Genomic DNA, 45,169 nt, shown 5'->3' with positions numbered 1-45,169 from the left:
GTTTTATCTTTCTGCTTCATTGCTCGTACACCTCGACGAGCATTATAAACCAAAAGCAGACTAAGCGACAGACAGGCGGTCTTACTTGGTCTGAGCTAGATATTCGCGCAGCTTGAAGACTGGAAAGACCCAGCGCTGCCCTTGTTTGAGTCCGCCCACTGTCGCTTGATTGTGTTTCAACCAGTGCTCTGCGCAGTTTAAGAATTTGAGTGCTCCTGCAAAGTCGAGCGGGTCCTGTGGCTTGGGCGCGGCGCGAGCAGCTGCACGCTCTGGCTTGGTTTTCAAGCCCAGCAGCGCGTTGACTACTTTGGCTCTGCTGCGTAAGTCGTCTTGCGCGAGATCATTCAATTCTTTGATGGCGCGCGGTCGCTCAAATAGTGTGTCAAGCGACACGCTTGGCGGGTCAGTCACAGCCCCGTTCAAGTCGCGCCACTCGCTTAATAACGAGTCAATTTGTATCGGGACTTCCCACGCCAGATTCCAGCGGCCCGCTTGAACGAAGCCCTGGTGCAACTGAATTATTCTGGTCAGTCTATCGAGAATGTCGATTGCGCGTGCGACGCGCTCGCTTGAATAGGCCATAGCGGATTGCTGCCTTGTAGCCTCCCAGACTGCCGTAGCTGAGCAAACAGTCTCTAAGATTTGCGGTGACGCCTGCAGCGTTTGCTAGTACCAAACGACCTGACGAGTTGTCAAGGGACAAAGCACAAACTGTCAAAAAAATTAAATCGAGCCGAGTTTCGCGCGCAGTTTGCGCTGGCTTTGCGCTGCTGGCTTCAACCACGCTTAGGGCCGGGGGGACCGTTTTCTCCTCAGCGAATTAACCAGCAGTCATGACGCAGCGCGCTGGCGCTGACTCGGCTCGAATACTCACTGACTATTTGACTTGCGCATAAAAATAATCATTGTTGCCATCAATCGTCAGCGTGCCGCAGCTCGTGCCAGTCGAGACTGCCAGCGCGACGCCAAACATGGTTGGCAACGGGTGCACTGTCCAGTCATAGCTTTGCATGGCTGGCGCGAGCGTCGAATTCGGCATAAAGCCGCACCAGCGCAGACAGCCATTCATATAACCGGCCGAGCACGAAGTCGTTGAGCCATTGGTCGGCAGGGTCGTCGAGTCAAAGACCATCAAATAGCGTGGCGTCGACGCAGTTGCCCAGTTAACTGAGACTGTGAACAACGTCAATCCATTGTACCGATGCGCGCCTTCTGCTGTAGCAGAGCCGATCACTGGCACACTATTCTGCGCGAGCGCGCGACTGGCAGTGACTACGACGACGAGCACCAGCGCCAGCAGAGCCAGTCTTTTCATTTTTTGCCCTTCTCATTCGACTTACTATTGGACTGCTGCGCAGCAGTTAGCTGGTCGCGCAGTTGCGCCAGTTGCTTTTGCAGCTCGACGATGGTCGCCGCAGCAGCCTGGCGTTCAGCTTTGCAGCCAACTTCTTGCAGCTGGCTCTCGATAGATGGCGTCGCCACTGGCGTCGATTGTTGTTGCGCATAGACGCCAGTCGCGACAGCCAAGATTAGTATGATTATTAGTTTTCTCATGGCGCCCCTGTCGAAAAACAGTGATAAGTCACGTTTATGGTCCCTGTGCAGGCAGCACCAGTGGAAGGTTGGACGCAAACAAACTGGATCGAACTAGTGCTCTGATTTGCAACGTACCACAGCGCCGCCTGGCCGGCGCCATTGACGTTGCACATAACGTTGTTGGAAAAGGCATGTGAAAACGTCAGAGTAACCGGCGTCGTGACGCCGCCGATATACCCCCAACCGTCGCAACCATTCAGCGCTCCTGAAGAAGCGGTCGGGACGCCACCCGTACACCCGATATGACCGCTATTCTGGAAATTAAATCCGGTTGGATTAACCGAGCCTTGTACGGTCGGAGAATAAGAACTTCCGGCAGTCAGGCCGCTATTACCGTAGAAAGCTACTGTATTACCAGACGTTACAATAATACTGGCAGTAGCCGCCGTCGCTGTCCAAGCACCATTCCAATATGCCCCGTCTACCATATCGATATTACCGCCATTCGCGGTTAGCGCGCCGACTGGAGAAGTCTTTGAGCCGAAATATACGGCACTGTTCGTCGTATCAGTTAGTGTGATACTGCCACCCCACGAAGTATTACCCGATCCGTCAGTTACTAGAGGACTACCGTTTGCTCCGGCCGTAGCCGGCAGAACCAAATCGCCTCCGGGAGTGACATCCGGGACGCGAATGGCCTCGTAGCCGCTGGTCTTGCCATACAGTACGAGCCGGCCGGAAGTCGTCGCCCCGTTAACGCTGATCTGCAACCCACCGCTGTTAATACTAACTTCGTTATCATAAGCATTAGTCTGGATATTAAACGGCGTAAGAGTGTTGAACATATTTTTGATAACAATTTGGGCGAGTGCGCCACTGGCCCCGATGGTTTCTTGTAGAGCCCAATGACGGATGCCCGAGGCATTGGAAAGAAACACCGAGTCTTGTGTATTAGTCGAGTCCCGAAGGTCGAGTATGCCAGAGCTGTCGCTTATCGTTCCGGTGACGTTAAGAATAGCCCCGGTGAAAGCCGGATTGTTTATCGCAGCGTAGTTGTTCTGCCCGCCAACTACGTTGGTTTGCACTGCAAATGGCCCTGCTTGACCAGAGACTTTGGCGACTGTGATCACCCCAGTACTATTTATAGTCGCGTCGCCAGACATCGTCGCAGGTGCATAAGCGCTGGCAGATGTTGCGATTAATAGTTGCCCAGCAGTGGGCGCAGTAGTATTGCCAGTGCCGCCATTACTGATCGCGAGTGGCGTCGCCGCAGTCGCCAGCGTACCAAACGCAGCGCCATTCGTCTTAGTGCAAGTAATTGCTCCAGTCGACGACAATAGACAGTCGCCAGACATAGTGACCGGCGGGACACTGGTAGCTGACGCTGCGACGCGAAATTGCCCAGCGCTCGGCGCAGTGCTCGTGCCCTCGCCGCCGTTCGCCACAGAGAGTGGAATGCTGGCAGTCGCCAGCGCGCTGAAACTGGTCCCGCCCGTCTTGGTTACTGCGATGCTGTAAGAGTTAGCTCCAGCTCGCGTCAAAGTCGCATCGCCGGAAAGCGTCTCAGCTTCAGCTGTATTGACTGCTGAGAAACCACCAAACTGCGGCGGCGAGCCGCTTGGATAGCTGTTCCCTCCTGCGGGCGGCGACGCGCAAGTCGCTGCGCCAGCCGCGGAAATCGTCTGCACGAATTGACCGCCCGTGCAGCCGCCACCCGACAACGCGAGATTTAAGTTGCCAGTCGCAGACGCCAGTCCGCTGCCCACGTTGAGCGCATAGAGCGCGCCCGGACTGACATTGTTGAGTTTGGTCACAGTGATCACGCCAGCACTGGTCAGCGTCGCGTCGCCGCTCATCGTCACTGGCGTAAACGCCGTGGCAGAACTGGCGACCTCAAGTTGGCCGATGCTCGGCGCAGTCGTCGAACCACTTCCGCCGTTGGCAATCGAGACTGGCGTCGCCAGCGCGATAGTCCCGCCACTCGTCGTGATAGTCCCGCCCGTCAAGCCAGTGCCAGCAACGATGCTGGTCAGCCCGCCGCTCAGCGCCACGCCATTGATTTTGTAAGTCGCGCCAGTTGGCAGATTGATGCCAGTCGAGTCGAGCGTACCAACCAGCGTCGGGCCGAAGCTGACGCCAGCAGTCAAACTGGCATTCTGAAAGAAGTTGAAACCATTAGTGGTCAGCCGCAAAATCTCAGCTGACGTGGCGTCAGCGATAAACGCTGAGCCATTGTAATGCGCGCCGCCAGATAGATCCGCTGCGCCAGCAACAGTCGACTCGACTGCACCCCACGGTTGCGTCGACGAGCCAAGATACATGACCGGCAAAAACGAGCCGCCATTGAGCGTCAGCGTGGGGCCACTGCTCGCAGTCGTCAGCACTGGCATATTGATCGGGGCGTAGTTGTTCTGCCCACCGGCTGGATTGGTTGCCGGTGCGCCAGCGCTCGGCGTCGCGCAAGTCGCTATGCCAGCGCCAGTGATGCTCGACACGAAATTGCCAGGCGTACAGCCGCCACCAGTGATATTAAGATTCAGATTGCCGGTGCTCGAAACCAAGCCAGTACCCACGTTGAGCGTCGCCAGCGCGCCGAACGCTGTCCCGCTAGTCTTGCTCACTGTCACGACGCCAGCGTTAGTGACGCTCGCGTCACCCGACAGAGTTTGTGGCGCGTAGCTGGTCGCTGACTGCGCGATTGGCAGCTGTCCAGCGCTCGGCGCTGTGCTCGTCCCATTGCCGCCATTGGCGACACTCACTGGCACTGTCGCTGTCGCCAGCGCAGTAAACGCAGTGCCATTGGTTTTGCTGCACGTAATCGCACCAGCGCTGGTTATCGTGCAATCGCCAGAGAGCGTGACTGGTGCAAACGCGCTGGCTGATTGCGCGACGTCGAGCTGCCCCGCTGTCGGCGCTGTGCTCGCGCCGCGCCCACCATTCGCGATGCTCAACGGCAAACTGGCTGTTGCCAGCGCAGTAAACGCACTGCCATTCGTCTTGAGGACAGTCACGACGCCAGTGCTCGTGACGCTCGCGTCACCCGACAGAGTTTGTGGCGCGTAGCTGGTCGCTGACTGCGCGATTGGCAGCTGTCCAGCGCTCGGCGCTGTGCTCGTGCCATTGCCTCCATTGGCGACACTCACTGGCACTGTCGCTGTCGCCAGCGTCGTAAACGCAGTGCCATTGGTCTTGCTGCACGTAATCACACCAGCGCTGGTTATGCTGCAATCGCCAGAGAGCGTGACTGGCGCAAACGCGCTGGCTGACTGCGCGACCTCGAGCTGCCCCGCTGTCGGCGCTGTGCTCGCGCCGCGCCCGCCATTCGCAATGCTCAACGGAATGCTGGCTGTTGCGAGTGCAGTAAACGCAGAGCCATTGGTCTTGCTGACTGCAATCGCGTATGAATTCGAGCCAGCACGGCTCAGCGTCGCGTCGCCCGAGAGCGTTTCAGCTTCAGACGTATTCAGCGCCGAGAAGCCAGCCAGCTGTGGCGGCGAACCGCCGGGAAAGCCAGTCCCACCACCCGGCGTCGCGCAAGTCGCAGCGCCACTGGCGTTGATCGCTTGCACGAACTGACCAGCAGTGCAGCCGCCACCCGACAGCGCGAGATTCAGATTGCCGAGACTGGCAGCCAGTCCGCTACCGACATTTAATGGAAACAATGCACCAGGCGTGACGCCATTCACGCTGCCGACTATCAGCGCGCCAGCGCTGCTCAGCGTGGCGTCGCCAGAGAGCGTGACTGGCTGAATCAGAGTCGACGACTGCGCGACAGCGATTTGTCCAGCGCTCGGCGCCAGCGTATTGCCAAGCCCGCCATTAGCTATCGCGACTGGCGTCGCCAGCCCGATGACGCCACTCGTGGTAATAGTCCCGCCAGTCAAGCCAGTGCTCGTCGTGATGCTGGTCACGCTGCCGCCACCAGCGCCACTACCGCCGCTACCACCTGGTGGGCCAACTGTCTGCGCTCGCACTGGCAGTGCTCGCACGAGCAGCAGCGCGATCACGCTCGCGACTAACAGTCTCGCTTTCATCTGACTCAATCCCCGCCCCTCTATGCACTCGCGACGACTATCGTCGGCTGCTTGGCGACTGTCGCTGTCGCCCCACCGTTAACGATGGCAACTTGCGCGCAGATATTCGCAGCGCTCGATAACGTGAAAGTCTTCGCTGTCGACGCTCCGGCTACTGCTTGCAGTGCGAACGACGCGCCAGACTGCGGCGCGACGCCAGTCGACGCTTGGCCGAAGTTGCTCGTGCAATTCAGCGCCAGTGTATCAGTCAGCCAGCTGTCTGAGCTGGCTCGAGGTCCGCTCGGCGTTTGCGTCGAGGTGAACAACGACAGCACGATATCGTTGGCGTGAGTCGTCGTCACGGTCGGCGTCGCTTGTGACGTCGACGCTGCGTTGTTTTGCACTGCTGCGACGTCGAACGCCGGACCAGCTGTCGCAGAGTCTTGATTGAAGAACACGCCGATAATCGTCTGCTGATTGCCGCCGCCATTCGTCCAATTATACGTCGCAGCTGCGTCGCCGCTCGCTGGTCGCGTGCTCACTCGACTCGACACGCCATTGACGGCAATGCTCGACGCGCGGTCTGTCCAGCCACTCGGACTGGTAATGGCGACCGGACCATTATTGAACGCGAGCGCGATCATCAAGTCGTGATCCGCGACGTCGCTCAGCAATTTGACGCTCGTCGCGCCATTGAGGTTATAGACCACGCCGCGCGACATCATGCGTCCCGCGCCAGTCGACGCAGACGACGCGCAGAACGCGACCTGTGCTGCCAGCATGTTATCGCTCATATTCGACGTCGCACTCGGCGTTGCACTCGCGACGCCTTTCTTGCAGCAGAATGAGAGCGCCGCCGTGCTGCCAGAAAAGTGCGAATCATTGCCGAGATAAGTCCCGTAGTTCTGCGGCGTGACGATTGGCCCCGTAGTGCGATTGAAGAAAAAACACAGAATCCGCTCCCACGGATCCGCACCAGCATTCGGCGTGATGCTGGGCGACGTGATCGTCGTCGTCGACGGCGTGAACGCTGTCGCGCCAGTATCGTAGATCACTGACGCGCCAGACGGCTCGAAGAGTGGAAACGCTGCGATGTTGGCGAAGCTGTCGCTGCTGGTGCAAGTGTACGAGCTTGGCTCACTACTGCCCGCTGTCTTGTAGAATACTGCGAGCGTCGAGCCAGTACCGCTCGTGCTGTGTCCTTGCACTGCTTGCGTGAAGCCGCTCGGCCCCGTTATCGTCGCTGTCCCGTCGCTCGTCACGCAGATGACGAGCATATCGCCAGTCTGCAATGCTGCTGGTTTGGCGACTGTCCCGCTTTGTGCTCCACCGGCCCACGCGGTCGGTGCTCGTAATTCGACTGCCATGTTATTTTCTAGCGCGTGCCCACCAGTGTTATTTTCACGCCAGCGAGCGCTGCGTCTGCTGCACTCGGCGCAGTAATTTTCAGCAAGTCGCTCGCGTTAAACGTGGTCGCGCTGAAACTGACGAATGTGCCAGAAGCGCTGGCTGCAAACTGAACCGTCCCAATGCTGGTGCCGTTCTTGGTCACTGTGCAGCTGACTGTTCCACTTGACGCAGTATCAGCTTGCGCGTAACTGCCGGTCATGCTGGCTGGAAAGTTTACGGTGCGTGGAAATATATACTCACCGATAATCTGGCTATTGGTATACGTCCCCGACAAATAGACGCCAACGTCATACGGTCCGCTGCCACTCAGCGCTGCAATCGCTGCTGTGACATAAGCTGTTGTCGCCACTTGCGTCGTGTTTGTGCCAGCTGTCGCAGTCGGCGCAGCTGGCGTGCCAGTAAAAGTGGGCGACGCGAGCAGCGCCCCGCCAGCTCCAGTGACGTCGCCACTGGTCAGCGTGACAGCGCCAGTGCGGGTATTGAACGAGCTAACACCACCGCTGCCAGCTGTGTTCAGCAGCAACGCATTGGTCCCGTCGAAATAAAGCCACGCCATCGTGCTCGCGCTGACGTTGACGGTCGTCCCACTGGTATAGCCAACTGTCGCAGTCTGGCCGCAGTGATTGTCGACGATGTAACTTTTCTTGTTGATTGGCAGACGAATGGTCACAGTGGCGCTCGGCGTGCCCGTCAGCAGCAAGCGCAGATTGAGCCACTGCGCTGACGTCAGCGTGAATGTCCCACCAGCGCTGACGTCGAGACTCGTCGTGCCTGCCACTGCCTGGTCTAAGCCATCGAGCGACTGGTTGACCGTGACGTCTTTCTGGCTCTGGCTCGCGAGCAGATGGCCTAGACTGAGATTCGGGGTCCCGCTCATAACTCTTTCCTATACTGTCGCGCTGGCTGCGAAGCCGCGCCCGACCAGGCTGCTGATTTGATAGATGCGCACGCTGACTGCGCTCTGCGCTGAGCCAAAGTCTGTCGTCTGCTGCGCTGCTGTGTAGCTGACAGTCGTCGTCGTCGCGCTGAGCGTGCGCTTGACCACGCCACTGCCATCAACGATATCGACGCTATAGCTCTCGCTGGTTTCAGCTAGCGGGACTTCGACGACGCCATCCTGCCACGAATTATCGCCGCCGCTGCGGGTGCGACGAATCCAGTTGACCGCCAGATTCGCGCTGCCGTCGCGAGTCCCAGTGATATGCCCAACAGCGTATGGTTTGAGTCGATTGCCCTGCTCAGCAAATGCAGTCGGACCAGCAGTCGGCACAGTGTCGCCAAACGTCGCGCCTTCATATTGGCGCAGTAAGCCAATCGCGCCTGTATCTTCAGTAATCGAAACCACCAGACTCGCGTCGAGCAGCACGAATAACTCTCCAACTGCGTGCGTTGCGAGCCAAGGGTCAGTGCCACGACGAGCGCGCGTCATCCCGCCGCCAAGTGTATACGTCCCGTCAGTATTCGCGACGACAGTCGAGAATTGCACCAGCTCGCCGCCAAGCAGCGCCAGATTCGCGCCGTTCAGCACAGCCAGCTCGTTCGATGCACTGACGAGCTGGTCAGCTCCAGTGATCATGCTGACTGTCACGCTCGAAGTCGTGTCCCACGTCGCCCACGCGCTCGGCACTGGCAAGACGGTCGTCGCGAAGCCAATCGCAGCTGACGACTCGATGCTGTCGAATGGCTCGAATGACGCGCCGCCATCAATCGAGCGCAGCACCCATTCGCCGTTCCACGCGCGATCCGGCAGCGTCGGCCCGCCGACCATGTAAAAGCCAGCGCTGCGCGCGTCGTTGTCGTTGAGCGCTGGCGTGTCGAACAGCTCCAGCATACTCGGTGAGATTGGCTGCGTGTCGACTGATGTCAGAATGCCGCTATCGCCATAGTCGCCACGCCCAGTCGCGTTGATGCCAATCACATTCGGCGTATAAATGCGTGGCTCGTCTGCCAGCGCTTGCACTTGAATCAGCCCGTTGGCTCCGATATCTGTCTGCGTCACGCGCATCGGGTAGTTGACGCCGTCTTTGTTCACTTCGATGACGTCGCTCGGGTCGAGCGCGAGATACTGACGCGAGAGACTGAATTTGTAATTCTGGCGACTGTACCAGTCGCTAACCAGCGTCGTGTCAGCAATCGCTTTGGCTTCAGCTGGCAGAAAGACCACTGGCAAGTCGACTGGGCGCTTGGTTCTGCTCGGCGTTGGCAGCACGATGCCGTTACTGGCGATCCGGCGACTCAGCTGCAAGCCGCGGTCATACGACAACCCTTCATCGATGTAGCTGACTTCAACCAGCAGCGGTAAGTCTTCGGGCGGCGCGTCGCCAATTTCGAGTGGGTCAGGGCGCTCGCTGGTCGACTCATACGCGCCCATCTGATCTTTGGTCACAGTGACGCTTGGCGCAGCGCCACGCTTGATAAATTTCAGCTTGCCATCTGACTCAACTGCGTCAAAGAAATAGCCGTCTTGCAGTGGCGTCAGACACGCAGTTGCATCAGTCGGGCGGGCAATCGCATAGCCGCGCACTTGGTCAGTGAGCTGCGAGACGTCAAGCTCAGAGCTGTCATAGCCAGCGCGCTCGCAGACGTCTGAGACGACTGCGCCAAGCGTGGTATAGCTTGGATCGACGCGCGCCAGATCGAGTCGCGCGAAGCCATCTTGCATGATGCTAGAGCCGCCAGTCAGCGTGACATACAGCCAGCCGTTGCCCTCGTCGTACTGCACGCCATCCCCACTCATGCCGCTCAGCGCGATATACGACGCATACGTCACGTCTTGCACCAGCTCCCAGCCAACTGTGTCGACGATGATCGCGCCGAGTCCTCGTGGAAACGCGACTTGACCAGACGTCTCGCCTTGTTGCCAAGTGCCATTACTTCCGACCAAGCCCCAGAACACGCCGTTATGACCAAAATCATTTTCTGCGCCAGTTACGCTGTGAGTGGCGATGTCCCACTTGACCAGTGTCTTGCCATCGACTGACAGCAGCAGCGCGTTTTGATCAGGCAAAAACATGCACGCCATGCCATTGCCGGGCGGGTGAATTTGCGGCGCTTGCGTGAATGCTGACGTGACGTCCCACGAGCCCACTTCGACTAGCGTCTGACCAAGCGGCTGTGAACTGCCGCTGCCAACTGGTGCGAGCGTGAAAGTGTACTGATAGATCATCGCTGGCCCAGTCGCGCTGCTGCCATCGTCGAGCTGCGCGAAATACCAGACGTTGTATGACGCATCCATATCAGCCATGCCGCGCCCTGGCATCGGCGTCGACGCGACGACTACTGCCAGCGTCGATTCGTCGATCACGTTGACGAATGGGTTAGAATCCGCAGCGCCGAGACCCGGATCAGACGTGATGATGAAGCCATAACGATTGCGCGCAAAGCCGGGAAGCCAGACCGGATGCGCACTGGTAGTCGCAGCTTTTATCTGCAACGTGTTCTGGTCAACTCGATAATAAATCGCGCGATATGCGCTGCCGGGTATAGAATCAACTATGTAACTATTTACATAAACGTCGCCGTTGGTTCCCAGTGAGTACATACCCTGCCCGTCCATATTCGTGTCGACGGGAATAAGCGGGTTATTGGCGACGATAGTCCCCGTCAGTCCGTCCACTTTGGCTAAGCCAAATGTTGGCGGCGACGAATTCGCGACTGACCAGTAGACATGGCGCGCAGCGTCGAGCATATCCGCGACGAAGCCTTTGCGCCGTGGCATGTTCTGCACGACGAGCGCGCTTTGTGGCGCTGGCGTACCAGCTGGCACGACGACTTCAGCCTCGATTTGTGGAATATGATTGGCGAAATCCGTCAGCGTCATATTGCGAATCAGCACGATGGCAAGCCCGCGAAAGCCCGGTACATTCTCGACGCCACGCGATTCTTGCATCGCGGCTGGCGGCATCTGATTCTCGTCGCCGTGATAGATATGCAGCGTCCCGCCGCGCAGATGATAAATGTAACTGCCACGCGCGAAGTTAACCAAGAGCTTCTTGTCTGCCCACAGTCGTCGAATGCCACTAATCGGCCCCGCGCATATCCCGACAGCAAAGCTGCCAGTGTAGGTCGTCGTGTCGACCTCCATGCCAGTGCCGAAGCCAGCAGAGCCAGTCGTCGTCGTCGTATGCGCGAGAATCCCGCCGCTCCAAATCAACTCGCCGGTCAGTCGCATCGTCCCGTACGCATTCGTGATCGGCTTGCCATAGCTGGCAGCTTGCACGCTGGTATCGAGCACGCTTGGCTGGCGCGTATGTGGATCAGACATCCACAGCGCGTCAATAAATTTACCCGCGATAGCTCCGACCACCGCGCCGGCTTGCATTCCAACTGGGCCGCCAGCGCTGCCAATGGCAGCACCGCCAAGCGTGAGAACGATTTGCGCCATTCGGTTAGATCACGCGCAGCAGAATCAAAATCAGCAGTATTACCAGCACCACTCCAATACCGCTTACTGGATAATAACCCCACTGCGCGCTGTACGGCCAAGTCGGCAACGCACCGAGCAGCAGCAAGACGAGCAAAATCACGACGATTAGATTCATAATGGCTCATTGCTCCGTGATCATGCGAAAGCGAAAGATTGCACGCATCTTGCGGCGCAGCGCGCGATCAATATGCTGCTCGACGACAGCGCGTGCTCGCGCCGCAGCGTGAATCAAACGATCATTGCCCTCAGCATCGCGCGCCAAAATACCGACATGGCAACTGTGATTGCCATCGTCTGCGACCAGTACTACGTCGCCATGCTGCGCGTCGTCGAACGTTACCCGCGCCAGATGTTCAGTCAGCTCAGCTTGCACTGACTGCTGTGATGGAAAGCGCGGGTAAGCAGTAAAGTCGTAGTGAGCAGCGCTCAGTTGCAGCTCGTTCGACAGATAGATGACCAGCCCGACGCAATCCAAGCCGCGCCCTGGTACGCGCCCTTGATGACGAAACGGCGTGCCGAGACAGCTGCGCGCCAGCTGTACGATCTGCTCACGAGTCGCAGCCATCACGTCACCGCGAGTTGGGATACGCGAGTGCTGCGTCTTGACCAGGGACGAATGGCTCGCCGCGAAAATTGACGACATTGTTGTATTTGGCGACGCACGTCTGCACGCGCTTGTCACAACCCGGCGTGATGGTAAACGTGTCACCCAGCGCGATTGGGTGTGGCATCGGCAGCACGAGCTTCAGCAGATTCGTGCCGTCCCACGACTTGACATCCATCGTCAGCCCGTTATTCGCTCCGCTGGTCCACTTGATCAGGCCAAAATCGAAATAACCCGGCGTTGTCACTGCCAGCGTGATCGAGTTGCCAGCTTTCTCTGGCGTGACATTGGCGACAGTGATCAACTCGCCAGCATAGACAGCCCCGCGAATTCCATGCGTCGTGTTATTGTAGAGCGTCCCTGAAATCTCGACTGCATCTCCGAGATGAAAGACGTGCGGCGCGGTGAGAAAGCCATCGGCCGAGTCGCGAATGAAATGCGGCTTTTCGAGCGAGATGGTCGTCGCAGTGTAGCTCATGACGCTTGGCCCCGCGCCACTGATGCCACTGCTTTGCAAGCTCCATTGGTCAATCACGCCAGCGACCGCGCCAGTCTGCGTCAGTGGCCTCAAGTCGACCTTACAGCGCGCATCGCCCAGATCAGCGCGACAACCGGGCTGGAAAGTCTCGCCAATCACGTTATGCAGCTTGGCTGTCATGCCGCGCAGCTCAGCTTGATAAGTGTTCTGTTTGCGCGTGACTGTGCCAATCGTGCCTTGGCGCAGCAGCACTGCCCCATCGCTGGGCGACGCCCAGTTGACCAGCGAGATGACGACAGTCGCGCTGTCATACAGATGCGCTTGCAAATCAGCGTCAGTGATCGCCGCTGAATCGAACACGCCTTTCGCGTCGAGCGTGTCGAGTTTCATCCCGTCAGCAGTGCGAATCGCTGTGGCTTGATAAGACGCTCCTGGCTGGTATGTGATCGCACCGACAGTCAACGGCTGATCGTGCTCGGTGAACGCAAATTGCTGACCGTCGCGCCGCGTGATCAACCAGAGCGTGGTAGTAGTCGTCAGCTCACTGCTGAGATGGCTGGCAAGCGCGCTTGGCACAGTCTTCATGCGATGCGCACCTCAACCAGCGGGATTTTGCGTACAATCGACGCGAATTCGAGCGTGGCGAAATCAGTTATCTCGACGTCGAGCTGGTCAGTATCGAAACGCACTGGCACGTCAAAATCGAAGTCAGCTGACGTCAGCGCTGCGCTCGACGTGACGATGCCAGTCGTATAGTCAATCGCGCTTGGCACAGTCGGCGTCGTGCCAACGTAACAGACCACTGTCGCTGAGACTGGCTTGGCAATCGTGCGCAGATAAGTCTGCGCGCCCGAGCTGTAACTTTTCGCCAGCTGATAATGATTACTGCCGAGACTCAGCAACGGCTGCGCTCGCGCTTGAAAGTCTTTCCAGTCTTTGTAGCGAAACCCTCGAGCGCGACCAGCCCGCGCATAAAAGAACGCGATCACTGCATCCATATCTGCTTTGGTCTTGATGCCGGTCGAGATGTCATATTGCGCTCGCGCAGCTGCCCAGTTTTGATTGCGCGCTTCGTAACCGCTCGACAAGATCAGCACGTCAGTCGAGAATCTTGGTCCGCCAGTCGCGCCAAACGAAATTGACGGCGGGAATTGGATTTCGTCAAACGCGCTTGCCATTGTTGCTTATGCTCTTGAAGCCGAAGCCGCCATCTTCTCGCGCGGTCTTCTCAGAGTGACAGCGATGACAGAGTGGCTGAAGATTGCTGGTCTGATGCGTGCCGCCAGCAGCCAATGGCTTGATATGGTCGACGTCAGTCGCAGCGACAGTCAGTCCAAGCGCGCTGCATCGACGACACAGCGGCTCGCGCGACAGCAGCCAGAGTCGCAAGCGTCGCCAGTGCTGATCGTAACCGCGCGCTCGCGAGTTGGGGCGCAGCTCGAAATTGACGCGATGCGCTGCACAATAGCGCCCAGTCAGCACGACGGCTGAGCAGCTTGGACGAGCGCAGGGCTTGGCAGTACGCTGTGGCATTTGCTCAGCTACGGCGCGCAGCTGCCATCGCAGCGCGATTGGCGTCAGCTGCGATATGGCTGTGCGCTGCGCGAAACGAATTCGCGTCGGGCGTCGAAATCATGAAATTCTGCGTGATCGACATTCCGCGCCGCCCCACTTGATTAGCTGGAATGATTTGTTCGCCACGATGCGCCAGAATCGGCACGACATCACGCGGACCCCAGACCATTCCGCCCTCAGCGAAACTCTCTGCTACTCCAGCTGTCGCTGCGCCACTAGCAGCGCCGCCACCACCGCCACCGAACAAGCTGCCAAGCCAGCCGAGTAGACCACTGCCGCCGCCCGCATAGCTCGAACCAGCGAACGCTGATGACGGCATATTCGTTTGCTGCGAAGCTGTCTGAATGTCTGACGACGAAGTTGAACCGCCACCGAATAAGCCGCCAAACAAGCCGCCACTGCCACCCGTGCCAGCACTGCCGCCCTGTCCAGTCCCGTTGACAGCGTTCTCCAGCGCAGCCTTGATTTTGTCAAAGACCAGGAGTTTCAACAGGTCGTGCTCAATCTGATCGATCATGGTCTTGAAGTCATCGATCACCTGCTGCTTGAACGACTTCGACGCATTCTTGCCGTTTTCAAACGCGCCGACGACGTCTTCGCCAAATTTCGACGTCGCGTCGATCATTGACGAGAACGCTTGGTCATTCTCTGACGCCTGTTTCTTCATCTGGTCGAGCTGATCTTTGGTGCGCGACGCATCAGCTGCCATTTCCAGATATTTCTGGCCCCACTCACGGGTCAGTGGAATGCCGAGCTCAGCCAGCTTGTTCTGAATCTCGAATTGCGCCGCCAAGTCTTTGCCAGCGCGCGTGCTCTCACTGTAAGCGCCTACCAGCTGTTTCTGTTGATCGACTTGTCGTTGCAGCGTGTTGTAATCACTTTCAGTCGTGGTCAGCTTCGTCAGCTGGTCGAGCGCTTGGTACTCTTCGCGAATCTTGTCAGCGTTGGCGCTGTGCGTGTCGATTGCCAGACGACGAATCTCAACTTCCGCCCTGATCGCTGTCGTCGCAGCTTGCGTCGCCGCGACGCCGTGCAGCGCCGCATCAGCCAGCTGTTGCTGGTCAGCAATCTGATTGCCGAGATCAGCCATCGCAGTATTGGTCGCGACGGCAGTTTGTTGCTCAGCGAGTCTGCGCGTCAACGTGTCGACTGCTTGACCCATCGCGCTCTGGCGGCTGACGGCTTCGCCAGTTTTCTCGTTATAGAGCGTGAAAAGGTTAGTGGCGATTTGGTTCTCGGTGTTGGCTGCTTTGGTCGCGACGCTGCCCTGCGTTACTGCAACTGCCAAGCGCTGCTGCGCGTCAATCTCGTTGGTCAGCTTCAGCTTTAACTTTTCAAAACGATCAGCTGTCGTGATCGCGTTGCCACCAGCGACGTTGAGTGAGTCGCTGTAAGTCTTGGTTCCCTTGTTGGCTTTGTCGACGGTGGCGGTATGTTCGCCCAAATGCGCCAGCTGCTTGTCGATTGACGCCGTTAATTCGTCTAATGCTCCAGTTGCACTGTGCGCCCCGGCTGCGCCAGCCGCTGCACTGGTCGCAACGGTGTGTCCCACCCCTGACATTGCCACCAGGTAATTGTGGATTTTGGTCGAGCCGACCTCCATCCCATCGACGACTCGTGAAATTGTGCTGTAAAGCTGCCCGAAGCCCGATTCTTTTAGTTCAATCAGAAATTGAGTCAGCTCGATGATGGCTTTCGCCAGCTCCAGCGTTACCCGAGCGAATTCGAGAAACCAGCGCTGAATGTCGTAATCTTTCGCGTGTTCTTTGATCCAGTCAGCGAAATCTTTCAAGACTGGCAAGAGCGCTTGGCCGACTTGGTTCTCGATTGCCAGAAACGCAAGTCTTAAATCCTCTTCTGCTTTGGCCCACTCTTTGGCTTTGGCGATCCCGCTGGCATCGATTTCCAGCCCTAGCGCGCGGATATAATCGCCAGCTTCTTTGAGATTCTTGGCGTCGAACGCTTTGCTGAGCGCTTCCCAGTTGGCAACTATTTCTGGTCCCTGTCGGCCAAGTAACGCCGTCGCAGCCGCTGCGCGATTACTGCCCTCGATATATTCGCCAAGCGTCTTTAATACGCGGTCGCCAATGACTGTCATCGGCAGCAAGCCGCCAGTTACAGTGTCGTGAATCGCGATGCCAAACGCTTTGAATTCTGCTGGCTTGGTCACGATGCGACGAGTGATCGCATCGAGAAAGCCGTCGAGCTGTTGCAGCGACACGCCCTGCTCGCGAGCGCTCGCTGCCAAATCGGACGCTGCTTGCGCCGTTAGACCCGTCTTGGATGACAGCTCGTCAATGCTGTGCGCCCATTCCAGCGTCGCGTTGGTCGCTTCTCTGAAGAAACTGATTACTTCGCGCACAGCCAGAAATTCTGCGACTGCGTGCGACGTGTCGACGATAGTGTCGCGCAAGTCGGTAATCGACGACTTGGCCTCGTTCATCGAGGTCTTGAATTCTGCGATATTCGCGCTGAGGTTGACGACTAGATCAGCAATCGTCGCCATAGCTACGACCCTGCTGGCTTCGAGCGCTGCGCCAGCGCGTGCAGACCCTCATACAAGTCGTGCTCGCGCTTGGCTTGCAGCTCGTGCTGTTGTGCTGGCGTCATCTCACTTTCATCCACTCTGTCATAGCGCGCGATGAAATCTTTCGGCTGCGTCGGTTCTTTGGCGAAGCCGCTGTAATTCGCCACCGTCGACGCGACAATCGCGGCGTGCGCTGCGTCGCGCTCAGCGCCAAACGGCTCTAATGCGTAGTACAGCTGCCACTCGACGAATTCGCGGCTGTCCATGCGCCGCATCAATTCAGCGCGCGTCATGCCCAGCGCGAGCGCTAGTCTGAAGCTGAAACGCCGTTGGAAATTGGCGCGGAGTTTTTTTTCATGTCGTTGGCTTCGTCGCTGGTCATCGCATTGAGTATGCGCGCAGCGTCGAACAGCCGATTCACTGCAACAGCTGATTTGGTCGACAGCGCAGCGATATCGTCGGCGCTGAACAAGCGCTTGCCATGCGCGTCGACTGCGCACCACGCGACCAGCGACGCGCGAATGTTCAACGTCTCGCCACGCTTCTGCTGCTCGTTCAGCATGGTTTCGTATTGCTCGCGCTCTAGGGCAGTCATCACGCGCACAGCGATCACCCCGCCCCACTCTGGCACTGAGACATCGATGCGCTGGATATCGTCAGCAGTGATCGCCAGCTCGCGCGTCAAGTATGTCCCGTTACTATGTGTCGACACTTGGTCCCCTCCTAGTTATGCGGCGGCCACAACAACCCCACCAGTACGAAGACCAGCAACAAATAACTCGTCAGTCCGATGAGAACATCCACAAGCATTCTGCTGCTGGCTCTCCGCGACTGGTTTAAGGGCCAGTGGATTCAGTGATCGGCCCGCTGAGCTGCAAGACCATTTTCATGGTCATGTCGGTGTTGGGAGCAGCCGCAGTTTCCCACGACTTGACGTAAGCTGCAAACGAGAAAGTCGTTGAGCCAACGTCGGGCCAGACGATTTGCCAGTTGCGCAGCGTGCGTGACGCAAAGTCAGCGCGTACTGCGCTCTGCGTCACGTCAGCAGGGTCCCAAACGACTTCAAAGTCGAGCGTGCCCGGCTTCAGCAGCCCCATCACAAACGTCTCATAGCCGCCAAGCGTGTCGAGCGTGGTCGTGTCGATTTGGGTGCTGTCAGTCTTGGGTCCGCCTAGCGTCTTGACGCTCGGGACTACGGTAAACGCTTCGGTGGGCGCTGCGCCGTCGCCGTGCATCAGCGCTGAGCCCAACCCTGCGTACTTCTGTGCTGGCGTCGTCGTGCGTGGCGCTGCGCCTGCTGCTCCTGGCACTGCTGCTGCCATTTGTTTCCCTCCCTACTAGAGCTGATACCAAACGATAAAGTCGCGACTCGCTTGAAACGTGCGCGTGTCTTTCTCGTAAGCGTCGCGGTCGTCTTCGAAGACGATGCCGCAGATGTTGACCACGCCACTGTCAGTGCTGACTGCGCCGCGATAACCATCAAGACACAGCCGCACTGCGTCAGTTACTTGCTTGACTTCGAGATAACTGTTGGCCCACGCATTGATTTGAAAGCGCGGATGGGCCAAGCCAACCGGCTCGCCCAAGCTCTGCACTGGCGGCGAGTCGACCACGATATAGCTAATCGCTGGATACTCAGTGAATTCTGGCATCAGCACCGGCCAAATCCCGCCATTAATCGTCGCTTGCACGCCCGCATCTTCATTCAACAGCTTGAAAATCGCTGACTCGATCATGTCGCTGCCGTACCCAGTTCAGTGCGGCAATTCTCAGTCGCCGTGTCGATCACTTGTTGCGCTGCTGCGCCACTGGCTGCATCGGCTGCGGGGCGCATGAACGGGTACGCGGGGGCGTGGCGCGTGCCGAATTCCAGAAAGCGACCGTAGAACGCTTCTGGCGTGATCCCACAGCGAGCGCGCATGACGTCGCCGCGCCGTCCAGTCGAGACGCGAATGTTGTCGCGCAACTCGCCGGGATAATGTGGACCCTGCCCTGCCACAGCCAGCACTGGCGCGTCTTTGCGCGCTTCGTCTTGAATCTTGGAGATGCCAGCGTACAAACTGCGGCGCACGACGCGCTCCATCATTTTCTCTGGCAGCTCGACCAGATAGTCTGTAAGCTGTTCGCCGCCCGTCAATTCAATCGTCACGCTCATAACGCTGCATTCCTGTCAGCTGGCAACTTGACTGTGCCAATCACGAGCAGCTGATGGCGCATCTCGACGTCACTCAAATACTTGATGTCATATTGCTGCTGGTACTCGTCGAGTATGCGCATTGACTCGTCGAGCCCTGGCTGCCAGCGAATCGTGATTTCAGTGATCAGCGCTGCGTTGTACTGGTCAGCTGCGAATGCTTCCCGCCCGACTCTTGGATCAATCTTCGCCCAGCACGAGAGCACGTCTGTCCACTCTTCGACGAAGCCGCCCATCTCGTCTTGCTCGCGCGAGAACGACTGAAACGTGATGCGACGGCGCAGCTCGCCGGGATTCAGTACTTCGATGCCGGTACTCATGCTGCGTACAGCACCTTTTGCGAATACAGCAGCCGTTCAAGCCCGATTGGAATTTCGATGGCGTCGACGCGCGGACCAGCCAACACGGGGCCGCGCACTTCGTAGAGCTGCGTGACCATCATCTTGAGCGCGTGCAGAATGGTCGTCGGCACTGCTGCGCGAATCGCGTTTTCGTCTGGCGTCACGTTATCCGGCAGCGTCAGCGCCAGCGTATAGCCAGCTTGATACTGCACAGTGACGGCATTCATCACTGGGCCGCTAACTGAGATAAGCACTGGCGGCCATGCTTCATTTGGCATCGGTGCAATGCGCGCTGGCTCGCTCAGCTTGTCGACGACATAAACCGCGGGGTCGAGCGTTTGCTCGACGCCAAACTGATCGATGTACTTGATGAAGTCGACTTGCTGAAGCCGTGGCCGTGGCAAGATCATGGCTTGGCCGCTGAAATACACTTCCGTCGAGAATGTCTGGGTGTAGCCTGGCGCAGTGATACCGAGATTCAGCGCGGTATAGCCGGGAAAATAATCGAGCACCAGCTGATAAGTCTGCGGCACGAGCGCGCGATGACAGAAATTCTCAGCATCGAACAGCGCAGCCCAATACGCACTCGTGATGTAGTCGTCATCGAATGATGCATCGACTCGCAGATGCGTCTTTAGATCCGCGAGCGAAACCAGCATCACATTCGAGCGCGTCACTGTGACTAGCGCCATTGCTTCAGCTCACTGCTAGCGCACTGGCGGCTTGCCACTACGATAATGCGACGCTTGCATCGCGTTCTCGTGGTCGTCGTCGTCGAGCTTGGCGGTTTCCATGCGCTCTGTTTTCTTGACTGGCTCGACGCGCTCAGCGACTTTGCTATCGAGCAACGGCTGCGCGTCGGCTTCTGGCACGTCGAGAATCGTACCCGGCTCTGCTGTGCCAAGTGTCGGGTGCGCCATGATGGTATTGATGCGAATTTTCATAGTTGGCCCTCTTCAGAGCGCGTTCGGCACGCAGAGCGCGATCAGCGTCGACGCGCTGAAATTGGTCGCAGACAGCTGCTTGATTTGATTCGCATTGCTGGCGAATGACTCGAAGTCGACGCCAGCTTTGGCTGCGACCAGCGCCCCGCCAGCAGTCGGCGCGCCGATGATCACTGCAATCTGGTCGCCTTGCGCGACGCCAGTCGCAGTGCAAGTGCCGGCGCCGTTACTGCCAACAAACGCAACTGGGTAAAATAATTTGAGCGGCGTGCGCATGACTTTAGCCCTCGTTACGGCGAGACAAACGTCGCGTGCTGCGAGACTGACGTCGCGTCGGTGCTTGGCAGCTTGTCAGCGTTGTAGAGAATCGCGATCACGCAGTTGATCACTGCATTGGCGGTGCCGCGATTGATGGTCGGGCGCACAAAGCGCGTCATCGGCCGAAAGATGTCCAGCACCAGCAGCTTGTTACTGTCAGCATCAGCCATCGCGAGCGTCTGCGCATTAGTCGTAAACGGGTTGAAAGTCGTGTTGTCGTTCGAGCCTTTGGCTTGCAGAGTAGTCACTTGCGTGGCAGTCAGCGCGCCGACTGACGCGACAAACATCACGCCATCATACGCAGTCATGTCGATGCTGGTACCGTCAACCGCAGTCGAGCCAGCAGTTTGCGCGTTCATGACTGACGCGACTTGACAATTTTTGCCGAGATTTTGCATGTCACTTTTGCTCCAGCAGTTATGCTAACTGCACTCGCACAAACGCCTCTTCGAGCACCGGCATCCCATCCAGCTCTTGTCTCATGATGAAACCTTCCTGGTTGCTGGCTGCGTACAGCTCAACCAGGCGCTGCATGGTCATGTCGAGCGCGTCAGCAATCCAGTAACGGCTAAAATCACCGAGTATGCCGACATACTGGCCGGTCGTGAATGTATTGGGCGCAAACTCACTCTCGTTGACCGGCATACCTAGCAGCATGTCAGGGTCACCGAGCTGGATACCGTCACGCCAGAGATATTGGCCGACTGAGTCTTTGAGCAGACTCACTTGCGCGATCACGTCACGATGCATGATCCACTGTGCGCTGGCGCGATACGGTGCTTTGAGTGAGTATTTCACTTTGCGCAAGTTGTCAGCTGAGATGGCAGTCGTAGTATTGCCGGTGCTGACGTCACGCGCAGTCGAGATGCCTTGCGAGCTGGCGACGAAGACCCCGAGCGGCTGTTGCCCGCCGTTGCCGAGCAGAAACGCTTTCTCTTCAGTCACGCCGAATTTGTAAGCGAAGCGATCAGCAATCAAACCGCTGATGTCGAGCGCACTGGCGCGCAGCAGTTTCTTGCTGACTCTGATTTGTTTCGCGAGTGGATGCGGCGCGAATACGCGCTTGCCAAAATCCATCGCGGTGTCGGCTGAGCCGGTCGCCAGCTCGCTGGTCCAGTCAGCATCAGCCGGATTGTCCTCGAGCGTCGGGACGCCGAGATCCTGTGCTTTGACGACGACGACTTTGGTCGCATACTTGCGCATCACAACGTTGTCGTCGATTTTGCGAATCAATGTCGCTTGGAATTGTTCGGGTGGGACGGTGAAACCGCCAGCCGGATCAGAGCCCATCATCAAGTCGCGCCGTTCGACCAGCGAGCGCTCTTCTGGCGTCAGCTCGCGCGGCCCCAGTGCGAATGCCCGCCACCAGGCGTCGTTGGCGCGCTGCATCTCAGAGCCATAAGTCGCGAATGCAGTCTCGATGGCCGACAGACGACGGCGCTGCTCTTTGGTCGCCAGTCCGTGTTCGACCAGTCGCCCCGCTTGAAAGCGGCTGCGATAGACGTCGCGAATCCACAGCCCGCGAAAGTCGCGGACCATCTCGACAGCATCACTGCGAGCGCGCTCGACTGCTTCGCCGGGACGCGAGCGCGCTGCTTCTGCCGCTGCTGCTTCGCGATCCAACTCGCGCAGCTCCAGCTGGCGATCAATGCGCTTCTTTAAGTCACGCGCATCGTTGATATAGCGCAGATAATTGGCGTCTTCTTCAGACGTCAGATTGCGCTTTTCCTTTTCAGCTCGCTGATTTAAATCTTGCGCCTGCCCGATCAGATTCAAGCGCTGCTCGTTCAGCTCGATAAGCTCCACTGTGCTCGACCCTCCCGTGTGAATCCGGGCCGGGAGCAGTTGAAGTTATGAGCGAATAAAAAAAGGCCGACTCTGACAAAGCTTCCGGCCCGAAAAGAGTTGAAACCCTTTTCGAGTACCGACAGCTCTAGAGCCGACCTGAGAAAGCCAGCTGGCAGCTATCGCAGCAGCCGGATTTGGTCACGCTTCAGAAAGCGTCCGCGAGAATCTGGCCGCGCCTACAGACAGCGCTGATTTTTTGTTGGTGCGCTGGTCCGAGAGAGTTAAGCGGATTTCCTGAGTGCTGTCAATCGTCGTCCGCGCCGTGCTCGTCGTCGAATGGCAGTCGAGCGTTTGGCGTCGGCGTCGCAGTTGGCGTCAGCGTCGCTGAAGCTGACGGCTCGTCAAGCTCCAGCAACAAGCGCGAGCCAGCGGCGGGGCCGATGACCAGCGTATGCGAGTGATAGCCAATGCCAGTGCTATCGCCGCAGCCATTAAGCCACAGCAACAGCAGATAAAACGACGCACGGCGCATGGCAAGCTCGCTTATAGCATAAGTGACGATTAAGCGCATGGACCAGCGCAGCAACTCGCGCGCTCAGCCCCAAGCGTTTTGGTTTTGATTTATTGCTTCTGTTTGATATTTGATTGCAGCTGGAGCTTAGAGAATGGCGCGACGACTACATTATTATTGTGGGTATTGTGGCAAGACCTGCGGGCCGCCGTCGCCTGGCAACAGCTGCATTCACTGTCAGCGAGTGTTTCATCGCGATTGTCGCGAGCACCACATGCTCGATTTGCTCGAACAGCGCGCCAAAGAAGAGCGCATCGCGCTGGAGCTGCTGGCACAGCAAAAAAAACTCAAACAGCAGCTCCAGCTGCCAAAGCGCAAACGCAAACACAAGGGCTGAAAGGAGAGCGACTGGATGAAGAAACTGCATCTCGAAACGCGCATGAGCGTAGCAGAAATCAAGCGCATCGCGTTGGAGCTGGAACCGGCTTTGCGCGACTGGCTGTCAGACGTGCTGCTCAGCCAAGACATCGACCCGCGCGACGCTGTCCGCGTTATGAGCTACTTGCTGCGTTTCCCCATTGCATTGGACACGAAAACCCATGACGAGTTACACGGACGACGACGAGCGCACCGCGCGCATTGAGAATCTTATGGCAGACACACATTACAAAAAATCGTTGGCTGAATGGGAACCTTGGAAAGCGATGGCAATCGTCGCTGGCGCGAGTGCGACTTTCACACTGGCACTGGTCGCGCTCTGCACTTTCATTCTGGCGCATCTCAAATGAGTGCGCTATTTGGCTGGTTGGGCTGGCTGGCCGCGCTGCTGCTGTCAGTGATGGTGCTGGCTGAGAACGCGACGATCCAACGTCAGCAGCGCCAGCTGCACAGTGCGCAAGTGACAGTCGCGTCGCTGCAACTGCTGCTCGCGCAGAGGTGCCAGTGACGCTTATGAAGCTCGCAATCAAATGCTTGATCGCGCTCGCGTTCGCTGCTTCATTTTGGACAGTCCCGTTCGCCAGCGCTTATGACATGACCAACTGGCAATTCTGGCTCTGGATGACGCCGTTTATAATCGGACTGACGCTGACTGGCTGGCTCAGCGTCAGTCGCGAGCGCTGTTGTCTCTGCCAGCACCAATGCGCGCAAGCGTGCCAGTGTCGCAAGTGCCCGTATTGTCGTCGCTTGTTCCACGCTCCTGACTGTCTGGAATCTCATATCTGGGCCAGGCAATTAGACTTATCGAGCTGTCGGGAGTAAGACCTGCTTTGCATAATCCAAAGCGCTTTGGTTATAATGCGCTGGTCAGCTATCTAGACTGACCAAGGAGAAAAGTGAAAGTGCGAGCTAAACGAGTGACAAAATTTGGCTTCGAGTGTCCAGTCTGTAACGCGATTCATGCGCATGATGAAAAGCTGGAAACGTCAGATGCGTGGCGAGTCAATGAAGTAAGCGATGGAGCTGACGACTTGCATTATACTCTCGAAGAGCCACAGACAGCACAAGTCTATCTGTACGACAAAGACAACGACAATGATTGCATTGGCGAAGACGAGCCAACTTATCAGGAAGTCTGGCGCTGCGGCGAGTGCGAGACTGACTATCTCGACAAAGACGAAGCCAAAGCGTGCTGTCGCAGCTGACAAACTGTAAATCGTCTCTCAAAAACACGCTCTCTGGTCACAGCAGAGAGCGTTTTTTTTGGCTCGCAGAGCCAATCTGAGCGCGTTTCAGCAGTAAAGACGCATGACCATGCGTCTTTTCAGCCAGAATCGATCCTAGAGCGTCTGCCGAGCACTGGCGCATATAGCGCGTCTCAACCGCAAATAAGTTACAAACGCACCACTTTCCGTGTTGCATATCCAAAGCGCTTTGGTTATATTGATGACAGTCAGCAATTACCTGACAGGAGATTTGGATGGCGAAATTTAAGAAAAGTTACAACAAGCTGATGCGTTGCCGATGCTGTCAGAAGCTCACGCACAGCGAGCTTTGCGAAGCGAAAGACTTCGATGGCGGCACTTGTGAAGTCTGCTTCGAGTCGGCAGGAGTCGAGAATGAGCATCTCGACGGCGGACACGACGAGAAGCGCGCCGACTGTCCAGTCTGTCTCGGAGTCAACTGTCTGCACTTACTCAAACAGAAAGCAAACCACTGGGAAAACGGAAAGATGAAAAGCAAGAAAAGCAAGAAAAGCAGCAAGTCGACCAAGCGTGAAACCATGCTTGCACAGCTCACGAAGCGCGCTGAGCGCTCTGGCATCGTCGAGCCAGTCGTCAAAGATTTCGTCGCTGGCGAGTTGAACAAAACGATCAGTGCAGCAGCCAAGCGTGGCAAGAAACTGGTCAAGCAGCTCGACGACGCGCACCAGCAGCGCGACCAGAAGCCGGTCAAGTCGACCAAGCGCAGCAGCAAGAAACAGACTGCGCCAGTCGTCGAGCGCACTGGCAAAGATCGCTTGCTGTTCGCTCGCACTGGCAAGTCTGGCGTCGTGTACGCTGGCAGTCGTGAGAACGATCCGGATGCGTACAACGCTGCTGGCGAGATGCTGTGTGCAACTTGTAGCAATGTCGTGACTGCTGCGTCTGCGATCCGGAAACACGAGCGTCAGTGCTCGAAGTGCTACACCGCGCTGCGCAAAGCACGACGCGCAGCGTAGCGCACGCGAAAGCTCTAGCAGCTCGAACCTGCTGGAGCTTTCAACTTTTCAACAACCAAACCACAAAGCGAGGAAAACAAAAATGAACCATCACATTATCCGACGACTATTATCGACGCTGCTCACAGTCGCATTTCTTAGCGCGACGAGCTGCGCGACGTTGATCCACGGTACACATGAGACAGTTCCGATTACAACTGACCCGCCTGGAGCAAGCGTAGCGGTTGGCGGCGAGACGTACATCACGCCGACTGAAGTCAGCTTGTCTCGCGACCGCGAATATCAAGTAGTTGCGACCAAGCCCGGCTATCACCAGCAGACTGCGCAGCTCCATTCGTCGCTCTCAGCTGTGTCTTTTCTCAACTGTTTCGCTTGGCTCTGGTGGGCAGTCGATCTGGTCGACGGCGCAGCGTACAAGCTGGAACCCGAAGCAGTCTCACTCCAACTGACGCCTGAGACACCTGCTGAGAAACTCGCTGAGCGTGCAACGCCTGCAACTCGCACTGCATCAGCTTATGACGCGCCGGAGAAGGATTTCTAGCAAGTTAAGAGCACGTAAAAGCTCCAGCAGCGCAAATCTGCTGGAGCTTTTCGCGTATCAACAATCCGAACAGGAGAACACGAGTATGACACACATGAGAACACGAGACGAGAACAAGCTAACTCGCCGGAAAGAACTAACTTACGCTGAGCTGGTCATAGGCAACTGGCTGCCAGAAAGCAGCGGCAGTACTGGCTGGCTCGGCAGTGGCGCCTGCGACGGTCGCTTTCGAAAACTTCGAAAACTCCGGTCGGTCGGAATTTTCGTCGGCGCGTTTGTCGTCTTGGGCTATGTCTTCAGGTTCTTGCTGTCGCTGGATTCCGGTCCAAACGACTCGTTGTATGCGCTGGCGATAGCGTTCTGCTTCGAATCAGCCAGGCGCTTTACGCGCTATTTCAACCAGCAACTAGCATTCAAACAGGAGTCGAACTAACCATGAAAACTACCACGATTACCGAAATCATTCACGAGCACCAACTGGCGACCAGTGCGCCAATGCGCAGTCAGATTGACGCTGCGCTGGAAATCATCAGATCCGAGTTTCCTATTGAATACATGCTGGTCAGCAAAGTCGAGTACGACGCCAGAACCGACCGTTACGTTGGCTGGTTCTACTCGAACGAGAATCGCTCAGACAAGCTGAAGCTGACGCCAGCAGTCGCGCAGTTTTTAGCTGCGAATAAGATGGCTCTTCATCAGCCATACTTGAAGATGGCCGATGGCGCAGTGACAGACGTCTTACTGCTTAGTATGCGGTTCTAGAAACGAGCTGGCGACTGCGTGACGCGAAATGGCTCTTCACAAAAATGGAGAGCCATTTTTTTGTGCTGCGGTCAGGCGCCTCGCTTTGTTAGCTTGAGAAAGCAAACGCTTTGGTTATAATCGAGCTGCGAGAAAACTTAAACGTTCGACAGGAGATGACATGACCACAGCGCAATATCTGGCGAGACTGCCAAGCGTGAGACGCAGCGATATCGCAGCGCTTGGCGGTCAGTGGCTCGATGCTTACGCTTGCTTCGAGTTTCCAGACCACTCGTGCGGCTGTTTTACAGACATCGTGCGCAGCGCGTCGCTGCGCGACAGCACTGGTCAGCCAGTGCTGCACTTCGTCGAGCTGCTGCTGGATTTACCACAATGAAAGAACGCACAGAGCAGAGCATGAGCAGACACGACAACGACGCTGGCACGCACGACACGCGACTTGGTCGCGCCAGCCGCTACGTTCGATTATTGCACGCCAGAAGCCGGTTCGAGCGCACCCACCACGGCCATAACGTGATACAAGAAAGTCGCACGACGCTACACTGCGTCAACTGCCAAGCATGGCTCGCGGAGGAATCTTTCGATGACGCTTAATGAGAAACAAGTATTGCGCCAGCTCGTCGCGCAGCTGGCTGCACTGAAGACTGAGCCACAACACAGTCAGCTGCTCAACGAAGCGCGCAAGCTGCTGCGCAGTAAAGCCATACCAAACGCGGCTGAGATGGGGCGTCGCGGCGGCTCTGTCAGAAGCTCGACGAAAACTGCGACAGTGCGTGCGAACGGGCAAAAGGGTGGGCGGCCGCGCCAGCGCGCTACAGCAGCAGCTCCGACTGTTGACCAAGCTAACGAGGACAGGACCAAATGAACAAAGTACCGAGACTAACAGACTTCATGATGACAGCAGGATATCTCGCGCGCTCTGACGGCCCCGGCTGGGTTTGGCGACGCGACGACCCCGCGAGTAACAGCCGGTGCGAAATTGAATGTGATGACGTCGACGCTCGCGAATATCTGCGCAATCCCGCACCGCATGAGTTTGCTGCGCTTGGCACATGGGACAAGCGCGACTTGCAGATTTGGCATCCATCGCGCATCTGCCGTAACGCGACAGTCATTTTGAAAGCAGCTCTCACGCTCGCTCAAGCGCTGGAAGCAGCAGAGCAGTTGCCGCTGCCACCCCCACCACCCGAGCGTGGCTTTTGGTATTATGACAACGGGCAGCTGGAGCACGACGATTCTGAATATGTATTCGACGCCGCAGTACTGAAACGATTCAGCAAAAACTGGTAGCTATTCGACTTCGGCCAAGAGCAGCTGACGTACTCGCGCGCTGGCTGCTCTTTGCCAGCCCCTCACTGCCAGTCGCTCGCGGCCATACTCGATAATCGAACGCACTTCGACTTCAGTCTGCTCGTAAGCTGGGTAAGTCACAGCTGAGACGTCGCCATTGTTGATATCGAGCCGCAGCAGCGTGCGCACCAGCATCCCGCTCTCGTCAGTTGACCAGTCGTCTTGCAGCGTGCGAAACGCAAACGAGCACTGCGAGATATCGCCACGCTCGATAGCGGTCGCCAGCGTGCGAGCTTCGTCAGTGTGCGGCAAGTCGACTTCAAACAGCAGCCCATTGTCGTCGCGCGAAACTTGCAGCGTGCCAGCTCTGGTGCGGCCAAAAATGCGCGACGGGTCGTGGTTCAGCGTAAAGCGAATGTCTGGTTGTTTAGCCAGCGACTCGTCGAACGCTTGCGGGTCGATCTGCTCGTAAAATTGTTCGAAGCCAAGCGGCAACGAGCGCGTCAGAAAGCGCGCAGCGTAACCGCCGAGACGTGGCGCTGCGACCAGCTTAGCAGTCGACGAGTCGTTGGCAGCGCTGCTGCTGTCGCGCGCCTCGAGCAGACGAATAGACGAGCCAATAATACGGTGCTCCAGCTGATTCATAGCAAAACGCGCCTCCTGCGCTCGGTCGTTTCCAGCCATACGATCATATAGATCAGTCGCTTCTAATCGCTCCTCGAGCAGCCTCCGGCCAACTGAAGCACTCAATTACGCTGCGCTGCGCCATTCACATGCAATCCAGCGCCAGTGTCCAGACTTTTCCAGCGCGCCATCTCGCTGGCGACCAGCTGCGCTGCACGCTGCGTCTGCCAGCGTTGCAGCAAGCTCTCGATATCGTTTCCGGCGTCGAGATAGTCGCGCAGCTCGCGACGCGACTGCGCGATATGCTCGACTGACGCTTCGGCAAAGCGCTTGTAAAAGCGATCCAGCTCGCGTTGCAGCTCGTCGACTTTCTTGCAGCGCGCAGTTATGTCACGCACGCTGCGCAGCTCTTTGGCGATCACGCGATTGACGCGCTCCTCAACCAACTCGCGATAAGCTTGATACAACGAGCGACTGGCAGCAGCTTCTTGCTCTGTCTGCTCTTCTGCTGGCGTGTCTGGCTGCGGCTGCGCTGGAGCTTTCGCGCCTGGCTTGACTGCGGGCGGCGGCGCTCCGACTGGCTGCACATTAAGCGGCTCGACAAACGTGTCCAGCTCCGGCTCTGGATTGAAACCCTCGCGCTCTCGCACTTCATTGCGGTTGAGCCAGCCAGAGAGAATCGCAGCGTTATAAGCTTGATAGCGCTGGAGCACGTCAGCAACCATCAGTTTCTCAGCGCGAAATTGAAAGAAATAATTGCTGCGCATCTTGGCTGACATCAAGTCGCGCGCCAGCGCCTGCTCCCAGCGTTCAAACCACGGCGCGAGGCAATACGTGACGAATTCCAAGCTGAGCTGCTCGATATTCGAGAACGTCGCGCGATCCAAGTCGCCAATCATGTGCGGCGGGACGCCAAAGATCCGCGCAATATCCGTGACCTGGTATTTTCGCAGACTCAAAAATTCAGCGTCGTGATTCGTTATCCCGACTGTTTTGACCTCGAGCCCTTGTTCAAGCACGCGCGGCCGCCAAGCGTTGGGCAAGCCAGCGCCGCCCTCGATCCAACTCTGCTGCAGCCGTTTGCGCGCTTCGTCGTCGAGCACTTGTGGCGTGGTCAGTACCAGCGGCGGGGTCGCATCGTTGCTGAAGAAGCGCGCTTGAAACTCTTCGCCAGACTGCGCCAGCCCCACGCTCTCGCGCATCAGCGCGATTGGCGACAGACCATTGACGCCATCACGACTGAACGCTTTCAAATGGAAAATCTCGTCAGCTGCATACTGCTTATATGCGCCAGTTTGCGGCCGGAACTCATACCAGATTTCGTTGTTGTACCAATACGGGCGCACGCGCTCTGGATTCAGCGGCGTCAGCTGGATAATCACGCCATCGCCGCGTCGCTCGATCAGTGCGTAAGCGTTGCCGTTCAGCAAGCAGTTGGCAGTCATCATCTCGCGAAACTCGAAGCTCGTTTGCCACGCATTCGGCGAGTCGTGCAGCAAGCCATAGAGCGGCTGCGCATACGCGCGTTCTTTGCCGAGACGCTTGTCGAGCTGACGATACAGCGCCAGCTCAGTCATCGCGACGCCACTGGCGATTACTGCGACAGCGCGATAGACGGCAGCGATACGCAGTGCTGAGTCTGGCGTGACCCATGTACCCGACGCTGTCTGCGTGCCACGGCTCAGCAGCTCGACGAGATACGGGTCCCCGCTTTGTGGCGACATACGCTTTTCGACTGGCGCAGCGCTTTGAACTGCTGCGGGTCGACGCATCATGCTGACGATGCCCATCCCCCTCCCTCTCGCTTTTCGGTTAGCCGGTCAAATCAGTCATCACTGACAAGCCAAGAATCACTGCACCAGGCGTCAGAAAGCCAGCCGGATGCCACGCCAGCCATGAGCCATAAGTCAGCAGGCCAAGTGCAGCGATATCTAGCAGCAGCAGAATCACGTCACCTTTAAACGTCCGCGATCCTCGCACTGTCATAAGCGAAATATGCCTCGCTGTAAATAGATCGACGGCTGCTGCGGTTGATTGCGCACAGCGCGAGCGAACGCGATCAGCGCTGCGACGATGCCGTCGATGCGCTCAGTCGAGCGTTCTTTGTCAGGCATATAGTTGTCGTTGTGATCGCGTTTGACTGAGACGTTGGCCGCATTCCAGCGCAAGACTGGATTCGCGCCGTGATTGAGTTTCTTGGCGCGCAGCGCAGCTTCAAATTCTTTGGCTGGCTCGCTCATGGTCGCAGTACCTTGGCGCGTTTCGATCATCTTCAGCCCAGCTGCCGTCAAGTGATTGGCTGACGCAGTGGCATTCCACGGATCAAACCCAATATCTTGCAGGCCACGAAACATGCGGCTGTCTTCGATGATTTGCTTTTCAATCGTGTCGTAGTCGACAACGTTGCCGGGCGTAGCGATTATCGCACCGCTACGAATCCAGACTGAGTAGGGCACGCGATCACGCTGCTCGCGTGGCCGGACGTTTTCTTCTGGTACGAAATAGCGCACCAGCAGTACCCAGTTTGAATCAGTCGTACTCGGTGGAAAGACCAGCGCCCACGCAGTCAAATCGATTTTCGTCGACAAATCCAGCCCGCCATAGCAGACGCGCGTGCGCAGCGCTTCGAGCTGTGGCAATGTCTTTGGACAAGCGTCCCAATCGCTCATCGAGAGCCAGCGCACTGCTTGTTCTGTCCATTGGCAGAAGTTGAGGCGGCGGACGATGTTTTCTTTGCTTGCCATCTCGACGGCTTCAGCGACTTGCTCACGCAGATAATCGCGCGGCAGTATCGTGTCTAAGCCCGGATTGGCTTTGAGCCAAGTGCGCTCGTCGCGCCAGTCGTCGCATTGGCCGCACTCGTCGTTGGGCGACGTGCGCCCCGCAGCTGCGCAGCGCTCGCATGGATCGAGCGTCGAGATATAAGCAAACCAGGCATCGTTCTGGATGATGTCGGCAAGAATCTGTTTCGAGAGCAGATGATGCTGGTAACAGACAGTATTGCGGTCATATCCGCTATTGGTTATCTCGATTACCATCGCTTGACGTCGCGCTTTCGTGCCAGCTCTCATTTTATCCACGACAATCGCGCTGGGGTGCTCGTGCAGCTCGTCGATAATCGCCATGTGTACTCGTTTGCCGTCCAGTCCGCGCTTCTCAGAGCTGATCGGACGAAAGAGCGAGCGCGTCACTGGCACAGCCATCGAGCCCACTGAGAACGCGATCCGGCCCGCGATTTCTGGCGACGCTTCAGCCATGTTCACTGCGTCGCGAAACGCGATGCCCGCTTGATCGCGCGTCACTGCGGCAGCGAAGATTTGCGCGCCTGGTTCTTTGTCTGCAATCAGACCGTACAGCCCCAAGCCAGCTGCCAGTGGCGTCTTGCCGTTGCCCTTGCCCACTTCGATATACGCAGTGCGAAAGCGGCGCGTGCCGTCGCGGCGTCGCCAGCCAAACAGCGAGCCAATGATGAAGCGCTGGAACGGCGCCAGCTCGAAGCGCTTGCCAGCGAATTTCCCCTCTGAATGGCGCAGAAACGCAAAGAATTTGAACACTCGCACTGCTGCGGCTGGGTCATAAAACAGACCGCGCGCTGCGCCAGTGTTTAGATCGCGCAGATGGCGCGCGCAGGCTGCGCGGACCAGCTGACCGGCAAGAATTTCACCGTGGCAGACGCGCTCAGCGTAATCTGTCGCAGCGTCGAGCTTTTCGCTGCTGGCAAGCGCAGCACCCATCAAGATTTGCCGGTTTCAGCCAGTAATTTTTTTAGTTCTGCGTGCTTCACTGGCTTGAGCGGGCGCAGCTCCAGACCGTATTCGTTTGGCTCAGTCGGAATCGTGATATCACTGCGTCGCTTCAGTGGCGTGTCGAAACAGCTCCAGTTGACGAAGTGCTGCGGGCGCCCGAAGCGTCGATAAGTACGCACGATGCCAGGCCAGCTGCGTTCGAGCGAGCGCGACATTTCCAGTCGGCCATCACCCTGATAAAGCACGTCAGTATTACCGCCTTTTACCGTCATCGTGCGCATTTTGTCAACGCAAAACACGTTGATCAGCAGCGTGCACCAGCCGCTTGCCAGCACTTGCAAACAAATATCAGTGTCTTCGTTGTAACGATTGCGCCAGCGCTGCGGCATACTGTTGAGCGCGAGCGTGCACGAATACACTTGGCAGTTGACCTGATACGGTTTGACGCTGTTCATGTCAGGCAGGTTGAATTCGTAATTCAACCCGCTAATCGCAACGTTCTCATAGCGGTCAGTGAAGTCTTCAGCGACAGCCAGCGCGTTGGCTGCGTTGCAGCGAATGCGCGTGCGCTTGTAACGTCGCTTGAAACTGGCAATGTTGTCGTCGAGCTGCCAGTGACGCAGTGCGCCACTGGCTTTGGCGTGCTCCAGAATCCAGTTACGCGCTGGAATGACTGAGCCAAGATCGCGAAACGGCAGCTCTATGACATGCTCAGCGCCAAAGCGCTCGACGTACTGGTCGCGCTCTTGTGGCTCGACCACCAGCTTGAACGGGACGTCATCGTTGAGCAGATAGCGCGCAGTCAGCCCAGAATCGTACCGGCCCTTGGACGGGATATAAATCGGATAACGCGGCAGAATACGTTCGGCCATAGCTAAGAGCTTTTATCGGAGCGAGCGTTCAGTTGGTACACGTACAGCCGTTGGTGCAGATATTGTTGGAGAGCACCGCGCCATAATTATGCGTCGTACAATCCGGGCCGCCGAAGAATTGCATCCCCGCTCCCTGAAGGTCGTTGCCCGAAACGGTTAAGCCATTGTACTGACCGGGAGCTGGCGTACCACCGGAGGCGAAGCGGCCGGGGTCCAGAAAGACACTGCCGTGGCAAAATCCATTTACCGCCTTCTGGCTCCTCGAATATCCGGTACCTTGACCATTGGCGTTGACCAGCCGGAACACATTGTTCAGTATCTGCTGATTGGCGTTGCCGCCAGCGGGCATGGGTCCGCCATCCTCCGACCCATAGTTGGAATCCTCAAAGCGGTTGCGCTGCACCGAGGTCGCCCCGTTGGTCTGATTTAACTGCACGCCATAGTATCCATTGTTCTGAAATAAATTGTCATCGATTACTACGTTCGACGCGCCGCTCGTACCGACTGCATACGTGCCGAAAAAGTTACGGAATATATTATGCGTAATCGTCGTGGTGGCGCTGCCTTTGCCAGTATAGATGCTTATCCCTAAATTATATTCACGGGCCGGGTCGTACCACGGCGCGCCAGGCTGCTCGATACCGCTTAGAGTGCAGCCATCGATCTTGAACCCGGTGGCCGTAACTTTGAAGATCTGATCCGTGGCGGTCGAAAAATGCGGCTCGATAAGAGTGGCTCCGTCCGCGCACTGGATCGTCGCGTTCGAGGGTGGCGTCACTGGCGAGAAAACCAGGCCCGTGTAGTTAGCCGGGAACACCAGACTTTGGCCGTTGGTCTTGGCCTGAGCCAGCGCCGCTGCAATCGCGGCTGAATCGTCTGAGCCCACGAACCAGCCCGCGCCGTCGCTCTGGTTGAAGCCAATGCCGGACGATCCGCACAGCGCGCTCTTGCTCACCGTGATCTGCGACGATGAATTATACTGCGCCACCACGCCCTCGCACGCGACGCCATTATAACAACCGTAGCCAGCCCAGGTCCCGCCGCACGCTGCGGCGGTCGCCGTTCCGTTCCATTGAATGATGGAAATTCGCTTGCCCACCATCGCAGGCGTGAACTTCCCGGCGTTGCTGGTCAGCATCCACGAATTGCTGCTGACCGTGCCATCGTCGCCCGAAACCACATCGCCTTTGGCGCAGCCCGCGCCCTGGCCAGCGTTGCAGCCCTGATAGGTTCCAGTGAGAATATTGAGACCGACCGGCGAGGGAGGCGTTGCCGTCGCACTCGGGACTGGCGTAGCTGTGCCGGTCGGGACTGGCGTGGGAGTTGAACTGCCGCTGCTATTACACTTGATGATTACCCCAGCGCCACGAGCGAGCGGCGTCCAGCGGTTGTTTTCCGCCGGATTACCGCAGCGCACTTTGGTCGTCCCATTGACTGGCAGATTAACTTCGCTGTCTGCAAGATCACAGCCTACCTTAACGCTCTGCCCCGGATTAAGATTCTCGCTACTGCCGTTGCCACCGACCTGCTCGACGCACTGAACCATAGTACTCTCCGGCGCGGTGAGGTTTTCGACCGTGCCGACCGGAGTCGGCGTAGCAGTTGGCGTAGCAGTCGGCGACGGTGGTTGCGGCGTCGCTGTGGCAGTAGCAGTCGGCGTCGCTGTCGCACTGGCAGTGATGGTTGGCGCTGGCGTCGACGTCTGAGTTGGCGACGCGGGGCCGAGCTCAACTGTGCAGCCGTTGCAATTCTTGACGTGAATCCAATAGTCGGCTGCAAATGCAGTCGTCGCCAGACACATAACTGCACTGAGTATGATCACGAGTCGTCGGTGGTGCATGGTTTCCCCTCCCTAGTAAGTAAAGCAGAACACGTCGCCATAGCTCATGTCAGTTCATCAATTCCGCGCGCTCAGCCGCGAGCAGCGCCTCGAGCATTTCGTCGAAACTCGCCTCGAACTCAGAGTGCCATCGTCGAGCGCGACCAGCTCCAGCGCAGCCATCGTTTACCCTTCTTGCCCTGGCTCACGAAACATGAACAGGCCGCACTGATTGCACGTCACGCCACCGGCCGCATTCGCAGTAAAAGTCGCATGGGAGCAAGCTTTCTGCGCGTCTGCCAGTGCTTGATCGCGCTTGACTGCTTGGTCTTCAAAGCGCACGGCGCGAATATCGCGTTTCTCGCCACTCGGCCACCAGAAGCGATTCTTTACTGTCTCGTCAGTCTCGCCAAGCGGCAGGCCCAAGAGCTTGCCACAGCGCTCGCGGTCTTCACGATTGCGAAAGTGCAGCGTGATCACGCGCAGCTCTTGTTGCTCGTAACTCGGCATCCCGACCCATTCTTTGGCGTCGTCGCGTCCGTGGATTTCATCGCGCGTGCGGGTCGCAAACGTCAAATTCGCCAGCATCATCTCGTCGAAACCAGTGCCCAGTAGTCCCTCGAGCGCGACGTCTTTGACTTCACGCAGCAGATTGGTCAGCGCGCGGTCGTCGACAATCGCCAGATTGCGCGTAGTATTGTCGCCAGTCAGCACTTTCAGCGCGCGGGGTTCGAGCGAGTCGAGGTCGAGCCGGATCACTGGCACTGTGAGCCAGCCAAGTTTGCGCACCGCCTCGACGACGCCGTGACCAGCCAGCACAGTATTGTCTCGTGCACAGACGATATTGCGGTAATATCCGTGCTCTTTGATGCTTTGTATCAGGTGTTCGAGCTGGTCAGCGGGGTGTTTGAGAAAGTTGCGCGGATGCGGCTTCAGTTTCGCCAGCTCGACAGTCTCGACGCGCAGATATTTGCGCTCTGGCAGCGGCATTGAATCGTTGAGCAGCGGCTGCGGCCAAGCTTGCAGCTTGTCCAGCTCTTGTGGATTGAAGCCAACTAAGTCGAGGTCGAGCGACGTCTGCGACAGCTCAGCAATTAGATCCGAGAGACTGGCGAAATCCCACTCGCCAGCGTGAGTATTCATCGCGAGATTCAGCGCTTTCTCAGCTTTGTCGTCGAGGTCAACAACTGAACATGGCACAGTCGCGTCGCCACGCGCGAGCAAGATTTTGAAGCGCTGATGGCCGCTGACCAGATTGCCACTGCGACGATTGAACACCAGCGGCTCGACTAAGCCGAAAGTGTCCAGCCCTTTCAGCAAGCGCTGATAAGCTGCGTCGCTCTCGCGCAGCTCTTTGCGTGGATTGTATTGTGCAGCGTGAATCTCGCTGACTGCGATTTGCTGAATATCCATCAATTCATCAAGTCAGGGTCGAAGTCATCTGGCAGTGGTTCAGCAGCGTCTTGCTCGAACAGCTCTGCGAACAAGTCGAGTTGCTTCGGACTGGCGACTTTGACTTTGGCTGCTGACGCTGGCGTCATGCCGAATTCCAGCTCGCACTGGTGCATCAGCTTGGCAGCCATCGACTTGACGTTGAACGCGGGATTCATGTACGCCCCGCCGCCATTTTTTGTCACGAGCACCAGCCCCGTCTTGCTGCACAGCTCGCGCGCAGTCTCGTAATCGTCATGCGCGATGCACCAGCGACGCAGACACGGCAAACTGAGCGTCGTCAACAGTCCCGCGTGAATCAATTCGCGTCCCATGTGTCGCCATGCTTGTGCAGCGCGTTGATTCAGCTCAACTGGCGCAGCTGGCAAGCGCGTGACGAGTCGCGCATCCGGCTCGCGTGAGTTTAACGGCCGTCTGCCTGGATTGCCCTGCGCGAGTTTGACAGCAGTCGGCTTCGGTCTTGGTCCTGGCATCGCTTGTAAGTCACAATTCGGTCCCTTTTCACTTTATAGCAGGTTGAACGGTGAAAGACCCCCACCCCTATCTAACTTGCGACTGCGCGTCCGTGACCACGAAGCGGTCACGGAGCTTGAGCATACGAGGGATTGCATCCGCTCTCCCCCCTCTTACGGTGACACTCTATTTGCCAGCGCTGCGGCAATACGACGATACTCGACGGACGCCGCTTCACCACGCGAGCACGGCAGTCGTACTGCTAACGGGCAGCACGCAGCGTAATACAGATTGCCAATGTTCACTCCACGCCTCGCTGGTCCGCGCTGTCGAAACGGATGGATGACTGCGCCACAAGCCACGCATGGCATCTCAAACGCCAGTGCTTGACGCTTCACAGCAGACGGGATGTCTGATTTTATTTCAATCCGATAGCGTGGATTCTGACTACCGCCACCTTCTCGAACATAGCGTTGAATGATGATGTAGGGATGGATCACACTAAAGAATTGATAGTCAACCAGACTCATCGTAAACGAGGGTGGACGCCGAGCCACACTCCGATAGCCACACACGCCAATAGCCCCACTACGATCAGAATATCCTCTCGCCACGACCGTCGTCTCACTAGCGTTCACCTCTTAGCTTTGGAATAACTCAAGCTGCTGCAGCGCTGCTGCAATACGACGATACTCGACGGACGCCGCTTCGCTACGCGCAGTCTATATAGGCGACGGGTCGCCAATGGGCGCAATGACTCCTGCTACAGCTTCACCAGCGATCACCTGAACGTCGAGCAGCGTCGTGATGTTCTTCGTGCCTGCGCCCAAGTCGGCATCGGCTGTCGCAGTTATCTGAGCCTGCCCTATCGGGCCAACTGCCTGCACCACACAAACACCACCGTTGGGGTAACCAGCGGGTGGCCCGGCGACGACGCTCACCGTTAGTATGGTTTCATCAGATGAATTCCATACTACTGCATCATCGACCGTCGCTGGATTGCCAGCGGCATCCGTATATTGCACGCCTACTTCAATCTGCATTGCACTGGGAAGTGTGTAAGCCATTTTATCTCCTTGCGCTCTAACGCTGAACCCGTTGAGCCGTGTTGTAACTATTGAGATGATTGCGGGTGGCTGTTCCAGCGAGAGGCTGATCGAGCCGTTGATCGCTATCGTTCCGCTAATGTCTATCTGGCCGTTAATTTGATTGGCCGCCCTTGCTCTCACCATTGTGTTCGTCAGGCATGATCTATTTATTGCATGTGCGCTTGGTTCTCTATTGCACTACTTAACGTGTCGACACTTTCAATACGAAGACTGACTATGCGAAAACGGCCATATTGACCACCAGACTTGATTGGTCGCCAGCGCCCAATACCAAAGCGACCAGCTTGCTCCAGTGCTTCTTCGAAGATGGCAACGCCGCGCTTGGATTGGTTCAGCACTATCTCGTCGAAGACCATAAACTCGACAGTGCCTTTCCACGCTGGAAACTTCGGGAATTTCTTTGGCACGCCGCGCCCACCCGGACGACCGCGCGGATCAACTGAAATCCACTCACCCTCAATTTCTTTACCTTGCATCCCGATAAGCACGTTTGAATCAACCATGACGCCAGTGCGAAACGCATCGAGATAAGTTTTTTTGCCGCGCCCCGGAATGGTTTCGCCAGTGCTCTTGACCGACTCCAACAACACGCGATGAAAGATCATGCCAGGTATGATCACGTTGCCAACTCGCGCGAGCGTCTTGTCTGGCAGCTCGACGATGCCTGAGTCATCAGTGTGACAGCGCAGCCGCCAGCATCGATTCTCGTACTGACTCATTGACTCGTTGCTTTCGCGTGGAAAATTCAAGTCAACCTGCTGCGACTGCGAATAAGTGACGATGCTTTCCAGCTCTGCAAAAACTTTGGTCGCCATTGTTGTTGTCCCTCCGGTTGGTTAGATGCTGAGACGATGCGTTGTGTTGCTTAGCGTCGCGAGGCCATGAGCAGAGCCGCGAAGCGGCGACGTGCGCTGCCGGGCGTCGCGCTGCCATGCGAGGCGTGGCGAGGCCGTGCGCGGAGTAGCCGCGCGGCCAAGCGAAACTTTTCTTTCGAGACGTTGCGTTGAGTTGTGATGCTTCGCGCCGCGAAACTATGCTGTGCGAGGAGTAGCGATGAGAAGCGTCGCTGAGCGAAAACTTTCTTTCGAGACGTTGAGTTGAGTTGAGTAGCCGTGCTTTGCTGAGCACCGCCAGGCAGCGCGCTGCCGAGCAGAGCGTCACGGTGCGCGGCGAAGCTTTTCTTTTCGTTGAGACGTTGCGTTGAGTTGCTTCGCGGGGCTTCGAGCAGACTCACCTTGCGAGGCGGGGCGCGGTGTAGCGCCGCGGGGCGTTGCGCCGCGAAACTTTTCTTGCGAGACGTTGCGTTGCGTTGATGCGCAGGGCGCTGCGCTGCGACAATGCGCGCTGCCGGGAGCTGCGCCGCGTGGCTCAGCGCCGCTTTGCGTCGCGATGACGCGCGGGGAAACGTTGCGTTGAGTTGCGGCAAGTAGACCAGCGAAGCAGTGCGTCGCTTTGCGCTGCTTAGCGCCGACGAGCGTAGAGTGGCGAAGCGATGCATCGCGCCTAGTTTCTTAACCCGCTTTGCGCTGGAATAGCTGCAAAACTTTTAGCGGGTTCAGTTTGAAATCATTGACGATAGGCGGCGTAAAACTGCGCTTGCGATAAAGCGATTCGAGCGCGTTCATCATTTCGTGCTTGACCACGCTTTTCGTTTTGAGCGCAGCCTTTTCAGCAGTGGCGTTAATGATCGCTTCCCAATCGCGCTGCAAGCGACGACGCTGGCGCGTCAGCGACTCTTCACGACGCGACGTGCAGTCGACTGCGCCGTCACCGTCGACGCGCAGCACGCCCTGTTTGTGCTCGATTCTGGTATAGACGTGACGTTGCCAGAGCTGGCGACGCGCAGTGCGCAAGTACGGACGCATCTGCTCGACGTCTTGAAAGCCAGTCAAGTCGAGCAGCTGGCGATAAGTGATCAGCTCAGTGATGCTGGCGCGCTCTAAACGCTCGATAATCTCTTGTGTCTCGGTACTTAACTCGAATGACGGTCGTTTGGCGATCACTCATTGATCCTCCAGTGGAATTGTTGGTTTTAAGTTTGGTTATCAGCTCGTCCCACTCGCGATGAAAGTCTTCGCCCCATTCCAACACAGTGCGCCGCTCTGTCGTCATCAGCCGTCGGGTACTGCGACAGCGATATACCAGACGTCGAGTGACTGCGCGTCGCGCGTCAAGCGCTGCGCTTCAATCTGCGCCTCTGACTCGCTGGCAAACTCACGCACGACGCCATCAAGTGTGAACCAGCTGGTTGTCGACGGGGCATCGGGCGGGACTTGATGCACTCGAATTCTGTATTTCATGGCTCACGACTTCCAGCGCCGTTGCTGCTGCTGGTGCGGCTCGAAGCGCTTGCGCTTGTGCGCACTGACTTTTGTCACACTCGCAGCACTGTTCTGTACGTTGACTGTGAGATTGGCGTCCGGCCAGCCAATCGGTAAATCATTACCAGCAGGAATCGGCATGCCACAGGTATAAGCGCGAGCCGTCAGAATGTGTGAGCCATTTGGGACGCGCGAAGTAGTGTTCCAGGTCCACGGACCCTGACCGGGAACGCATGTGACAAAGCCCATGTCACTGTCGAGACACGCATAAAAGCATTGCCCTGGCGTGTTGGGCCAGACAATCTTGACAGTGACGTTACCTGAGACAGTCTGATTTTGCGCTGGCGCTGTAAAGCGAAACGGCGGCTGCCACGGCTTGCTCTGCATGTAGCCATGCACGCGATCAATGTAGGGCAGCGCGCTGCTGTCGTACCAGTTGCCTGAATACCACGAGCCCATGCAACCATCTGACATTTGCTGCGCAGTGCCATTCGGGTAAGTCGGATAGCCGGGCTCTGGTTTTGAGTCAGCGTAATACTTGATATGGCCTTCCATGCACGCGCGCCAGTACGCGCCGCGAAAGTCGAAAGCGAAAGGCGTGCTTTCGTATGCCATCGGGCAGGCATTGTAATTCGTGCATTTTATTTGAATCGCAGAATAACTAGTGTAGCAATAGCCACTTGGCTGCCACGCATCGAAGCCATTGCCACCAGTGCATTGTGAGTGCTCAAATTCGTCGTCACCTTTTACTGCTTGATTCCATCCACTTTCAGCCCACCCTTGAGCGCGTAGCTGAGTGACATCCATGCCCCATTTGCACGCTGCCCATTGGATAATCTCGTCGGTCGTGCCTTTGAAATTGCCATCGACCCGAAAGAAATCTGAAGCAGGTGGCCCATTGAATTGCAGTGGCTTGCTATAAAATGGGGCCAGCTCTGTCGCTGTGGGCACAGTGAGATTGTAGAGTCTGTTCTGCGGGCGAATCTCTGGTCGCGCACTGACTTTGGCTGCGCAACTTTCGCCACTTGGTAACGTTGCATGAGGCGGCAGTAGTTCCTGCGCGTTGGCAGCAACACTGACCAGCAGAAAACTGAGAATCATAGCGACAGTTGTCATAAGAGCCTCCCCTGCTCTAATCGACTGAGCGAATCCCGCGTTTGAGTCGGGCCAAAATCTCCTGAAAGCGCTCGAGGTTTCGCTCGCGCTCTGCTGCGCTTTGCTGGTACTCGACCTTTGGCCGACGCTCGCGCTCGACGCTCAGTCGTTGCTCGCGAATGGCTGACGCTTCGCGATATAGCTCTGCGCATGAGGGTCGAGCCATGCCAGCTTGGATGCGCTCACGAATGGCTTGCAGAGTTTCTTCAGCGTCGAGCTGCGCCAGCTCTTCATGCCAAGCTTTGAAGATCAGCGGGTCAATGTACTGGTCTTGCCAGAGCGCTTTGATGCGCATCAAAATTTGCGTAGTAGCTTTTATATCCATCCGGAATCTCCGGCTGCTTGCTTGGCCGCGCGCTCTTTAGTTTCCAATTCGCTCAAGAGTTTCATGCCGTCGCGTATGCCAGGCGCGAAAGTGTATTGCTCCGGAATTTTATAGTTGGCAAACAGATTGTCACTCGACGTTGCTGGCACTTGGCGTCGATTGGCTGGATTGCCAAAGCGCTCGAAGTTGCCAATGCGCATCCGCCACGCTGCTTCCCAGTTGCAATAACGCGATTGGTGCGCTTGGCAGTAGTCGCGCCACGCTGCGAATTCGCGTTCAGCGTCGACGCCGTGGCGCTCTGCGTATTCAACCATGCTGGCTGTCAGCTGTAGATCCGCCGGCCAAGTCTGCGCTTTGGCTGCTGGCTGGCGTCTGACACTTGGCTGAAGCCGTTCGTGCACCAGTGATGGATCAGATTCTTTGACGGTTTTCTTTCTGATGGATCGATCTATAGAAGCAGCGTCACGAGTGGCACATGGCTGCGTGTCGCGAGTGGCACATGGCGGCGGAACGGGCAGTGACACATTGTCACATGGCGCAGACAGAGTATCGCTGTTGTACAACACGCGATAACTGTTACGCAGAAAGCGCCCACATAGCTCGCGATTGCGCTGACGCTTGATCATGCCTCTGGCTTCGAGTCGCTGGAGGACGCGAATCACTGTGCGCCGTGACATCTCGTACTGCTTGGCCAACGTGCTTTGTGACGGCCAGCAGTCGCCGTCTGGATTGGCGCAGTTGCACAGCGCCAACAAAATCGATTTGGCGTGAGTGGTGCCAGCTGTCTGCTCTAGTCCCCAGTTATATGCTGCAAAGCTCATGATGGCGCTCAGTGCATCAACTGCTCGCGTTCAACTGCGTCGAGCTGCGCCAGCATCTCGTCGAAGCTCGCTTCAAACTCAGAGCGCGAGATGCCCCAGGCTTCGCCAATATGGGCGAAGCGATCAGCAATTTCGCTCTTGCTGTGGCCGCACATGCTGAGACTCGCGCCAAAGAATGCGCCTTGCAGAAAGCGCAGTCGCTCCTGTCGCGTCACGCAGTCAATCATCTGGTCTGTTACCTCCCCAACCAGTTGCTATGCTTAATGTCACATGGTCTTCGAGACGTTGCGTTGCATTGCCGAGCGGGGCACAGACGTGAGCCGCAGAGCGATGACTAGCGCAGAGCCGCGCAGCGGTGAACAGCGCAGCGATGAGCTGACATGGTTCAAAGCCATTCGTCCGGATCGTCATCGTCGTGCTCTTGGTCGCCGCGTGGCAGCGATAGATCGATTCCCCCACGGACGGGTCGCAGCAGTGCGCTTGACTGCTGGGAGTTACGAGCAGCAATCTTCGCTGCCGCTGCGACCCTCCTCCCCTGACTAAGCGACACGCGGCGGCGCGTCGCCGAATCGTCGTGTTTACGTTCAGCCAACATCTGCTCGTATAGCTCCATCAAGAAACCCATTTGACGGAGGACATTCCCCACCAGAAAAGAAACACGGCTTGCTGCCGGGGGATGACAGCAAGCCGCTCGGCGCGTCTCAGCCAGACCGAACTATGACTGACGTCGAAGCGTAGATCGCAACTCCACGCTGACGCTTGACCTGGGAAATCAAGCGCGACTGCACGTCTGAGCCAAGCTCGCGCAACGCTGACCAAAAGCGCTGGTGCAGCTCGAAGTATGCTAACCGTGGTAGCATACTGGTAGCACCAACGTAGCTAACTATAGCAGTTTTGAGTGCCGACGCTGTTTTGTTCGGGCGCGAATTAACTAATGAATACGCACGTTTACGTTGTTTCGTGTTGATTCGCGCCTGAACAGGAAGTGGCTCTTGAGAACTTAAAATTCTCTGAAGCGCAAGCTTCGTGCGGGTTCGACTCCCGCTCCCGGCAGCCAAAAAACGTAATGAAATCAAGCACAATTTCATCTTGTCACGCCATGATCAGTGCGCTCAGCGACGCTCCAAATCATGCTTTGGTAGCATACTGGTAGCACCAAGCTGTCCTTGGGAGCAAGCGAAATCCTCTAGATGCTGATTTTGGCGCAGCAGCGCTGCTGCGTCGCGCTTGTGCACTTCGTCGAGCTGGTCAGCGAAATCGTCAATATCGTCGCGATTCGGCTGCTGGTACTTCTGGTGCTGAGTCACTGACTTATGGCCGATCAGCTGCATCGCGACTTTCTCATTCGTATGGCGCACGCGCGTGGAATTGCTCGACGCGCTGCGTCGAAAGTCGTGAATGTAAGAACCAGCCAGCCCGACTGACGCCACGACTTTGCGCCAGAGTGGATATGGAAACCAGCGTATGCGCGTGCCGTCGTCCCGACAGAATATCCACGCAATCTTGATCTCGCGCTCGTGCTCGATGCGCGTGACGAAAGCGCGTTGCTCGCGCAGCGTCTCTGTCAGCCAGCTGTCGGGGCGCAGCGGCCAGAAGCGTGGATCATTGGTCTTGCAGCTCGCTGCGTCGAGCCACAGTCGAGCGTTGTAAACGTCAATATCCGGCCACTGACGCGACAGCAGCTCTTCGAGACGCCAGCCAGTGATGTAATAGCAGACAACCAGTCGACGCAGATACTCTGGCAGCGCCACTAGCACGCGCTCTAAGTCAGCGCGACTGTAGCTTTGCTGACGCGCATTGTTCAGCTGGATTCGCTCGAAGTGCGGCAGCGGCACGCCAGAGAGCACCATCGCAAAGCGCAGCGCAGCCAGCTCCAGCTTGACTGTCGCCAGCGAATACTTGCGCTTGGTCTTAGGCGAGACTTGGCTGAGTCGCAGCGTGCGATAACTCCTGAGCCTGGCACCAAACTGCGACGCGCGCAGTCCGCGAAAGAACGGTTCCAAATGGTTGTAACGTATGTCGAGCATGCGAATGCTGCGCCGGTCGTTGTTGCGATAGAAGTCGCGCAGCCGGTCATACATCTCTTCAAACTTCGGATCATAGCCCGCTGACCCTTGCGCCATGCGCGCTTGATGCTCGCCGATCAGCTTTTCCAGAATCTTTTCTGCAGCTGGCTTGTTGAGTTTGCCAGTCGCTCGCGTGACGCGCTTACGCTTCAGCTGGTACGTCGCATAGTACTGCCCCTGTTTCTTCTTCTGATAGACACAGCCAATCGAGCCATGCGTGCGTCCCATCAGCGTCGCTCCTTTTGTGGCCGTCCACCCCTCTTGCCATTCTCACGCACTGCGCGCAGCTTGGCTGCTGAGCGCGACTTACCACCGACACGGCCGCCAATGCGACCAGCCAGAGCTTTAGTTTTATCTTTCTGCTTCATTGCTCGTACACCTCGACGAGCATTATAAACCAAAAGCAGACTAAGCGACAGACAGGCGGTCTTACTTGGTCTGAGCTAGATATTCGCGCAGCTTGAAGACTGGAAAGACCCAGCGCTGCCC

The 45,169-nt window shown here is 57.3% G+C and carries 58 protein-coding genes; 15 read left to right on the top strand and 43 right to left on the bottom strand.

Features of this window, described 5'->3' with window-relative positions:
- Positions 1-81: 81 nt before the first annotated feature.
- The 12 genes from VH187_RS01690 to VH187_RS23425 all read right to left on the bottom strand — a co-directional run bounded on the left by VH187_RS01690 (position 82) and on the right by VH187_RS23425 (position 13,769).
- Positions 82-582 (bottom strand): hypothetical protein, encoded by a 501-nt coding sequence (locus tag VH187_RS01690; protein ID WP_329699766.1) that lies wholly within the window; start codon positions 580-582, stop codon positions 82-84.
- A gap of 295 nt (positions 583-877) precedes the next feature.
- On the bottom strand, positions 878-1,315 hold the full coding sequence (locus VH187_RS01685) for a hypothetical protein (RefSeq protein ID WP_329699765.1): 438 nt from the start codon (positions 1,313-1,315) through the stop codon (positions 878-880).
- Positions 1,312-1,554: a hypothetical protein gene (locus VH187_RS01680; RefSeq protein WP_329699764.1), complete on the bottom strand. Its 243-nt coding sequence runs from the start codon at positions 1,552-1,554 to the stop codon at positions 1,312-1,314. Before VH187_RS01680 ends, VH187_RS01685 begins: the two co-directional genes overlap by 4 nt.
- On the bottom strand, positions 1,551-5,570 hold the full coding sequence (locus VH187_RS01675) for a beta strand repeat-containing protein (protein ID WP_329699763.1): 4,020 nt from the start codon (positions 5,568-5,570) through the stop codon (positions 1,551-1,553). The genes VH187_RS01680 and VH187_RS01675 overlap by 4 nt, the downstream gene beginning before the upstream one ends.
- A gap of 20 nt (positions 5,571-5,590) precedes the next feature.
- The gene (locus VH187_RS01670; RefSeq protein WP_329699762.1) at positions 5,591-6,757 is read right to left on the bottom strand and encodes a hypothetical protein; all 1,167 of its coding nucleotides are present in this window, start codon (positions 6,755-6,757) and stop codon (positions 5,591-5,593) included.
- Between the two features lie 167 nt (positions 6,758-6,924).
- A complete protein-coding gene (locus VH187_RS01665; protein WP_329699761.1) occupies positions 6,925-7,836 on the bottom strand; it encodes a hypothetical protein in 912 nt (303 codons plus the stop codon).
- 9 nt (positions 7,837-7,845) lie between these two features.
- Entirely contained in the window at positions 7,846-11,343 is a 3,498-nt protein-coding gene (locus tag VH187_RS01660) for a phage tail protein (protein WP_329699760.1), read from the bottom strand.
- 4 nt (positions 11,344-11,347) lie between these two features.
- Positions 11,348-11,500, bottom strand: a complete 153-nt coding sequence (locus VH187_RS01655; RefSeq protein WP_329699759.1) for a DUF3309 family protein — start codon at positions 11,498-11,500, stop codon at positions 11,348-11,350.
- 6 nt (positions 11,501-11,506) lie between these two features.
- Positions 11,507-11,950, bottom strand: coding sequence for a C40 family peptidase (locus VH187_RS01650; protein ID WP_329699758.1), 444 nt, complete (start codon positions 11,948-11,950; stop codon positions 11,507-11,509).
- A 4-nt stretch (positions 11,951-11,954) separates the two neighbouring features.
- Positions 11,955-13,052, bottom strand: a complete 1,098-nt coding sequence (locus VH187_RS01645) for a DUF2163 domain-containing protein (RefSeq protein ID WP_329699757.1) — start codon at positions 13,050-13,052, stop codon at positions 11,955-11,957.
- Entirely contained in the window at positions 13,049-13,645 is a 597-nt protein-coding gene (locus tag VH187_RS01640; protein ID WP_329699756.1) for a DUF2460 domain-containing protein, read from the bottom strand. The genes VH187_RS01645 and VH187_RS01640 overlap by 4 nt, the downstream gene beginning before the upstream one ends.
- On the bottom strand, positions 13,629-13,769 hold the full coding sequence (locus tag VH187_RS23425; RefSeq protein ID WP_414713895.1) for an HNH endonuclease: 141 nt from the start codon (positions 13,767-13,769) through the stop codon (positions 13,629-13,631). The genes VH187_RS01640 and VH187_RS23425 overlap by 17 nt, the downstream gene beginning before the upstream one ends.
- Here VH187_RS23425 and VH187_RS01635 point away from each other — a divergent pair.
- The gene (locus tag VH187_RS01635) at positions 13,710-13,958 is read left to right on the top strand and encodes a hypothetical protein (protein WP_329699755.1); all 249 of its coding nucleotides are present in this window, start codon (positions 13,710-13,712) and stop codon (positions 13,956-13,958) included. The two genes, VH187_RS23425 and VH187_RS01635, sit on opposite strands and share 60 nt — an antisense overlap.
- A 46-nt stretch (positions 13,959-14,004) precedes the next feature.
- Here VH187_RS01635 and VH187_RS01630 read toward each other — a convergent pair whose 3' ends face one another.
- The 13 genes from VH187_RS01630 to VH187_RS01570 all read right to left on the bottom strand — a co-directional run bounded on the left by VH187_RS01630 (position 14,005) and on the right by VH187_RS01570 (position 22,725).
- Positions 14,005-16,548, bottom strand: coding sequence for a hypothetical protein (locus VH187_RS01630; RefSeq protein WP_329699754.1), 2,544 nt, complete (start codon positions 16,546-16,548; stop codon positions 14,005-14,007).
- 2 nt (positions 16,549-16,550) lie between these two features.
- Positions 16,551-16,862: a phage tail assembly protein T gene (locus tag VH187_RS01625; protein WP_329699753.1), complete on the bottom strand. Its 312-nt coding sequence runs from the start codon at positions 16,860-16,862 to the stop codon at positions 16,551-16,553.
- A 14-nt stretch (positions 16,863-16,876) separates the two neighbouring features.
- The gene (locus VH187_RS01620; RefSeq protein WP_329699752.1) at positions 16,877-17,281 is read right to left on the bottom strand and encodes a hypothetical protein; all 405 of its coding nucleotides are present in this window, start codon (positions 17,279-17,281) and stop codon (positions 16,877-16,879) included.
- A 124-nt stretch (positions 17,282-17,405) separates the two neighbouring features.
- A complete protein-coding gene (locus VH187_RS01615; RefSeq protein WP_329699751.1) occupies positions 17,406-17,891 on the bottom strand; it encodes a phage tail tube protein in 486 nt (161 codons plus the stop codon).
- A gap of 15 nt (positions 17,892-17,906) precedes the next feature.
- Positions 17,907-18,305, bottom strand: coding sequence for a tail completion protein gp17 (gene gp17 / locus VH187_RS01610; protein ID WP_329699750.1), 399 nt, complete (start codon positions 18,303-18,305; stop codon positions 17,907-17,909).
- A complete protein-coding gene (locus tag VH187_RS01605) occupies positions 18,302-18,724 on the bottom strand; it encodes an HK97-gp10 family putative phage morphogenesis protein (protein ID WP_329699749.1) in 423 nt (140 codons plus the stop codon). Before VH187_RS01605 ends, gp17 begins: the two co-directional genes overlap by 4 nt.
- Positions 18,721-19,083 (bottom strand): phage head closure protein, encoded by a 363-nt coding sequence (locus VH187_RS01600; RefSeq protein ID WP_329699748.1) that lies wholly within the window; start codon positions 19,081-19,083, stop codon positions 18,721-18,723. The genes VH187_RS01605 and VH187_RS01600 overlap by 4 nt, the downstream gene beginning before the upstream one ends.
- On the bottom strand, positions 19,080-19,796 hold the full coding sequence (locus VH187_RS01595; protein WP_329699747.1) for a head-tail connector protein: 717 nt from the start codon (positions 19,794-19,796) through the stop codon (positions 19,080-19,082). Before VH187_RS01595 ends, VH187_RS01600 begins: the two co-directional genes overlap by 4 nt.
- A 15-nt stretch (positions 19,797-19,811) precedes the next feature.
- The gene (locus tag VH187_RS01590) at positions 19,812-20,048 is read right to left on the bottom strand and encodes a hypothetical protein (RefSeq protein ID WP_329699746.1); all 237 of its coding nucleotides are present in this window, start codon (positions 20,046-20,048) and stop codon (positions 19,812-19,814) included.
- A 12-nt stretch (positions 20,049-20,060) separates the two neighbouring features.
- Positions 20,061-20,324, bottom strand: a complete 264-nt coding sequence (locus VH187_RS01585) for a hypothetical protein (protein ID WP_329699745.1) — start codon at positions 20,322-20,324, stop codon at positions 20,061-20,063.
- Positions 20,325-20,338: 14 nt separating this feature from the next.
- Positions 20,339-20,725, bottom strand: coding sequence for a hypothetical protein (locus VH187_RS01580; RefSeq protein ID WP_329699744.1), 387 nt, complete (start codon positions 20,723-20,725; stop codon positions 20,339-20,341).
- A 58-nt stretch (positions 20,726-20,783) separates the two neighbouring features.
- Positions 20,784-22,142, bottom strand: a complete 1,359-nt coding sequence (locus VH187_RS01575; protein WP_329699743.1) for a phage major capsid protein — start codon at positions 22,140-22,142, stop codon at positions 20,784-20,786.
- A 316-nt stretch (positions 22,143-22,458) separates the two neighbouring features.
- Positions 22,459-22,725 (bottom strand): hypothetical protein, encoded by a 267-nt coding sequence (locus VH187_RS01570; protein WP_329699742.1) that lies wholly within the window; start codon positions 22,723-22,725, stop codon positions 22,459-22,461.
- 94 nt (positions 22,726-22,819) lie between these two features.
- On the opposite strand from VH187_RS01570, the gene VH187_RS01565 reads away from it, so the two are divergent.
- The 12 genes from VH187_RS01565 (at position 22,820) to VH187_RS01510 (ending at position 27,917) form a co-directional block, all read left to right on the top strand.
- On the top strand, positions 22,820-23,062 hold the full coding sequence (locus VH187_RS01565; protein WP_329699741.1) for a hypothetical protein: 243 nt from the start codon (positions 22,820-22,822) through the stop codon (positions 23,060-23,062).
- Positions 23,063-23,077: 15 nt separating this feature from the next.
- Complete coding sequence (locus VH187_RS01560) at positions 23,078-23,308, top strand: hypothetical protein (protein ID WP_329699740.1); 231 nt, start codon at positions 23,078-23,080, stop codon at positions 23,306-23,308.
- 7 nt (positions 23,309-23,315) lie between these two features.
- Entirely contained in the window at positions 23,316-23,453 is a 138-nt protein-coding gene (locus VH187_RS01555; protein WP_329699739.1) for a hypothetical protein, read from the top strand.
- Complete coding sequence (locus VH187_RS01550; protein ID WP_329699738.1) at positions 23,450-23,611, top strand: hypothetical protein; 162 nt, start codon at positions 23,450-23,452, stop codon at positions 23,609-23,611. Before VH187_RS01555 ends, VH187_RS01550 begins: the two co-directional genes overlap by 4 nt.
- Before the next feature lie 388 nt (positions 23,612-23,999).
- Positions 24,000-24,308 carry a hypothetical protein gene (locus tag VH187_RS01545; RefSeq protein ID WP_329699737.1) on the top strand — a complete coding sequence of 103 codons (309 nt, stop codon included), beginning with the start codon at positions 24,000-24,002 and terminating at the stop codon, positions 24,306-24,308.
- 275 nt (positions 24,309-24,583) lie between these two features.
- A complete protein-coding gene (locus VH187_RS01540; protein WP_329699736.1) occupies positions 24,584-25,324 on the top strand; it encodes a hypothetical protein in 741 nt (246 codons plus the stop codon).
- An 82-nt stretch (positions 25,325-25,406) separates the two neighbouring features.
- Positions 25,407-25,865 carry a PEGA domain-containing protein gene (locus VH187_RS01535; protein WP_329699735.1) on the top strand — a complete coding sequence of 153 codons (459 nt, stop codon included), beginning with the start codon at positions 25,407-25,409 and terminating at the stop codon, positions 25,863-25,865.
- Positions 25,866-25,950: 85 nt separating this feature from the next.
- A complete protein-coding gene (locus VH187_RS01530) occupies positions 25,951-26,298 on the top strand; it encodes a hypothetical protein (protein ID WP_329699734.1) in 348 nt (115 codons plus the stop codon).
- A 2-nt stretch (positions 26,299-26,300) separates the two neighbouring features.
- The gene (locus tag VH187_RS01525; RefSeq protein ID WP_329699733.1) at positions 26,301-26,627 is read left to right on the top strand and encodes a hypothetical protein; all 327 of its coding nucleotides are present in this window, start codon (positions 26,301-26,303) and stop codon (positions 26,625-26,627) included.
- A gap of 160 nt (positions 26,628-26,787) precedes the next feature.
- Positions 26,788-27,003 carry a hypothetical protein gene (locus VH187_RS01520; protein WP_329699732.1) on the top strand — a complete coding sequence of 72 codons (216 nt, stop codon included), beginning with the start codon at positions 26,788-26,790 and terminating at the stop codon, positions 27,001-27,003.
- 207 nt (positions 27,004-27,210) lie between these two features.
- Complete coding sequence (locus VH187_RS01515; protein ID WP_329699731.1) at positions 27,211-27,492, top strand: hypothetical protein; 282 nt, start codon at positions 27,211-27,213, stop codon at positions 27,490-27,492.
- Positions 27,489-27,917 (top strand): hypothetical protein, encoded by a 429-nt coding sequence (locus VH187_RS01510; RefSeq protein WP_329699730.1) that lies wholly within the window; start codon positions 27,489-27,491, stop codon positions 27,915-27,917. The genes VH187_RS01515 and VH187_RS01510 overlap by 4 nt, the downstream gene beginning before the upstream one ends.
- On the opposite strand, the gene VH187_RS01505 is transcribed toward VH187_RS01510, so the two are convergent.
- The 6 genes from VH187_RS01505 to VH187_RS01480 all read right to left on the bottom strand — a co-directional run bounded on the left by VH187_RS01505 (position 27,918) and on the right by VH187_RS01480 (position 34,705).
- Positions 27,918-28,562: an HK97 family phage prohead protease gene (locus VH187_RS01505; RefSeq protein ID WP_329699729.1), complete on the bottom strand. Its 645-nt coding sequence runs from the start codon at positions 28,560-28,562 to the stop codon at positions 27,918-27,920.
- Positions 28,563-28,663: 101 nt separating this feature from the next.
- The gene (locus VH187_RS01500; RefSeq protein ID WP_329699728.1) at positions 28,664-30,331 is read right to left on the bottom strand and encodes a phage portal protein; all 1,668 of its coding nucleotides are present in this window, start codon (positions 30,329-30,331) and stop codon (positions 28,664-28,666) included.
- A 22-nt stretch (positions 30,332-30,353) separates the two neighbouring features.
- Complete coding sequence (locus VH187_RS01495; protein ID WP_329699727.1) at positions 30,354-30,527, bottom strand: hypothetical protein; 174 nt, start codon at positions 30,525-30,527, stop codon at positions 30,354-30,356.
- Positions 30,524-32,275: a terminase large subunit gene (locus VH187_RS01490; RefSeq protein ID WP_329699726.1), complete on the bottom strand. Its 1,752-nt coding sequence runs from the start codon at positions 32,273-32,275 to the stop codon at positions 30,524-30,526. The genes VH187_RS01495 and VH187_RS01490 overlap by 4 nt, the downstream gene beginning before the upstream one ends.
- Positions 32,275-33,159 carry a GREB1-related protein gene (locus VH187_RS01485; RefSeq protein WP_329699725.1) on the bottom strand — a complete coding sequence of 295 codons (885 nt, stop codon included), beginning with the start codon at positions 33,157-33,159 and terminating at the stop codon, positions 32,275-32,277. Before VH187_RS01485 ends, VH187_RS01490 begins: the two co-directional genes overlap by 1 nt.
- A 28-nt stretch (positions 33,160-33,187) precedes the next feature.
- Complete coding sequence (locus VH187_RS01480) at positions 33,188-34,705, bottom strand: right-handed parallel beta-helix repeat-containing protein (protein ID WP_329699724.1); 1,518 nt, start codon at positions 34,703-34,705, stop codon at positions 33,188-33,190.
- A 31-nt stretch (positions 34,706-34,736) separates the two neighbouring features.
- On the opposite strand from VH187_RS01480, the gene VH187_RS01475 reads away from it, so the two are divergent.
- On the top strand, positions 34,737-34,865 hold the full coding sequence (locus VH187_RS01475) for a hypothetical protein (protein ID WP_329699723.1): 129 nt from the start codon (positions 34,737-34,739) through the stop codon (positions 34,863-34,865).
- 299 nt (positions 34,866-35,164) lie between these two features.
- Here VH187_RS01475 and VH187_RS01470 read toward each other — a convergent pair whose 3' ends face one another.
- The 11 genes from VH187_RS01470 to VH187_RS01420 form a co-directional block, all read right to left on the bottom strand.
- Positions 35,165-36,391 carry a ParB N-terminal domain-containing protein gene (locus VH187_RS01470; protein WP_329699722.1) on the bottom strand — a complete coding sequence of 409 codons (1,227 nt, stop codon included), beginning with the start codon at positions 36,389-36,391 and terminating at the stop codon, positions 35,165-35,167.
- Positions 36,391-36,903, bottom strand: a complete 513-nt coding sequence (locus VH187_RS01465; protein ID WP_329699721.1) for a phage terminase small subunit P27 family — start codon at positions 36,901-36,903, stop codon at positions 36,391-36,393. Before VH187_RS01465 ends, VH187_RS01470 begins: the two co-directional genes overlap by 1 nt.
- A gap of 153 nt (positions 36,904-37,056) precedes the next feature.
- Positions 37,057-37,413 (bottom strand): hypothetical protein, encoded by a 357-nt coding sequence (locus VH187_RS01460; RefSeq protein WP_329699720.1) that lies wholly within the window; start codon positions 37,411-37,413, stop codon positions 37,057-37,059.
- Positions 37,414-37,605: 192 nt separating this feature from the next.
- Entirely contained in the window at positions 37,606-37,950 is a 345-nt protein-coding gene (locus VH187_RS01455) for a hypothetical protein (protein ID WP_329699719.1), read from the bottom strand.
- 188 nt (positions 37,951-38,138) lie between these two features.
- Positions 38,139-38,807 carry a hypothetical protein gene (locus tag VH187_RS01450; RefSeq protein WP_329699718.1) on the bottom strand — a complete coding sequence of 223 codons (669 nt, stop codon included), beginning with the start codon at positions 38,805-38,807 and terminating at the stop codon, positions 38,139-38,141.
- 696 nt (positions 38,808-39,503) lie between these two features.
- A complete protein-coding gene (locus VH187_RS01445) occupies positions 39,504-39,995 on the bottom strand; it encodes a hypothetical protein (RefSeq protein WP_329699717.1) in 492 nt (163 codons plus the stop codon).
- Between the two features lie 108 nt (positions 39,996-40,103).
- Entirely contained in the window at positions 40,104-40,292 is a 189-nt protein-coding gene (locus VH187_RS01440; protein WP_329699716.1) for a hypothetical protein, read from the bottom strand.
- Positions 40,293-40,295: 3 nt separating this feature from the next.
- On the bottom strand, positions 40,296-41,429 hold the full coding sequence (locus tag VH187_RS01435) for a hypothetical protein (RefSeq protein ID WP_329699715.1): 1,134 nt from the start codon (positions 41,427-41,429) through the stop codon (positions 40,296-40,298).
- A 16-nt stretch (positions 41,430-41,445) separates the two neighbouring features.
- Positions 41,446-41,793 carry a hypothetical protein gene (locus VH187_RS01430; RefSeq protein WP_329699714.1) on the bottom strand — a complete coding sequence of 116 codons (348 nt, stop codon included), beginning with the start codon at positions 41,791-41,793 and terminating at the stop codon, positions 41,446-41,448.
- On the bottom strand, positions 41,784-42,614 hold the full coding sequence (locus VH187_RS01425; protein WP_329699713.1) for a helix-turn-helix domain-containing protein: 831 nt from the start codon (positions 42,612-42,614) through the stop codon (positions 41,784-41,786). The genes VH187_RS01430 and VH187_RS01425 overlap by 10 nt, the downstream gene beginning before the upstream one ends.
- A gap of 8 nt (positions 42,615-42,622) precedes the next feature.
- Entirely contained in the window at positions 42,623-42,841 is a 219-nt protein-coding gene (locus tag VH187_RS01420) for a hypothetical protein (protein ID WP_329699712.1), read from the bottom strand.
- A 103-nt stretch (positions 42,842-42,944) separates the two neighbouring features.
- Here VH187_RS01420 and VH187_RS01415 point away from each other — a divergent pair, with 103 nt between their 5' ends.
- Positions 42,945-43,157, top strand: coding sequence for a hypothetical protein (locus VH187_RS01415; protein WP_329699711.1), 213 nt, complete (start codon positions 42,945-42,947; stop codon positions 43,155-43,157).
- Between the two features lie 569 nt (positions 43,158-43,726).
- Here VH187_RS01415 and VH187_RS01410 read toward each other — a convergent pair.
- Complete coding sequence (locus tag VH187_RS01410; RefSeq protein ID WP_329699710.1) at positions 43,727-44,908, bottom strand: tyrosine-type recombinase/integrase; 1,182 nt, start codon at positions 44,906-44,908, stop codon at positions 43,727-43,729.
- Between the last annotated feature and the right edge of the window lie 261 nt (positions 44,909-45,169).

It is taken from the genome of Scandinavium sp., from assembly GCF_036271055.1.
Classification (GTDB): domain Bacteria; phylum Pseudomonadota; class Gammaproteobacteria; order Enterobacterales; family Enterobacteriaceae; genus Scandinavium.
The sequence above is the reverse complement of the archived record's forward strand: the minus strand, read 5'-3'. Positions and strand labels throughout refer to the sequence as shown.

Coding starts and splice junctions, on each gene's coding strand:
- VH187_RS01690 (WP_329699766.1), bottom strand. CDS start 582: ATGGCCTATTCAAGCGAGCGCGTCGCACGCGCAATCGACATTCTCGAT.
- VH187_RS01685 (WP_329699765.1), bottom strand. CDS start 1,315: ATGAAAAGACTGGCTCTGCTGGCGCTGGTGCTCGTCGTCGTAGTCACT.
- VH187_RS01680 (WP_329699764.1), bottom strand. CDS start 1,554: ATGAGAAAACTAATAATCATACTAATCTTGGCTGTCGCGACTGGCGTC.
- VH187_RS01675 (WP_329699763.1), bottom strand. CDS start 5,570: ATGAAAGCGAGACTGTTAGTCGCGAGCGTGATCGCGCTGCTGCTCGTG.
- VH187_RS01665 (WP_329699761.1), bottom strand. CDS start 7,836: ATGAGCGGGACCCCGAATCTCAGTCTAGGCCATCTGCTCGCGAGCCAG.
- VH187_RS01660 (WP_329699760.1), bottom strand. CDS start 11,343: ATGGCGCAAATCGTTCTCACGCTTGGCGGTGCTGCCATTGGCAGCGCT.
- VH187_RS01655 (WP_329699759.1), bottom strand. CDS start 11,500: ATGAATCTAATCGTCGTGATTTTGCTCGTCTTGCTGCTGCTCGGTGCG.
- VH187_RS01650 (WP_329699758.1), bottom strand. CDS start 11,950: ATGGCTGCGACTCGTGAGCAGATCGTACAGCTGGCGCGCAGCTGTCTC.
- VH187_RS01645 (WP_329699757.1), bottom strand. CDS start 13,052: ATGAAGACTGTGCCAAGCGCGCTTGCCAGCCATCTCAGCAGTGAGCTG.
- VH187_RS01640 (WP_329699756.1), bottom strand. CDS start 13,645: ATGGCAAGCGCGTTTGACGAAATCCAATTCCCGCCGTCAATTTCGTTT.
- VH187_RS01635 (WP_329699755.1), top strand. CDS start 13,710: ATGACAGAGTGGCTGAAGATTGCTGGTCTGATGCGTGCCGCCAGCAGC.
- VH187_RS01630 (WP_329699754.1), bottom strand. CDS start 16,548: ATGGCGACGATTGCTGATCTAGTCGTCAACCTCAGCGCGAATATCGCA.
- VH187_RS01625 (WP_329699753.1), bottom strand. CDS start 16,862: ATGACGCGCGCTGAATTGATGCGGCGCATGGACAGCCGCGAATTCGTC.
- VH187_RS01615 (WP_329699751.1), bottom strand. CDS start 17,891: ATGGCAGCAGCAGTGCCAGGAGCAGCAGGCGCAGCGCCACGCACGACG.
- gp17 (WP_329699750.1), bottom strand. CDS start 18,305: ATGATCGAGTCAGCGATTTTCAAGCTGTTGAATGAAGATGCGGGCGTG.
- VH187_RS01605 (WP_329699749.1), bottom strand. CDS start 18,724: ATGAGCGTGACGATTGAATTGACGGGCGGCGAACAGCTTACAGACTAT.
- VH187_RS01600 (WP_329699748.1), bottom strand. CDS start 19,083: ATGAGTACCGGCATCGAAGTACTGAATCCCGGCGAGCTGCGCCGTCGC.
- VH187_RS01595 (WP_329699747.1), bottom strand. CDS start 19,796: ATGGCGCTAGTCACAGTGACGCGCTCGAATGTGATGCTGGTTTCGCTC.
- VH187_RS01590 (WP_329699746.1), bottom strand. CDS start 20,048: ATGAAAATTCGCATCAATACCATCATGGCGCACCCGACACTTGGCACA.
- VH187_RS01585 (WP_329699745.1), bottom strand. CDS start 20,324: ATGCGCACGCCGCTCAAATTATTTTACCCAGTTGCGTTTGTTGGCAGT.
- VH187_RS01580 (WP_329699744.1), bottom strand. CDS start 20,725: ATGAACGCGCAAACTGCTGGCTCGACTGCGGTTGACGGTACCAGCATC.
- VH187_RS01570 (WP_329699742.1), bottom strand. CDS start 22,725: ATGCGCTTAATCGTCACTTATGCTATAAGCGAGCTTGCCATGCGCCGT.
- VH187_RS01565 (WP_329699741.1), top strand. CDS start 22,820: ATGGCGCGACGACTACATTATTATTGTGGGTATTGTGGCAAGACCTGC.
- VH187_RS01560 (WP_329699740.1), top strand. CDS start 23,078: ATGAAGAAACTGCATCTCGAAACGCGCATGAGCGTAGCAGAAATCAAG.
- VH187_RS01555 (WP_329699739.1), top strand. CDS start 23,316: ATGGCAGACACACATTACAAAAAATCGTTGGCTGAATGGGAACCTTGG.
- VH187_RS01550 (WP_329699738.1), top strand. CDS start 23,450: ATGAGTGCGCTATTTGGCTGGTTGGGCTGGCTGGCCGCGCTGCTGCTG.
- VH187_RS01540 (WP_329699736.1), top strand. CDS start 24,584: ATGGCGAAATTTAAGAAAAGTTACAACAAGCTGATGCGTTGCCGATGC.
- VH187_RS01535 (WP_329699735.1), top strand. CDS start 25,407: ATGAACCATCACATTATCCGACGACTATTATCGACGCTGCTCACAGTC.
- VH187_RS01530 (WP_329699734.1), top strand. CDS start 25,951: ATGACACACATGAGAACACGAGACGAGAACAAGCTAACTCGCCGGAAA.
- VH187_RS01525 (WP_329699733.1), top strand. CDS start 26,301: ATGAAAACTACCACGATTACCGAAATCATTCACGAGCACCAACTGGCG.
- VH187_RS01520 (WP_329699732.1), top strand. CDS start 26,788: ATGACCACAGCGCAATATCTGGCGAGACTGCCAAGCGTGAGACGCAGC.
- VH187_RS01515 (WP_329699731.1), top strand. CDS start 27,211: ATGACGCTTAATGAGAAACAAGTATTGCGCCAGCTCGTCGCGCAGCTG.
- VH187_RS01510 (WP_329699730.1), top strand. CDS start 27,489: ATGAACAAAGTACCGAGACTAACAGACTTCATGATGACAGCAGGATAT.
- VH187_RS01505 (WP_329699729.1), bottom strand. CDS start 28,562: ATGAATCAGCTGGAGCACCGTATTATTGGCTCGTCTATTCGTCTGCTC.
- VH187_RS01500 (WP_329699728.1), bottom strand. CDS start 30,331: ATGGGCATCGTCAGCATGATGCGTCGACCCGCAGCAGTTCAAAGCGCT.
- VH187_RS01495 (WP_329699727.1), bottom strand. CDS start 30,527: ATGACAGTGCGAGGATCGCGGACGTTTAAAGGTGACGTGATTCTGCTG.
- VH187_RS01490 (WP_329699726.1), bottom strand. CDS start 32,275: ATGGGTGCTGCGCTTGCCAGCAGCGAAAAGCTCGACGCTGCGACAGAT.
- VH187_RS01485 (WP_329699725.1), bottom strand. CDS start 33,159: ATGGCCGAACGTATTCTGCCGCGTTATCCGATTTATATCCCGTCCAAG.
- VH187_RS01480 (WP_329699724.1), bottom strand. CDS start 34,705: ATGGTTCAGTGCGTCGAGCAGGTCGGTGGCAACGGCAGTAGCGAGAAT.
- VH187_RS01470 (WP_329699722.1), bottom strand. CDS start 36,391: ATGGATATTCAGCAAATCGCAGTCAGCGAGATTCACGCTGCACAATAC.
- VH187_RS01465 (WP_329699721.1), bottom strand. CDS start 36,903: ATGCCAGGACCAAGACCGAAGCCGACTGCTGTCAAACTCGCGCAGGGC.
- VH187_RS01460 (WP_329699720.1), bottom strand. CDS start 37,413: ATGAGTCTGGTTGACTATCAATTCTTTAGTGTGATCCATCCCTACATC.
- VH187_RS01455 (WP_329699719.1), bottom strand. CDS start 37,950: ATGGCTTACACACTTCCCAGTGCAATGCAGATTGAAGTAGGCGTGCAA.
- VH187_RS01450 (WP_329699718.1), bottom strand. CDS start 38,807: ATGGCGACCAAAGTTTTTGCAGAGCTGGAAAGCATCGTCACTTATTCG.
- VH187_RS01440 (WP_329699716.1), bottom strand. CDS start 40,292: ATGAAATACAGAATTCGAGTGCATCAAGTCCCGCCCGATGCCCCGTCG.
- VH187_RS01435 (WP_329699715.1), bottom strand. CDS start 41,429: ATGACAACTGTCGCTATGATTCTCAGTTTTCTGCTGGTCAGTGTTGCT.
- VH187_RS01430 (WP_329699714.1), bottom strand. CDS start 41,793: ATGGATATAAAAGCTACTACGCAAATTTTGATGCGCATCAAAGCGCTC.
- VH187_RS01425 (WP_329699713.1), bottom strand. CDS start 42,614: ATGAGCTTTGCAGCATATAACTGGGGACTAGAGCAGACAGCTGGCACC.
- VH187_RS01420 (WP_329699712.1), bottom strand. CDS start 42,841: ATGATTGACTGCGTGACGCGACAGGAGCGACTGCGCTTTCTGCAAGGC.
- VH187_RS01415 (WP_329699711.1), top strand. CDS start 42,945: ATGACTAGCGCAGAGCCGCGCAGCGGTGAACAGCGCAGCGATGAGCTG.
- VH187_RS01410 (WP_329699710.1), bottom strand. CDS start 44,908: ATGGGACGCACGCATGGCTCGATTGGCTGTGTCTATCAGAAGAAGAAA.